The sequence below is a fragment of the Lewinella sp. W8 genome (assembly GCF_004375085.3).
In the GTDB taxonomy this organism is placed as follows: domain Bacteria; phylum Bacteroidota; class Bacteroidia; order Chitinophagales; family Saprospiraceae; genus Neolewinella.
Window position 1 is genome coordinate 346,027 of record NZ_SNAQ03000003.1, and the last position, 57,671, is coordinate 403,697.

41 protein-coding genes are annotated in these 57,671 nt (G+C 56.1%); 17 read left to right on the plus strand and 24 right to left on the minus strand.

The genetic code is table 11. The annotated features are described in order from the left end of the window. Positions 1-83 precede the first annotated feature (83 nt). Together E1J53_RS05645 and E1J53_RS05650 are read left to right on the plus strand one after the other, a co-directional pair. Positions 84-1,061: an alpha/beta hydrolase gene (locus tag E1J53_RS05645; RefSeq protein ID WP_134271970.1), complete on the plus strand. Its 978-nt coding sequence runs from the start codon at positions 84-86 to the stop codon at positions 1,059-1,061. Positions 1,062-1,088: 27 nt separating this feature from the next. Beyond that, positions 1,089-4,550, plus strand: coding sequence for a ThuA domain-containing protein (locus tag E1J53_RS05650; RefSeq protein WP_134271971.1), 3,462 nt, complete (start codon positions 1,089-1,091; stop codon positions 4,548-4,550). 93 nt (positions 4,551-4,643) lie between these two features. On the opposite strand, the gene E1J53_RS05655 is transcribed toward E1J53_RS05650, so the two are convergent. Both E1J53_RS05655 and E1J53_RS05660 read right to left on the minus strand, forming a co-directional pair. Next, positions 4,644-4,856, minus strand: a complete 213-nt coding sequence (locus tag E1J53_RS05655) for a hypothetical protein (RefSeq protein ID WP_134271972.1) — start codon at positions 4,854-4,856, stop codon at positions 4,644-4,646. 68 nt (positions 4,857-4,924) lie between these two features. Next, complete coding sequence (locus tag E1J53_RS05660) at positions 4,925-6,124, minus strand: acetylxylan esterase (RefSeq protein ID WP_134271973.1); 1,200 nt, start codon at positions 6,122-6,124, stop codon at positions 4,925-4,927. Between the two features lie 256 nt (positions 6,125-6,380). Here E1J53_RS05660 and E1J53_RS05665 point away from each other — a divergent pair, with 256 nt between their 5' ends. After that, the gene (locus E1J53_RS05665; RefSeq protein ID WP_134271974.1) at positions 6,381-7,235 is read left to right on the plus strand and encodes a hypothetical protein; all 855 of its coding nucleotides are present in this window, start codon (positions 6,381-6,383) and stop codon (positions 7,233-7,235) included. Positions 7,236-7,613: 378 nt separating this feature from the next. Here the strand turns inward: E1J53_RS05665 and E1J53_RS05670 are convergent, their stop codons facing one another. Continuing rightward, positions 7,614-9,332, minus strand: coding sequence for a sensor histidine kinase (locus E1J53_RS05670; RefSeq protein ID WP_173021377.1), 1,719 nt, complete (start codon positions 9,330-9,332; stop codon positions 7,614-7,616). Between the two features lie 203 nt (positions 9,333-9,535). Between E1J53_RS05670 and E1J53_RS05675 the strand changes: the two genes are divergently transcribed. Together E1J53_RS05675 and E1J53_RS05680 are read left to right on the plus strand one after the other, a co-directional pair. Then, positions 9,536-10,882 carry a PD40 domain-containing protein gene (locus tag E1J53_RS05675; RefSeq protein ID WP_173021378.1) on the plus strand — a complete coding sequence of 449 codons (1,347 nt, stop codon included), beginning with the start codon at positions 9,536-9,538 and terminating at the stop codon, positions 10,880-10,882. A 52-nt stretch (positions 10,883-10,934) separates the two neighbouring features. Beyond that, positions 10,935-11,936 (plus strand): NAD(P)-dependent alcohol dehydrogenase, encoded by a 1,002-nt coding sequence (locus E1J53_RS05680; protein WP_134271977.1) that lies wholly within the window; start codon positions 10,935-10,937, stop codon positions 11,934-11,936. Positions 11,937-11,971: 35 nt separating this feature from the next. On the opposite strand, the gene E1J53_RS05685 is transcribed toward E1J53_RS05680, so the two are convergent. The 6 genes from E1J53_RS05685 to E1J53_RS05710 form a co-directional block, all read right to left on the minus strand. Then, the gene (locus E1J53_RS05685) at positions 11,972-15,709 is read right to left on the minus strand and encodes a metallophosphoesterase (protein ID WP_253930619.1); all 3,738 of its coding nucleotides are present in this window, start codon (positions 15,707-15,709) and stop codon (positions 11,972-11,974) included. Between the two features lie 141 nt (positions 15,710-15,850). Next, a complete protein-coding gene (locus E1J53_RS05690; RefSeq protein ID WP_253930624.1) occupies positions 15,851-16,279 on the minus strand; it encodes a hypothetical protein in 429 nt (142 codons plus the stop codon). A 198-nt stretch (positions 16,280-16,477) separates the two neighbouring features. Next, entirely contained in the window at positions 16,478-16,810 is a 333-nt protein-coding gene (locus tag E1J53_RS05695) for a helix-turn-helix transcriptional regulator (RefSeq protein ID WP_134271980.1), read from the minus strand. 124 nt (positions 16,811-16,934) lie between these two features. Further along, positions 16,935-17,414, minus strand: coding sequence for a DUF6428 family protein (locus E1J53_RS05700; protein ID WP_134271981.1), 480 nt, complete (start codon positions 17,412-17,414; stop codon positions 16,935-16,937). A 69-nt stretch (positions 17,415-17,483) separates the two neighbouring features. Then, a complete protein-coding gene (locus tag E1J53_RS05705; protein ID WP_134271982.1) occupies positions 17,484-23,099 on the minus strand; it encodes a T9SS type B sorting domain-containing protein in 5,616 nt (1,871 codons plus the stop codon). A gap of 193 nt (positions 23,100-23,292) precedes the next feature. Next, a complete protein-coding gene (locus E1J53_RS05710) occupies positions 23,293-24,711 on the minus strand; it encodes a hypothetical protein (RefSeq protein ID WP_134271983.1) in 1,419 nt (472 codons plus the stop codon). A 194-nt stretch (positions 24,712-24,905) separates the two neighbouring features. On the opposite strand from E1J53_RS05710, the gene E1J53_RS05715 reads away from it, so the two are divergent. Both E1J53_RS05715 and E1J53_RS05720 read left to right on the plus strand, forming a co-directional pair. Beyond that, positions 24,906-26,030, plus strand: a complete 1,125-nt coding sequence (locus E1J53_RS05715; protein ID WP_134271984.1) for a hypothetical protein — start codon at positions 24,906-24,908, stop codon at positions 26,028-26,030. A 134-nt stretch (positions 26,031-26,164) separates the two neighbouring features. Then, entirely contained in the window at positions 26,165-27,523 is a 1,359-nt protein-coding gene (locus tag E1J53_RS05720; protein WP_134271985.1) for a PepSY-like domain-containing protein, read from the plus strand. A gap of 72 nt (positions 27,524-27,595) precedes the next feature. Here the strand turns inward: E1J53_RS05720 and E1J53_RS05725 are convergent, their stop codons facing one another. Continuing rightward, a complete protein-coding gene (locus E1J53_RS05725) occupies positions 27,596-29,164 on the minus strand; it encodes a TROVE domain-containing protein (protein WP_134271986.1) in 1,569 nt (522 codons plus the stop codon). Between the two features lie 318 nt (positions 29,165-29,482). Next, positions 29,483-29,905 (minus strand): ACT domain-containing protein, encoded by a 423-nt coding sequence (locus E1J53_RS05730; RefSeq protein ID WP_134271987.1) that lies wholly within the window; start codon positions 29,903-29,905, stop codon positions 29,483-29,485. Positions 29,906-30,263: 358 nt separating this feature from the next. Here E1J53_RS05730 and E1J53_RS05735 point away from each other — a divergent pair, with 358 nt between their 5' ends. Next, positions 30,264-32,015, plus strand: coding sequence for a hypothetical protein (locus E1J53_RS05735; RefSeq protein ID WP_134271988.1), 1,752 nt, complete (start codon positions 30,264-30,266; stop codon positions 32,013-32,015). Here E1J53_RS05735 and E1J53_RS05740 read toward each other — a convergent pair. Continuing rightward, positions 32,012-32,767: a hypothetical protein gene (locus tag E1J53_RS05740; protein ID WP_134271989.1), complete on the minus strand. Its 756-nt coding sequence runs from the start codon at positions 32,765-32,767 to the stop codon at positions 32,012-32,014. The two genes, E1J53_RS05735 and E1J53_RS05740, sit on opposite strands and share 4 nt — an antisense overlap. 111 nt (positions 32,768-32,878) lie before the next feature. Further along, positions 32,879-33,340, minus strand: a complete 462-nt coding sequence (locus E1J53_RS05745; protein ID WP_134271990.1) for a sporulation protein — start codon at positions 33,338-33,340, stop codon at positions 32,879-32,881. A 99-nt stretch (positions 33,341-33,439) separates the two neighbouring features. On the opposite strand from E1J53_RS05745, the gene E1J53_RS05750 reads away from it, so the two are divergent. Beyond that, entirely contained in the window at positions 33,440-34,366 is a 927-nt protein-coding gene (locus tag E1J53_RS05750) for a DUF58 domain-containing protein (protein ID WP_134271991.1), read from the plus strand. Between the two features lie 8 nt (positions 34,367-34,374). Here the strand turns inward: E1J53_RS05750 and E1J53_RS05755 are convergent, their stop codons facing one another. From E1J53_RS05755 to prmA, 4 genes are all read right to left on the minus strand, one after another. Next, entirely contained in the window at positions 34,375-34,812 is a 438-nt protein-coding gene (locus E1J53_RS05755) for a hypothetical protein (RefSeq protein WP_134271992.1), read from the minus strand. A gap of 111 nt (positions 34,813-34,923) precedes the next feature. Then, positions 34,924-35,361: a hypothetical protein gene (locus tag E1J53_RS05760; protein ID WP_134271993.1), complete on the minus strand. Its 438-nt coding sequence runs from the start codon at positions 35,359-35,361 to the stop codon at positions 34,924-34,926. Between the two features lie 138 nt (positions 35,362-35,499). Further along, positions 35,500-40,179 (minus strand): hypothetical protein, encoded by a 4,680-nt coding sequence (locus E1J53_RS05765; protein WP_134271994.1) that lies wholly within the window; start codon positions 40,177-40,179, stop codon positions 35,500-35,502. A gap of 55 nt (positions 40,180-40,234) precedes the next feature. Next, entirely contained in the window at positions 40,235-41,056 is an 822-nt protein-coding gene (prmA, locus tag E1J53_RS05770; RefSeq protein WP_173021379.1) for a 50S ribosomal protein L11 methyltransferase, read from the minus strand. Between the two features lie 699 nt (positions 41,057-41,755). Here prmA and E1J53_RS05775 point away from each other — a divergent pair. From E1J53_RS05775 to tilS, 3 genes are all read left to right on the plus strand, one after another. Continuing rightward, a complete protein-coding gene (locus tag E1J53_RS05775) occupies positions 41,756-42,622 on the plus strand; it encodes a hypothetical protein (protein WP_134271996.1) in 867 nt (288 codons plus the stop codon). A 404-nt stretch (positions 42,623-43,026) separates the two neighbouring features. After that, positions 43,027-43,500, plus strand: coding sequence for a 23S rRNA (pseudouridine(1915)-N(3))-methyltransferase RlmH (gene rlmH, locus E1J53_RS05780; RefSeq protein WP_134271997.1), 474 nt, complete (start codon positions 43,027-43,029; stop codon positions 43,498-43,500). After that, complete coding sequence (gene tilS / locus E1J53_RS05785) at positions 43,493-44,845, plus strand: tRNA lysidine(34) synthetase TilS (RefSeq protein WP_134271998.1); 1,353 nt, start codon at positions 43,493-43,495, stop codon at positions 44,843-44,845. Before rlmH ends, tilS begins: the two co-directional genes overlap by 8 nt. 35 nt (positions 44,846-44,880) lie before the next feature. Here tilS and E1J53_RS05790 read toward each other — a convergent pair whose 3' ends face one another. From E1J53_RS05790 to E1J53_RS05805, 4 genes are all read right to left on the minus strand, one after another. Then, positions 44,881-45,780, minus strand: a complete 900-nt coding sequence (locus E1J53_RS05790) for an OmpA family protein (RefSeq protein WP_134271999.1) — start codon at positions 45,778-45,780, stop codon at positions 44,881-44,883. A 92-nt stretch (positions 45,781-45,872) separates the two neighbouring features. Beyond that, entirely contained in the window at positions 45,873-46,823 is a 951-nt protein-coding gene (locus tag E1J53_RS05795) for a carbon-nitrogen hydrolase family protein (RefSeq protein WP_134272000.1), read from the minus strand. A gap of 271 nt (positions 46,824-47,094) precedes the next feature. Continuing rightward, positions 47,095-48,681 (minus strand): S8 family peptidase, encoded by a 1,587-nt coding sequence (locus E1J53_RS05800; RefSeq protein WP_134272001.1) that lies wholly within the window; start codon positions 48,679-48,681, stop codon positions 47,095-47,097. Between the two features lie 118 nt (positions 48,682-48,799). Next, positions 48,800-49,921, minus strand: a complete 1,122-nt coding sequence (locus E1J53_RS05805; protein ID WP_173021380.1) for a cytochrome c biogenesis protein — start codon at positions 49,919-49,921, stop codon at positions 48,800-48,802. A gap of 183 nt (positions 49,922-50,104) precedes the next feature. Here E1J53_RS05805 and E1J53_RS05810 point away from each other — a divergent pair, with 183 nt between their 5' ends. The 5 genes from E1J53_RS05810 to E1J53_RS05830 all read left to right on the plus strand — a co-directional run bounded on the left by E1J53_RS05810 (position 50,105) and on the right by E1J53_RS05830 (position 56,448). Continuing rightward, on the plus strand, positions 50,105-52,144 hold the full coding sequence (locus E1J53_RS05810) for a S9 family peptidase (protein WP_134272002.1): 2,040 nt from the start codon (positions 50,105-50,107) through the stop codon (positions 52,142-52,144). Positions 52,145-52,192: 48 nt separating this feature from the next. Next, on the plus strand, positions 52,193-52,516 hold the full coding sequence (locus E1J53_RS05815) for a hypothetical protein (protein ID WP_134272003.1): 324 nt from the start codon (positions 52,193-52,195) through the stop codon (positions 52,514-52,516). A gap of 147 nt (positions 52,517-52,663) precedes the next feature. Continuing rightward, on the plus strand, positions 52,664-54,409 hold the full coding sequence (locus E1J53_RS05820; protein ID WP_134272004.1) for an LptF/LptG family permease: 1,746 nt from the start codon (positions 52,664-52,666) through the stop codon (positions 54,407-54,409). Positions 54,410-54,478: 69 nt separating this feature from the next. Beyond that, complete coding sequence (locus tag E1J53_RS05825; RefSeq protein ID WP_134272005.1) at positions 54,479-55,213, plus strand: phosphatase PAP2 family protein; 735 nt, start codon at positions 54,479-54,481, stop codon at positions 55,211-55,213. 14 nt (positions 55,214-55,227) lie between these two features. Next, on the plus strand, positions 55,228-56,448 hold the full coding sequence (locus E1J53_RS05830) for an NAD(P)-dependent oxidoreductase (protein ID WP_134272006.1): 1,221 nt from the start codon (positions 55,228-55,230) through the stop codon (positions 56,446-56,448). On the opposite strand, the gene E1J53_RS05835 is transcribed toward E1J53_RS05830, so the two are convergent. The 3 genes from E1J53_RS05835 to E1J53_RS05845 form a co-directional block, all read right to left on the minus strand. Beyond that, entirely contained in the window at positions 56,445-56,714 is a 270-nt protein-coding gene (locus tag E1J53_RS05835) for a hypothetical protein (protein ID WP_134272007.1), read from the minus strand. The two genes, E1J53_RS05830 and E1J53_RS05835, sit on opposite strands and share 4 nt — an antisense overlap. A 123-nt stretch (positions 56,715-56,837) precedes the next feature. Continuing rightward, the gene (locus tag E1J53_RS05840) at positions 56,838-57,137 is read right to left on the minus strand and encodes a peptide methionine sulfoxide reductase (protein WP_134272008.1); all 300 of its coding nucleotides are present in this window, start codon (positions 57,135-57,137) and stop codon (positions 56,838-56,840) included. After that, positions 57,134-57,562, minus strand: coding sequence for a Fur family transcriptional regulator (locus E1J53_RS05845; RefSeq protein WP_134272009.1), 429 nt, complete (start codon positions 57,560-57,562; stop codon positions 57,134-57,136). Before E1J53_RS05845 ends, E1J53_RS05840 begins: the two co-directional genes overlap by 4 nt. Between the last annotated feature and the right edge of the window lie 109 nt (positions 57,563-57,671).

Consider the following 57,671-nt stretch of genomic DNA (forward strand, 5'->3'; position numbering starts at 1 on the left):
ATTCGGGGTCGTTACTGGAAGCTCATCGCTTTTGGTAACGACCACTCTGGTAAACTACGACCCCATTTATACCCTCCAGAACCATGGTGAGACCCTCCGGGAAACTACAGCAACCTGATCGTTCAGCACACGATTTTCTATTGGCGCAGGACGTAATCTGGGCCTCTCCCCGGGGTTTTGACCTTACGATGGACATTTATACCCCGCAAACGGCAAAGACCGCCTACCCCGTCATCATCATTTATCACGGCGGGGGCTGGTTGATCAACGACAAGGGGATCATGGAGGATGCCGCAGCCTATTTGGCCAGTCACGGAGAATACGTGATCTGTAACGTTAACTACCGATTACTTGGTGACCTCAACAACACCGTGACGATGGACGAAATCATCGGTGATGCTTTTGGGGCTGCCTTATGGGTAATGGATAACATCGCCGAATACGGAGGGGATCCCCATCAGCTGATTGTCACCGGAGACAGTGCGGGCGGTCACCTGGCGACCCTGGTCGCCACCGAAGGGCACCGCACCGGTGACCAGCAATTTGAGGCGCCACATTTTGGCTTTCGGCCCTCCTATATTCCATCAAGCGACTGGGAGGGAAAGCAACTCTCCGTGAAGGCAGCGCTCATCAGCTACGGAGCCTTTGATCTGTATGCCGCGGCAAAAACCGACTTTGAAGGTCCCGAAAATGACCTTTGGGCGCGGGGAGAAACCGTGCCACGGGGCATTTTTGGTAACCATCGGAATCCGGAGACGGATGCGGAATACTATTATGCCGTTTCTCCTCTGTATCTTGTTGCGCCGGCAAGTGCCGTGACCTACCCTCCCATGCTCTTCACCGTAGGAGCCAGGGATAATATCACGACCCCGGCATCCATCCAAAAATATATTGAAAAACTTCAGCAAGCCGGGCACCGTGATCTCACCTATTGGGTGCATGATGACCGGCCACATGCTTTCCTGGATTCCGGGAGTAATGACCTCCTGGAAACGGAGTTTAACAAAGATGCCGTTCCGGCATTGGAGTATATGCTCGACTTTCTTGAGCACCTCTTCTAACCATTGCGAACCCCACATTGATTGATCATGAAGAAGTACATATTTTCCACTTTATCATTATTGCTGCTCCTCCTGCTGGTAGCCTGCGAGAGCGGCGCTCCGGCCGAACCGGGAGGACTACTCGTATTCAGCAAAACGGCGGGGTTCCGCCACCAGTCCATTGAGGCCGGGCAGGCAGCCCTGAAAAAAATGGCGGAGGAAAAAGGATTTACGGTTGAATTCACCGAGGATGCCGGCGAATTCACCAACGCCAACCTGCGCAACTACGCTGCGGTGCTGTTCCTCAACACCACCGGCGACGTGCTGAACGGTAAGCAGCAGGGCGCCTTCGAACGCTTTATTCAGGCCGGCGGCGGGTACGTTGGGGTGCATTCCGCCACGGATACGGAGTATGACTGGCCGTGGTACGGCCAGTTGGCCGGTGCTTATTTCCTGGACCATCCCTCCCAACCGAGTAACGTGCAAAAGGGTACCTTCCACGTGCTGGAACGGGACCACTGGGCCACCCAGGGAATGCCCGATACCTTCTCCCGCACGGATGAGTTCTACAGTTTCCAGAACATCTCGGATCACATCAATCCCCTGCTGGAAATTGATGAGACCACCTACATCGGTGGCAGTAATCCCGATTTCCACCCCATGAGCTGGTACCACGAATTTGACGGTGGTCGCTCCTTTTACACTGCCATGGGCCATACGGACGAAACCTTTTCCGAAGAGCTTTTCCTGAACCACCTTTACGCGGGCATTAACTACGCAATGGGGGGCGATGATCCGCAACCGCTGGATTACGAAAAGGCCCGTCCCGAGGAAAACCGCTTCACTAAGGTAGTCCTGGCGGAGAAGCTCGACGAGCCCATCGAACTGACCTTGCTCGACGAAAACCGCATCCTCTTTATCCAGCGCAAGGGTGAAGTCATGCTCTACAATGAGGAAACGGAAGAGCTGAGTGAAATTGCCAAACTGGAAGTCAGCAATTACTACGTGGACAAGGAAGGCAAGGAATCCATGGGCGAAGATGGCCTCATCGGGATGAACAAGGACCCCAACTTCGCCGAAAATCAGTGGATTTACCTGTTTTACTCCCCCACCGATAAATCCGTGAACCGTCTGTCGCGCTTCACCATGAACGGAGATGAATTGCCGTTGGACTCGGAAGTTGTGATGTTGGAAGTCCCCGTGCAGCGGGAACAGTGCTGCCATACCGGTGGCTCCATCGCCTGGGATGCCGACGGTAATCTCTACGTCTCCACCGGAGACAACACCAACCCCCACGCAAGTAACGGCTACAGCCCCAGCGATGAGCGCCCCGGCCGTGGGCCCTGGGACGCGCAGAAGTCTTCCGCCAACACCAATGACCTGCGGGGAAAAATCCTGCGCATCAAGCCGGAAGCCGACGGAACGTACTCCATTCCGGAAGGGAACCTCTTCCCCGAAGGAACGCCCAACACCCGTCCGGAAATCTATACCATGGGGCACCGTAACCCCTACCGGATCAGCGTGGATCAGCATACCGGTTACGTATACTGGGGCGACGTAGGCCCCGATGCCCGTGATGACGATCCTACCCGCGGAGCCCGCGGACACGACGAGGTCGGACAGGCCAGAGGACCCGGTAACTTCGGTTGGCCCCACTTCATTGGTGACAATAAGGCTTACCACAAGTACGACTTTGCCAAAGAAGAGTCACTGCAGCCCTGGGATGCCGCTGCTCCCACCAATACCTCTCCAAATAACACCGGACTGGAGACACTCCCCCCTGCGCAACCTGCCTTCATCTGGTACCCTTACGCCAGTTCGGAGGAGTTCCCGCTGATGGGCAACGGTGCCCGTAACGCCATGGCCGGACCGGTGTACTACCAGGAGGATTTCGCGGATGCAGAACGCGCTTTCCCCGCCTACTACGACGGTAAATTATTTGCCTACGAATGGATGCGCGGTTTCATCTACACCGTAAAAATGGACGAGGAGGGCAACTACGTTTCCATGGATCACTTTATGCCCACTTACCGGTTCAGCAACCCCATGGATATGGTCTTCAGCGACGAGGGAGACCTCTATCTGCTGGAATATGGTTCGGGTTGGTTCTCGCAGAATGATGACGCCCGGCTGGTCCGCATCGAATATAATGGCGGCAACCGTCCCCCCGTTATTCAGATGGTCGCCAGCACCATGGGTGGGGCTGCACCACTCCAGGTTAGTCTTGACGCCGAGGGTACTGAAGACGCCGATGGCGACGCTCTGGAGTATTCCTGGTCCGCTGCTTCGGACAATGGCTTCAACGAAACCTATTCCGGGCAAGTGGCCGATTTCACGCTGGAGGAACCGGGCATTTACCAGGTGGTCCTTACGGTTGACGACGGTAACGGCGGCACCGCCAAACAGACTCTGGAACTGGTCGTGGGTAACGAGCCCCCGGTGGTGGAACTTGATCTCAGTGGCAACCGCTCTTTCTTCACCCCCGGCCAGCCCATCCAGTATGCGGTTAACGTCAACGACGCCGAGGACGGAAGTCTGGGTGAAGGCATTCCCGAACGCCGGGTCGCCTTCAGTGTGGACTATCTCGCGGAGGGCTTTGATAAAGTAGCCGTAGAGATGGGACACCGTGGCGCGGACGCAGGTGCCATGTTGAGCCGCGGAGAAGCATTGATGGGAGAAAGCGACTGCCAATCCTGTCACAAAGTGGCCGGAGAATCCATTGGTCCCAGCTACCTGAAGATCGGACAGCGCTACGCCGAAGACGACAATGCCCTCGAATACCTGACCGGTAAAATTATTTCCGGTGGTGGTGGCGTCTGGGGCGAAAATGCCATGGCCGCTCACCCCGATCTGGCCACGGACGAAGCAGCGGACATGGTCCGCTACATCATGGGGCTGGCCAAAGCCGAGAAAGAAAAATTACCTTTGAAGGGAGAATACCTCGCGGCCCTGCCCGAAGGGGACCCCGGAAAGGGTGTCTTCATTCTGCGCGCAGCCTACCAGGATAATGGTTCCGACGACCTTCCATCCCTCAGCAGCGAGCGGACCCTCGTCCTACGCAATGCTTTCCTCGATCCGCATGGGTTTGATGACTTCCACGAGGTGCAAAAGCTGTCGTTTGGCGGCAGAAATCTGGCCCTCCCCGGAGCCGCGGGAGCCTACATGGCCCTCAAAGACATCAGCCTCAACGGGGTTTCCGGAATCACCCTGATGGCCTCCGCCCCTAAACCAATGGTCAATGCGGTCGGCGGATCGGTCGAGCTGCGCCTGGGAGGTCCGGATGGAGAATTGCTAGGAACGTCCAACGTGCTTGAACCCACCGAGGGCATGCCCGGCCCCAATAGCCCACCGTCGGTGCTGCAGGTTCCGGTAGAATTGCCCGCAGGCTTCGATGCGACCAAATCTCATGATGTATACCTGGTCTTCAAACCCACGGGAGGCGGAGACGGTACCATCATGATCATTATGGGAGTGCAGGTACAACTAACTGGAGGAATGCCCACCAAGTAAAATTGCCCACGTCCCGAACCTTCGAGCGGCAAGCAGGAAATCCTGCTTGCCGCTTCTTGTTTTAGACTATTTACTCCCCCAAAAATTGAAAATTTACCGCCGCAAATATCCCTTGAATCCGGAACGCTTCTCCAGGGGAACGGGCTCACTGTCGTCCCGTAAGATGGCGTAAGCCTGCCAGAGTACCAGCCCAGAAATTACCAGGGCCGTAAGTCCGATCATGGTGGGAGAGGGAAACAATCCCGTAAGTACGAGCAACAAGATGGCCAGGAATAAAATGACGGCAGAAGCGGATTGAAGTCTCATCGGATATTTTTGCAGCCTAACGGGAAAGAAGCCCGATTGTTGGCCCGCAATTTCCTGGATTGTCCCTCTTATCGCTTCAACAGGGCCAAAAATGCCCGGTAATCACTTTCCTGCAAGTCGTGCGGCCCTCGTCGCATATGGTACCCCACCAATCCGCTACCGTAGGCGTAACCATCCTGCGGGGCTGGCATGGATTCGGGAAGGTTACTTCCCGGCGCAAAGGAACGGTAGGCAGGCAATGCTTCCCGGAGTCCCAGGAACTCTCCTTCCGGGTCCGCCCAGGCGTCTTCGGTGGCCGAGGCGATAAGGACTTTGCGCGGGGCAAGACTGGCCAGGAGCCAGTCCTGATCGTAGGGAATCAGGTGGTCCCGATGGGCCCACCCGTGGAATTTATCCCGGAACCAGTGGGGGAACCGACTGGTGATGTCGCCAATGGTTTCCCCTTGCGCACGGCGAAAGAGCGCCGCTCCACCACAGCCAGAATTATTGACGTGCACGGCCCGAATTCGATCATCGGTGGCTGCCGCCCAAAGTACTGCCTTCCCGAGTCGGCTATGACCGGTGGCCACCAGGTGCCCGACCCGAAAGAAGCTTTGTCGCTCGGCGTAGTCGGCAAGCCAGTGGTATCCCCTGGCCCAAATGGCGATGGCCCCGGTTTCGGCGGGAGGCAGTCCATAGAAACTTTCCATGATCGGCCGGGCGGCCGCATCGTCATCGGGGAGGATATCCTGATAACCTGCGGTCACTACCGCATACCCCTCCGCCAGTAAGTACTCCACGGGTAAACGTCCCCGGCGGATACCCCTGCTCTTTTCCGTCGGGCGTAAATTGATAAAACCGCGTTCCTCCGCCCGACTGGTATACACCTCGTGGTCGCTCAGGATAATTTCCGGCGCTTCACTAGTCGCGGCGTTCCCCAAAAAATTCAGGTTTAGCAGCACCGGTACTTTCTGCGTCCCTACCGAGGCCGGATAGTAAAGCAGGAGGAGGAGTTTTCGCTGGTCACCATTTCTCCCTTCCAGGGTTAGAACAATTTGAGCACGGTATCCTTTGCCCCCGAATACCCTGGTGGGGCCTTCAAGGACTTTATCTTCGGTCTTTAACAACTCCTTGTCCGGAAACTCACCGTACACCTCTCGCTCGAAGTGATCAAGAATTTGGGGGCGCAAGTCAGTCCATTCAGCGGTGGATAAATCTGGTACGGAAGGCGGGGCATCCATTCCCTCCTCAAATTTCCAGTTGGCCAGGGTGGGAGTAAAAGTTTGCACGTCGGTATGATCTGAATTTTGGCAGGCGATACACAAACCGCCAAAAAGGATTAGGGGCCAGAATCTGTCCATCGGGAGATGTATTAAGGGGCTTGTCATGCTAGGGACGCTCCCGGGGTTCTATCTACCGTAATGCTGGTACCAAATATCATCCTGGTATCATTTTACCCCCTTGCCTTCAGGACTCACCAAACATCCCCCCACCCTTGTTCCGTTACGATAAAGGATTAGTAACTAAACACAAGTACCTAACTACATGAATTTTAGAGTTTTCCTGTTTTTCCTTTTGGCCATTGGTTTTACGGCCTGCAGCAATTCCGAATCCAGCCCCACCGAAGAAATTATCCAACCCCTACCCGATCGTGCCGGCGAAGTAATCGGCGTTGACGAAGACCTCGTCCCCGAGCACCTCACCCCCGGCTTCTGGAAGGTTCTCAAGGTCCACGGCACCCTTGAACGCTGGCAACAACAGCGCGCGGTTAGCTTTATACTCCGGGATTTCCCCACCGGAGGCAAGAAGAAACTGACGGACCGACACTGGGTGAATCTCGACTCCCGCAAACACCTGATTGAAGGCGATGAGTATCGGGTGGTATTTGATGGCAAAGCTACCCATGCGGTACCTGACCTCAACCAAACCGGATTCCCTCCCCACATGTACCAGGCGGCCAGCTTTTTCATGTTGGGTATGCCCTTTGTGCTGGCCGACGAAAACTTTAGTGTGACCGACGCGGGCATGGCCGAGGTGGATGGCCACGTCTACAAACAATTCAACGTCCGCATACTGGAAAACGTGGGAGATGGGGGAAACGACTATCAATTGTACGTGTATCCCGATACGGAAGTCCTTCGTTTTGCCAGTTGGGACCTTAAATACCCAAGCCTGGAAAATCAGGGCCTGCGGCAAATTGCGGATTTCCCCTCCTGGCAGGAAAAAAATGGTGTGCTGGTTCCCGAGGTCGTACGGCTTTACACCGCTTCAGAAGAAATCACGACCGATACCGAGCCGGATATTTTCTTTTACGACGAAGTAAAATTCTCCACGACCTCCTTTGACGAGGCCCGTTTCCGGGTCCCGGAGAATGCCGTGAAGGATACCTCAACGGAATAATTACCGTCAGAAACAAGAATTTTATTGGCAGGGCTACCCGATTACACTTCGGGTAGCCCTTTCTGTTTTGTTGACTTAAGTAACTGATAAACAGATTCGTAGGACAAATAATCACTGGATATGCACGATATGTCCTGATGTGAATAACCTCCTTGCACGATGTGTCTTTGCCCTTGCCGGATACCTGCGGTGGGGGCGGCACATTGCCCCCGCACTTTTGTGGTGTCCTCAGTAATCAACCCTTGATGAGGTGGACAAACATCAACTCACCAACCACAAAACCCAGCGTATATGTTATCCTTCATCCCTCGTTTAATCCGGATTAAAGACGCCCAAACCCTCGCTGATTATTCGGCCTCCTACGAAAGCTGTTCCGGACTACCCATTCCGGCGGATTATCTGGAGTCTCCCAATAACCGTGTGTGTGGCATTTTCTACCTGCCCACCCTCCGGCGTAAACTTTATGGCATTAGATAGTAAATTATAAACAATTTGCTGAAGCTTTTCGGGGTCATAATCCATTTCCATGGCCGCAACCTCCGAGTAAAAGGTCAGCGTAATTCCCCGGTCTTCCGCCAGGGAGTGGAAGGATTCCGCGAGGTATTTTAGGTAACTGACGATCTCACCGTATACGTACTCGGCCGTGACCTGCTTGGCCTCGAGGCGAGCAAGGCCCAGCAGCTGATTGATGAGGCGCAGCAATTGCTGCGCATTCCGCCGAATTAGTGAGCTTTCTTTGGTTTGCCCCCTGAGCTGGTCCACCATCCCCAGAATGACCGTAAGCGGGGTGCGAAATTCGTGGGTGATGTTCGTGTAGAAGCGACTCTTCATCAGGTCAATTTCCCGGGTCCGCTGCAGTTCGAGGTCATTTTGTCGGCGGCGGTAGCCCATGCCCATCGCGAAGGTGAGCAAGTGAAGGATGACCGCCGCGTGCACCCAGTAGAACTGAAGAAAATTCGTGCCCGGGATGTGCTCCGCCAGGTTGAGTGTGGCGGTAGAATTTCCGGTAACGGTCACGGCCGAAAAGAAAAACTCGGCACCTGCGTTCAGCGCCACCGCAACCGCCGTAATGCAGCCGGCAAGGGCAAAATAGCGGGCCACCGTATCTCCGGAGCGGAAAAGCACCCAACAGACCCAGAGGCCGAAGGCCGCAAAGGGGATGATGAGAACTTTGGCGAGGACCAGGCCCAAACCATCGCCCGTCAGGAATAGGATGAGCCCCAGCAGCGCCAGAACGACCAGATTGCCCGCGATGAAACGCTGGACGATCCGGTCCCAACGCGGATTGAGCCGCCGGAGCTGGACGAAGCTGCGCATAAAAACGAGGGTCAGAATGCCCGTCACGTACTGCAAGAGTTGATAGAGGTGCCAGCCCAGGACCGGGTGATTTTTGAACCATCCCGTTTGCCAGTAGCCGAGGTCACCCAGGGTCAGAGCCGAAATCGAAACCATGTAGAGGCAGTACCAGAGGTAGGAGCTTTCCCGAACGGAGTAGTACAACAACAGATGATACAAAATCAGCACCCAGATCATTCCCTGGAAGAGTCCGCTGAAGAAATGACTGAAGCCCCTTCTGGTATTCATCTCCAGAAAGCCGGGGCTCATCAGCACGAGGGCCCGCGGGGTTGGCTTGTCGATCAATTCCTGGAAAGTGACGATCACTTCCGTCGGAATTCCCCCGCGAATAACGAGGGGAGTATGCGCCGAGTAGCCCTCCTGACGGAGGAAGAAACGGGGCTCCGGTTGCCCTTCAGTATTGGCTTCCGCCACCAGCGTGCCGATTCTGGCGGGTGGGCCACTGCCGGAGACCGTAGCGTCCTGGGCGTAACCAAGAAAGAGCATTGGGCGGAGATCAACGGCACTCTCCAGCGTGAAGCGGATTTCCTCCCGTTCCGCGTACTCCTCGTCAGTCATCCCCAGCGCGGGGAGGAGCGAAAGCGTATCCCGCATCGTCAGGGGTTGTCCGTTTACGGAAAGCTGTACGGCCTCCTGCTCCGGGAGCGTGGGGGCCATGGGCCCCGCACAGGCCGGCAACATCAGCAGGGCCAGGCCAAGTAGCAGCGGCAAGTATTGATCCCGGTAAGTGGACAGTTGCATGGCGAACACCATCAAATGAAGGAGGGAAGGGGAGATTGGTGCCCTGAATGAACGAAGTCCGGAGGGCGAGCTCCGGTTAGATCCGGGGTTTTCATCGTAATTGGGTATTTACCCGGGGCCATTGAGCCGGTATGCGGGCAGGATTCCGGACAACAACGGGCGGACATGCCGCAACAAAGATCGCTGGGTTTTCTTCCTTCCTTATGCGCACCATTACACTATTCTTCCCCCTGCTGATTCTCCTTGGCTGGTCTTCACCGGCAAACGCCCAGTTTACTGCTCCGCCCCTGACGGTACCAGAGGGAGATCCACGGGCAGATACCCTGACGGGCCTGATCGTCCGCGACTACCCCTCCGGACAGCCCGCCCTGCGGAGGCTGGTCAAAGACGGCAAAGCGGAGGGGCAGTGGTTGGAATGGTACCCCGACGGGACCCTGCGCTACCGGGCCGACTGGAAAGACAATATGGGCGAAGGCACCTGGGAATACTTTTATCCCAATGGCCAGTTGCGGTCCGTTGGCGTCTACGAACGGGACATCCCGGTTGGTCTGCACTACAGCTACCACCCAAACGGGCAAATTTCGCGGGAGATTCCCTACCTGAACGGGAAGCTCCACGGCATCGAACGGACCTACGATCCGGACGGCACCCCCCTGACCGCCCAGCGCTTCGTGGACGGTAAGCGGGCCCTTGATCGGCCCGTTCTCTTTGCGCCGGGCGTCATTTCTACCACCACGAACAATGAATACCACCTGAGCTTTACCCCCGACGGTAACACGCTTTACCTCTGCCGCAGAAAAACGGACGGATCACCCCAGAAAATTTACGTGTCTACGCGCGGGGATGCCGGCTGGTCGCCCCCCACGGTAGCCGATTTCTCAACGGGGACCGACGAGGCACCCTCCGTCAGTCCGGATGGCCAGCGCTTGTATTTTGCCTCCACCAGATCGCTGCCCGGAAAAGCCAAGAGCGGTTTATTTGACATGAATCTCTGGGTTATGGACCGGGCGGGAGAAAGCTGGTCTACTCCCCGTCCGCTAACCGGAGTGAATCAGACCATGGAGGCGGGTACCCAGTGGCCGGAGCGCTACGAATCCAATCCCCACGAAGGAAAAGACGGAAACGTTTATTTCTGGACCAAAGGAAAAAATAAGTCTGGGACCAGCATTTATCAGACCCGGCGACTGGCGGACGGTAAGTACGCCACGCCCCGGGAACTACCCTCCCCGCCCAACGGGCCGGGCTACGACCTGGCGGCGGTAATTTCGCCGGACGGCAACCTCATGGTATTCGCCTCCTCGGGGCGCCCGGAAAGCTACGGCGGCGAAGACCTTTACTATTCTTTCCGCACGGCGGAGGGCTGGTCCAAACCCCAGAACTTCGGGCCCGTTGTCAACAGTGGCCGCTACGACGCCAGCCCTTCCTTTTCTCCCGACGGCAAGTACCTCTACTTCGCCAGCGACCGCGGCCCGGAGCGGGACGCCGATGGCGAACCCATCTGGAGTATCTACTACCTGGAGACCCAGTATTTGCCGATCTTGAGGCGGTAGAATTTAGAATTGTATCCGCTACCTTCTAATTATCTTACCCCAAAACCACTGCATGCGCGCCCTAGTCCTTGAAGCCGACCAGCAACTAGTCCTGAAGGAAGTACCCACGCCGGAGCCCGGGGAGGGGGAGGTCCTGGTAAAAATTCGTGCGGCGGCCCTGAATCACCGGGAGATATGGATTTCCCGGGGCTTGTATCCCGGAATGAAACTTCCCAGCATCCTCGGCGCCGATGGCGCCGGCGTCGTGGCCGCCGTGGGGCACGGAGTAGACGGCGCCTGGATCGGAGAATCGGTGGTGGCTTACCCCGCCACGGGGTGGTACCCGGAAGCCGAATGGCCCACCCGCGACTTCAAAGTTCTCGGCATGCCCCAGGACGGCACCATCGCCGAATACGTTCTGCTGCCCGAAGAAAACCTCTGCCGCAAGCCAGAATACCTCTCCTTTGAGGAGGCCGCCAGCCTACCCGTGGCCGCCCTCACCGCCTGGCGCGGACTCACCCAGCGCGGACGGGTATACGGCGGGCAGAAGGTCCTCATCAACGGCATCGGTGGTGGCGTGGCGCAGTTTGGCTTAGCCTTTGCCCTGGCGCTGGGAGCGGAAGTCTTCGTGACCAGCAGTCGGCAGGAAAAGATCGACCGGGCCATCGACATGGGCGCGACGGGTGGTGTGCGCTATACCGACGGGGACTGGCCCGAACAATTACGCTCCCTTACGGGAGGCATCGACGTGGTGCTGGACGGTGCCCCTCTGCCCGAACTCGATCGCTACCTGAAGTTTCTCAACGTGGGGGGAAAGGTGGTCTACTACGGTTCTACGGGCGGAAGAAACGCAACCATTAATCTCAGCAAGTTTTTTCTGCGCCAGATCAGCTTGCTGGGCACCACGATGGGGTCCCCGCAGGACTTTGTCGACATGCTTGCCTTCATGGAACTGCATGAACTGCGTCCCCTCATCGATTCCGTCTTCCCCTTCGAGGAGGCCATCGCGGCCTTTGATGCCCTCCGGAACGGAGGACAGTTCGGTAAAATCGTCATCAGCGACTTTCCCGCTTAGCCCCTCCATTCCGATGATCTTCCATCGGTCAGCCCCTAAAAAAAGAACGATGCTCCCGCGACCGGTCGGTTTACGCCCTGGTTACCCCGGAAGATGCTGAATTTGAGCGTAAAGATGTCGAGTGGACTTACCCAGATTCCCCCGCCATAGCTGCGGTGCCAGGTGGAAGAGTCCTCACCGGGCGCCCACACCCGTCCGAGGTCGAAGCCCGCAACGATACCCAGGGAGAAGGGAATCAGTCGACGTTTGGCGTTAATGAGGCGTAGCCGCACGTCATTATTCAGGTAAAGGGCCGACCTTCCCGAGAACCGTTCCCTGCGGTAGCCCCGCAGGTTAGCGTCGGGGCCAACGCCCCCGAGGGTGGCCGCCTGGAAGTACTGAAAATCGTCGGAGAAAACGGTGGCGAAACCCACCCGGTTGGCCACCACCAGCGTGCCGTTCTTATCCAGTTGTTGGGTAATACTCAGCGAGGTTTTCAGATGAGCGACGTTGGCGGCATTGTCCCGGAGCGACCAGTTGTTGCCAAGTTCGGCGAAAAAAGTCAGCCCCTTGGTGGGTTGGGCGGCTGAATTGCGATTGTCGAAGGAAAACCGGGCCTTCAGGGAGAGGAATTCAAATTTGTCGAAGACTCCCGTGCCCTCCGGGTCTTCAAAGTTATCCGCCAGAAATCGCTCCTCGGTGCGGTTGGTGCTGATGGAGGTGTACTCCGGGCCGAGGTGAAGGATGGACGCTCCGTCCAGTCTGCGGGCAATGGAGGGGGCAAGTCTGATGAGTTCCTGTCGTACCCGGTGGTAATCATCTCCGTTGATGGCTTCGGTATTTTCAGTGTCGTTGCCGATGCCGTAAAAATTGACGCCATAAAAGGCGCTGCGGAAGGCACCGGTGAAGACCAGCTCGTTTTCTCCAAACAGATCCGTAAACTCCCCGTGATAATCAAACCGGGCGCCACCCGTGGAAAAAGCATACTGGCCACTGATGGACTGTCGGGTGGCAAAGGGACGTTTTTTAAAGCCGTAGGTGGTGTAAGTTCCCCCCGCTCCCAGCAGCAAGCCGTTGTCGGGATTGACCCCAATGATGGGCAGGAGGCTGAAGAAGTTATAGTTCTTGTCCAGCGAGAGTCGGCTGTAGGTATTGTAGCGGGGATGGACCGACCTACGGTCCTTTAAGCCCCCAAGATCACCCAGATCACTTGTCTCGATCTCTTCGGTATAATCATAGAACGCGGTGCGGGATTGACGATGGCCCACCGGAGAGGTTACTCTATCCTTGCCGGGGCCGCCTACGAGTCGGATTTTTACCCTACTTTTTTCTTCTCCCGAAAAGTCGAAGGTATCATCGCCATCCAGTGCGTAGAGGATGATTTCGTCGGTTTCGGTAGCGTAGAAGTAGCGTTGGTACCGGGCCTCTCCCTTAGCTTCTCCCTCCTTGTTGGCGTCGAAGAGTTTGACCTCAAGGTCGCCATTGGAATGGGTGATGAGGTCGAAGTGGTCTCCCTTGTCAGTACCGGCAATCTCTACCTCCCGGGCACGGAATTCGTAAAGGTCCCGGATAATTTCCCGCAGCTTATCCCGCCGTTCCTTCAGGATGGCAATGATACCCGGGCCATCGGCGGCAAAGACCTCTTTGGGCCAGGCCTCTCGGAAGGCGGCCTCGATGACGTCATCCGTGACGGTCGCTTGCAGGTGACGAATTTCTCGTTCCCAGACCTCCCAGCTGATTTCGGAGAGAAAGGTAGCGTCGAAAAAGCGGTTGCCGTGGGTGGCCCAGTGGATGCGTTTGGGATGCGCCCGGAAGGGCGCCAGTGGCCGGGTATCGGGCGCCAGGAGTCGGGCGAAAGCCAGGAGGAGCCCGTCGTAATTGGAAAAGGCCTGATCGCGGTCGCGGGGAATGGGAATGTAGTATTTGGCGTCTCCCCGTTTATCGACCACCCAGCGCCACTGATCATCGTGTCGGTCCCAGTCGCCCAGGAGCAAGTCAAAGGCCCGCGCCCGGGCCATGGCGGGTACGTCCAGTCGGTAATCGTGGTCTTTCCGTAGACCGGCCAGTACCTTCGGCGTGGAGACGATATCGGCGGGATTGCCAAATTGCTCCTGATCTTCCCACAGATCATCGTCCGGACGCTCCTCCACGAGATAGACCTTATTCCCGAACTGCGGATTATACTTGCCCAGTGATGGTTGTGCCGGGATGTAGAAAAGCTCCGGATGAGTGTGGTTCACCGTCGCCGCTTCGGCCAATCCGGTTACGGGGAGAGCGGAAAGCGGATGGGCGGCGGTAAAGGCGTCCTTGATCAGTTTACGGACTACCCGACTCTGACTCAGCGTATACCCCACCGTAGCCGTGGGATCTTTCTCCAGGGAACGCATGGTGTACTGCCGACCGTCTCCGGCCTCCAGCCGGACGGACTGGGTCTGGTTCCCCCCACCCTTCTTCACGGGAATCACTCCTCCACGATATTGCCCCAGATCGAGCATGGGAATGGACAGGGTCTGGGCAAAGCTTTTCCGGTAATGCTCCCCCAGCACGAGCAGGCCCAGCCTGCTGCGGGTATAATCCCCGTTGACCAGTTTACTGCTGATGGTCGCGTCTTCCGGTAGAGGATAATGGTCAAAGGATGACGGTAATTCATAGTTGTCGGCCGGTGGGGGTGCCTGGATTTCCCGACGGTACAGTAAAGTGTTTTGCTTGCCGTACTCATCTACCGAATAAAAACTTACCCACATGGATCCGTCCGTATAGAGGTCGAGCACCGAATAACCCAGTCCGCCGTAGGAGAAAAAGCTTCCCTCCCCTAGCCCCACGGGAGCCACCTTGGAGGCCGAACCGCTGACGATGTACCGCTGGTTGTCGTTTTCGATGTACTGCAGACTGTGCTCGTGGCCGGACACAAAGGTGACGTTGCCGTTGAGCTGCACGGTCTCCAGGAGACTCCGCTTCAATTCCTGAAAGGAGGCGTTGAAGTTGTCCTGTTTACTGCCCACGTTCGTTCGTAAAAAGGGCATGATGGACCCCAGCCCCGGTAGGGGGATCCAGAGATTCTTGTTTACCGTCCGCCGCAGTGGAAACAGATGGTCGCTCAGGGGAAAATGCCCCCCGTGAGGACCGAAGGTTTCCATCGGGTGGTGCATCACCACCACGATGTTTTTCTCCTTATTTCCCTTCACGGCGTCGGTGAATCGACGCAGGAAGTCAACGCGGTTACTGGCGTCACAGCCTTCGTTGATTCCCGGATGCTTATTCCATTTAGCCAGCCACCACTGACTGTCGATGACGATGTAGACAAGGTTGTCGTGAACTTCCAGAACATCCGGTCCGCCACAGCCCTCTTTTGGGGCCCAGATTTTCTTTTGATCGAGTGCTTTCTCCAGGTATTTTCGTTGACGCTTCAGTCCTTCGATGCTGTGGCGATACCAATCGTGGTTCCCCGGTACGAAGAGTATTTTACCCCCAAAATCCATCAGGGGAGCAAGCTGGGCGTCCAGGCGGTGTTCGGCCAGTTCCCGCTCGGGGGCCGAACGGGGAGGCATGCCGTCGGGGTAAAGATTATCCCCGAGGAAAATGATGCTGGTGGAAGCGGGTGCGGTCGCCAGTTCCTCCTCCAGGTAGGTCATCACCGCCAGCGGTTTGCCTTCTTTGGCGTTACCCGCATCGCCGATGAGGTAGGTCCGGTAGGCAAGGTCAGCCGCTTCGGGTGGTGCCTCTAATGCCCACCCCTTGCCGGCCCTGGCGTAGTGCTCGTGGTAACTGGCACAAGTGAAAAGAAGTGCTCCCATGAGGAGCACGGTAGTAAGTCTGAATAGGTGTCCCATGAAAACTGCGAATGTGCACCTTAGCGGGTAGTTCCGCTGCGGCCCGGTGCAACAAACTACGCACGAGCGAGAATCTGCGCAAATAGATCCCCTACTCCACACCCCCTAAAGCCGGGAAAATACGTAGAGTATTTCCCGTCCGATTTGCCGGGTACGTTCCAGGTATTTGGACGCTTCTTCTGCGGTGCCGTCCGCAACTTTGGGGTCCTCATAGGTCAGCGGAAGACGGAACGAGGCCCCCGGGATAAAGGGACAATTGTCGTCGGCCTCGGCGCAGGTCATGATGGCCGCAAAATCGCGGTCCGGATTATCTGGATGATCGTAGACTTTGCTGAAGCACACTAGGGGCTGATGGTCCGCCGAAAACGATACCCGATAGGTAGGATTGTCACCCGCCGCGGGGGGGATGCGGAAACCAACGGACCGTAGGGCCGTTACGGCCCGGGGATTAAAGGCCGTAGCCTCCGTCCCGCCCGAATACGTGCATACTCCCTCCACCCCGTAGACCGCCGCGGCTACGGCAGCCCAGATCATCCCCAAATGACTCCGCCGGGAATTGTGGGTGCAAATGAAGTTTAGGTGAATGCTTTTACCCCGATGATTACCAAGGTATTGAGCAAATCTATTGAGCCGATCTATGCGGGCCTCTGGAATGAGGGAAAATGAAGACTGAAGTTCTTGAACGGTATTATGGAGTTCGGGAAAAAGAATTTCGCTCATTTGGGATAGAGATTAACAACAGCCACTGCCGCCGCCCTTAAAGGTGTTGAACATTTGATTGATCATGGTCTGGACCTCCCGCCACCGTGCGGCGTTAATGCAGTAACTCACGCTGGTCCCCTCGATGGTCCCGGAAATCAGTCCGACTTCTTTGAGGGCCTTCAGGTGCTTGGAGACGGTGGGTTGGGAAAGGGGGATTTCATCGGTAAAATCCCGGCAGATGCAACAGTCCGTAGACAGTAGTTGCTGCAAAATGGCTACCCGTGCGGGATGGCCGATGGCCTTGCAAATCTCGGCCAGTTTGTTCTGTTCGTCGGAGTAAATGTCCGTCTTGGTTACGCCCATGATCGAGTGGTTTTGTGATTTGGGCGCGGGGCGCAGGTGCAAAGATTCTGGAAACCTTTGAGACAAGGCATGCCTTGTCTCTACAATACCCATTGCATGGCACCTGCGCTCCGCGCAAAAAAGATTAGCAGCAGCCTCCCCCGGGAGTACAGGCCTCCTCCTGCTTGCCGGCAATGAAGGCTCCTAAAGATACCTTCTTACCTGCGGCCGGAATGCCGCAATCAGCTTTGGCCAGGCAGTCCGTTTGGGTCCCCGTCAGCTGAAGGCGGTTATCGCGGACGTCCAGTCCGTACTTGACGATCGCATCCGCTCCCTGGTATTCCACCTCGACGTCCAGGTCCCCCAATCCGAGTTTGGATTCCGCCAGGGAAAGGATGTGGACCAGTTTCTCGGGGTGCAGCCGGTGGTCGTAGTCGTTGGCGCTCCACAGCTGAAGGTTCACCTTCTTCTCGTGTCGCATCGTACCCCCACAGTCAATGAAATGTTTTGTGGACTCCCCCACTTCCGTAACGTGAAAGTGAGCGGGCACTTCCTCCCCGTTGGGTAGAGCAATGGCGATGGTCTCCTGACCCGCGAGGTAGGTTTTGAGTTCAGATAAGCGCATAGTTGTACTGTTTGATTGCAAATATAGCTATATTGCTATCAATGAATCAAGGGTGACGAAATATTTCTTTTACCGGATCAAGCTGAATTCTCCCTTGAAGGTGACTTCCCGCCCGTCAATCAAGCGCACGGTAGCCGAATAGACGAACACGGCGGGGTTCATGATCCGGCCGCCGAAAGTGCCATCCCAGCCCGCCGCCAGCTCATTGGGCGGAAAATCTTCGTTCGAAAAAACCAGATCCCCCCACCGGTCGTAAATCTGAAACTGGTTTACCCGCTCAACGGCCTTCAAATCCGCGAAGGGAACGTACCGGTCGTTGACCCTATCTCCGTTGGGAGAAAATGCCGTGGGGAAATATATCGCCGAGCGGCGATCAACAATGATCCGGATTCCTCCCTCCACCGGACAACCATCCTCGTCAACCACGGTGATGCGGTATTGGGTACTGCTGCTCGGACGAGCGACGGGATACAAACAGTCGACGCAACTGAGCCCTTCGGCGGGCGTCCAGCTTACTTCCCCGATCTCATCGGTCGGGAAATTCAACTGGGGCCGCAGTCGTACCTCCTCCCCCAAGCGGATGACTTCCTCGGTGGGTAAAAAGAGCTCCAGCGTGGGCAGCGGGACGATGGTCTCACTACCCCTCAGTTCACAACCAAAAATATCCTGAACGACCAGCGGGTAGGTGCCCGCTTCCAGCCCGGAAAAAGTGGGCGTGGTCCGGTAATTTCTTCCGCCGTCGATGGAAAAGGTATAGGGGCCTTCGCCACCCGTCACGTCCGAAAAATCAATCTGACCAAAGGGAAGCATACAGTTGGGTTGCTGCACCTCGAGGGCAAAATTCCGCACCGGGTCGTCAATCACCGTAAAGCTGTCCCGGGCCACGCAACGGTTCCTTTCGTTGAGAATGGTGGCGTAATACGTTCCGCCCGCTCCGACCAACAGCTCTAGTCCGCCATCCTCTCCGAGGATACTTCCGGTCCCCTCCCAGCTTACTTGAAAATTAGCCTCCAGGTCCGTAACGGCCCTGAGCTGGGCGGTTCTGCGGTCACAATCCAGGCGTTCCTCCCCGGTCATCGTCAGGGAAGGAAGGCTGATGTCCTGAACGACCACGACCGACGTAGAATCCCGGCAACCGGTAAGCGTATTGAGTACGAGCAACTGGTAATTACCCGGCGCATTGATCAGGGGCATCGGCCCCTGCCCCCCGCTGAGAACGTTGCCGTCCTGAGTGGACCACGCCAGGGAAAAGTTATTGTCCTGATCACTGCGGGAGGCATCCAGCCGGAATTGGTCCCGGGCACAGTTCAACTCTGGAGGCGGAAGAATACTGACCACCGGTAGTTCGCGATCTTCCAGCACCTCTACCCCACCCATGGTGTCGCATCCGTTCCGAATATTCGTAATCTGAATCCGATAAACTGCGGGTGCATTCACCACAATGTCTGCATTGTCGGTAGGTCCCAGGATGTTCCCTTCGGTGGTGGTCCAGGCGTAGCGAAGGGGCGCGCTGCCGCTACCTTCTTCTACCGATACGGAAACGCTGGGCCTCGAGCAGGTAATGACCGGCGGCGTCCGCAGGATTAGGGAGGGCCGGGTGAAGTCTTCCCGGACCATTACCGTCTCTTCCTCCCGGCAAAAGTTTTCCTGGTTGAGGACCTGAATTCGGTAGGTTCCGGCCCGATCGTACATAATTCCCGCCTGGTTGCTGGGGCCCAGAATATTGCCGCCTTCGGTTGTCCACGTGTACTGAAGGGAGCTTCCGTTTGTAACGTTCGCCTCGATTTGTCCGATGGGGCGACGACAATTGAGTTCATCCTCGTCCGCCATCATAATGCGTGGTACCCGAACGTCTTCCATCACGAAGCTCGTATCCCGATCCTGACAACCATTCCGGAAATTGGTAACCTCCAGGATAAAGGTGCCCGGCACCCGGGTCGATAGAAAAGAGTCGCGATCATCACTTAAGGCAGCATCCGGTGATTGCCACCGGTAGGTGTACGGACCGGACTGACTCGTTCCGGAGCCGCTGAGGAGAATCAAACTATCTCGACAATTCAGCACACCATCGGGTCCCGCATCCGCCGTGGGGAATAACCGGTCTTCTTCGACAAAGGTGCTGTCGGCGGTGCGGCAACCATTATCCGGGTTGAAGACGTCCAACACGTACCAGCCCGGGGCATCTACCCGGGGAGCAGCCGGGTCGCTCAGGTCCCGAAAATTACCCGTTTCGGTGGCCCAGGTATAATCGAAATTGACCGGAGAAGCAGAGCCCGTGGTGGAGATCATCACCTCCTCCCGTCGGCAATTCAGGGTGTCCACGGCAGACAGGACGACGGTGGGAAACTCCAGGTCTTCCGTAACAATGACTCCTGCTTCGCTGGTGCAGCCATTGCGGTCATTGGTTACCTGCATCCGGTAATTACCTGCTTCCTCAGTCGTAACACTCAGGCTGGAGGGATCTCCCGTAAAGCTTCCAGCAATGGCCTCCCACTCCACCGTAAAGTCCCCGGACAGATCAAGGGTAGCCTCCAGGGTTTGGGCCGGGGAGAAACAATTAATCTCTAGCGCATCCGGCAGGGAAATGCTGGCCGATACGGTGTCTTGGTCAATGGTTACTTCTGCTTCGCCCTGGCAACCATTGTCAACGTTTATGGTGACGAGGTGATAGGTGCCCGGCCTACCAATGCGGGCGATCACTCCCATCGTGTCGGCGAAACTTCCACCGTCGCTGGCCGTCCAGCGATGTCGGAAATTCACTCCGGTCTCACTCTGCTGTCCGAGTTGGATCAAGGTATCGAGGCAGGTCAGCGTCTGGGTCGGCCCAAGGCTTACCAGGGGCGCCCGGAAGTCCTGGGAGACGACGACGCTATCGGAGGCCACACAACCGTTGCGCGTGTTTTCAATGCGTAACCCTACCGTAGCCGCCCCGCTGACGAGGGCCGTGGTATCCCCCACGAGGGGCAGCTGATCGCTGCTGGTAGTACTCCAACTGTACCGGAAAATACTCCCGCGGGAGGACCCTACCGTGGATAGATTTGCGGTTGGGGAGTTGCAGTCAAGCCGCAGATCGTCCGGCAACGTCAGGAGTGGCGCATGGGTGTCCTGCACTACGGTGACCGAGTCGATTCCACGGCAACCGTTAAGGGTATTGGTGATTTCCAGCCGGTAGCGACCGGGAGCGTTCACCCGTGGCGTTAAGCCTTCCGCATTATCCAGGATGTTTCCGTCTTCCGTGCGCCAATTAATGGTAAATCCGGCTCCACCGGAGGAGCCGCTGGCGTCCAGAACGATGCTGCGGTCGGTGCAGCTAAGGAATCCCGGAGCGGCAATGGCCAGCGTGGGCAGGTCATCATTGGTGGTGACCTGAATGGAGTCTGCGGACCGACAACCAGTAACCGTATTGAGCACCGTAAAGTGATAGGTCCCCGCACTACCGATCTCGGCCACCACGCTGTCCACCCCAGCGGTGATGGATCCCGAGGAAGTCTCCCAAAGGTATTGGAAAGGAGGGCCCTGGCTGGAACCCAGCCCGGAGACCACGGCCGAGGTGGTATTACAATCCAGCTCAAAGTCGGGACTCACCTGAACCAGCGGAGCCAGGGTATCCTGGACGACCCGAACCGAGTCCACGGTGGAGCAACCGTTGCCGTCGTCCAGGACCGTCAGGAGGTAAAGACCGGGGGCGATCACCGCAGGTGCCAGGCTATCGCGGTCGGCGCCGAATTGTCCGCCGGTGGTCGACCACACCAGCGACCGGTCAGGCTCGGCCACCGAGGTGGTGGCCAGAAGTCGCAGCGTGTCACGCACGCAGGTGAGGGTATCGGGCGGGGAGATGGACAGGTCGGGGATTTCCCGGTCCACGGCGACGATTACCGTATCCCGGCGCTCGCAGCCCGAGCCATTATCCCGGGCGGAAAAGGCGTAGGCCCCTCCGGCGGTGGCCACCGCGACGAGCGTATCGGTTGGCCCCGTCAGTTGTCCCGTAGTGGTTGTCCAGTTCAGGGTCAATCCGGATATCCCGCCCGGAATGCTCGCCGCCAGGGAAATGGTGTCCTGACGGCAGTTCAGGGTGTCGGGGGTTGCCAGGGTGACATCCGGTCGTGCGAAGTTACCCTGGACTTCCACGCTGGTGCTGTCGGAGCAACCATTATCGTTGTTGAGGACCACGAGGGAGTAGAGCCCCTCCGCCGTAACCCGTGGCCGTCGGGAAGATTGTCCGGATTGAATGGCGCCGTCCGTAGTTGTCCAGGTGTAGAGAAAATTACCTCCTCCGCTGGATTCACTCCCGTCAATGACAATACTGGTGTTCAGACAAGACAGCTCCTCCTCCACCCTGGCCTCGGCCAGCGGTGCATTAGTATTCTCCACGGCGATCTCCGTGGCCATCGCCACACAACCGGTGCGGGTATTGGTGACGACCAGATGGTAATTACCCGCCTGATCGAAATTGATGGCCGGTTGGTTGGGATCCGTGGTGATGTTTCCGTCCGTAGTGCTCCATACGTAAGTGGTGTTTGACGGGGAGCCGTTGGTGGCCAGCAATAGCCCCTGGTCGTTGCGGCAATCAATGCTCAGCACCTGATCGATGGTCGCGTCGGGGGCATCATCGTCTACGCCGACGACTACGCTAAATTGATCCGAACAAATCGCAGTCCCGTCATCGTAGGTGACCGTCAGGGTGTAGGTACCGGGCGCATCCGCTTCGGCCAGTACATCGGTGGCGCCACGGACGATATTTCCGTTTGGGGTGCTCCACTGGTAGCTGATGTTTGTCCCGGTGGTGGACGGACTGCCGTCCAGGATCACCGTGCTGGTGGAATTCAGGCAGGGAAGATCCAGGGGTGGGAAGACGTTTGCCTCTACGGAAAACACCTCGATGGTGACGTCGTCCGTTTGCTCACACACCGGACCGAAGAAGAGGTCATCGATGGCAAAATCATTGCCGCTTCCCACCGTGTTTTGGTTAACGATGCAGATTTCGCCCGCGCTCGCACCCCCTGAATTCCAGACTTCATTGAATTCCTCCCAGTTGCAAGTTGTGGAAGAAGCTCTGAAGGGGTTACCCAGTAATTGCCCGTTAATGGAAAACTGAAGCAGCGCCGGATTTTCACTGATTACGGACTGTATCCAGGCGTTGAAGATGTAGTCCGTGTTGGGGGTAATGGAGATGTTCTGGCACCAGACCTGCACGTTGGCGGTCGTGGAGCCGTTGACGACGAGCATCTCTCCGCCGCCCGTATGGTCACCACAGGAGGCAAAATTGGTGTGGGTTGAGGCGGAGTTATTGCTAACGGCAAACTGCCCTTCTAAAGACAGCAGCCCAAAGGCACCTCCCGTACCGGGAATATACTGACTCGTAAACCCAACCTGCCCGCCACTGAAGTCTCCATTAACGATCAGATTATTGGATGGATCAAAAACCTGTCCGGTGAGCGTAAAGGTAGTCGTCGCACTTACCGTAACGGTTTGCGCCAGACTGGTGGGATCGGCGAAACTTCCTGCGGGAGACCAGATGGCACCGAGGTAATTTGCTCCCCCGGCGCTTCCCAGTAATTGCACCTGACCACCGGGGGCGCAAATCCGCTGGTCCGGTCCGGCGTTTACGGTAATACCACACTGTGCTTTAGCCACCTTACCCCCACCCCATCCAGTGAGGAACAGGAGGATAAAAATTCTGTACATACGTGGAGCTTATCTCCTCCTCAAAGGCTCTAAACTAGACATTTCTCCTGATTCGCCCGGGCAAGCTCCCGGGCAGAATAATTCACTTATCTCGTTCCCAACGTCCTGGCGCTGCACCGAAGCCACTGCACCTGCGCCCTTGCGCCTCCGTACTCTTCCGGACGGGACGCCAAAATGAGCCTACCGTGGACACCTACCCGCCGGGGAGACCGTGCAACGCAACATTCTTCAGCCATTCCCGGTCCGTCAGTAAGCTCGTTTCTTCGATCCGACGCCCCAACGCATCCGGACTTTTACCCCTCAACCGGAGGATGCTGTTCAGGATTTTACAGAAATTGAGGAAGGTCGCCTGAAGGTTCCGGGAGATTTTTTTGTTGCGCTGCAGAAATATGGTAAAGGCCGCCAAATGGGAAAGCAGCGCCTCCTCCTCTCCGGTCTCGAAGTAAATTTTTGCGAGCAGCACCCGCGCTCCCAGGTAATAATTCAGATCCGTGTAGGCCACGCGTTGTAAATATTCCTGCGCCGCCGCCTTCTGGTCGGTGTAATAAAGTAATTCCGCCAGATTGTAGTTACGTGCATTCTGACGAAATTCGGTGGGGAGCTGTTTCTCGTATTCCTCGATGAAGTGCTGGGCGTAGGTATATTCCTTTTCCCGTAAGGATAATTTCACCACGTTGGTAAAGGCCCAGGGAGAGAGTTTGCCTTCATTATCCAAAAGCCAGGCGTTCTCGATGCCCACCCGATAGAGTGCCAGTGCCTCACGGACGAATTGCTGTTTTCCCTGGCGGATTTTACGGGCACAATAGTTGATCGCAAACTGGGTGACTTCCCGGAGGATTTCCGGATTCGGCACCGACAGTTGTTTGCCAAGCATTTCCTTCAGCGTCCAGAAGTATCCCTCCCGATCCGGTTCCCGTAAAGCCCGGAAGATGGTCAGGTAAATTTGAATGATGGGCTCGGAGGAGGCCGGCGATTGCTCCAACTGATCAAGCCAGTCCGTAGTGATCTGATGGTCAATGGGCCCCGCCAGGATATTTTGCCGGTCCAGGAGAGAACACGCAATCTGGAGCTTCTTCGCGTAGTAAAAGGCATCCAGGGAGTCACTGGCCAGTTGAAGATTGTTGTCCTCCCTCCGAATTTTATTTTGTATGTAGTGCTCATCCTGAAGCAGGAAGTACTGGGTCTGCCGGAGAAACTCCTCGGGGCCCTTGACGCCAGAAGAAAACAGTCTCCTTCGAACTCTTTTGTTCTCGGCCCGGAAATGTTTGTCTAGCGTAAGCCGGGAATATTGCTTTAGCTTGTTCAGCGATAGAAAGACCTCTTCGGATTCTACGGAGCGCCAGGCTAAGAAATCCTCTCCTGCCTGGTTTAAAAAGCTCAGCACATAATTGATCTCTTTTGCCGTAAAATCTACGTTTCCGAAAACCCGACGGAAAAAGGCTGGTTTGTTTTCTGGAAAATCTTTTTCCTGGTTGATCAGCTCAACCATTGTGGTCGCTAGTTTGATCCCCTGTTGATCGTCCGGAAGGCGGTGCCGCAAAAAATGAAGATAATCTTCCCGCATTTGGGGAGAAATTTGCTCGAGCAGCTGAATGATTTTAGTAGATTTCACTGGCAATTAACCATTTCAAATATAATTATAATTAAATTTAAAGGCGCAAATAGCTGATAAGCAATTACTTGCAGATTACCTGCTCACACGATAGGCTTCCCTAAGCTACGATAAATGTGAAAATTTGTAGTTGTTTCTACTCGCAATTCCCCCGACTTTTGGATTGTAATCGTGATCAAGTAATGTCACTACTGATGAAATGCTATCAATTAATTGTTCTTCTCTTTCTACTGGCGGGTGTGCCGTTGAGCGGACAGTCCATCTGGCCGGGGGACGTCAACAACAACGGTAGGGTTGGTGCCGTAGACCTCCTCTACTGGGGGATAGCCAACGGCAGTACCGGGCCGGCAAGAAGTACGCAGAGTACGGACTGGATGGCTCAGCCCGGCGGTGCCGCCTGGTCACAGTCCTTCCCCAACGGAATAAACTACGCCTTCGCCGATTGTGATGGTAACGGGGTGGTCGACGAAACCGACTTCGACGACGCCATTGAAAATAATTACGGACTGGAGCAGGGTGGAGAAATTCTGCCCGACGGCTACGCTAATGCGGAAGAAGGTGAAGCCGGTCCGATGCTTAAACTCAGCTCGGCCGTTAACCTGGTCGAGCCCGGTGCGGTGCTGGACATCGATCTTTCGATTGTCGATAATGGTGTTCCCGTCACGGACTTCTACGCTCTAGCGCTCCAGATCAGTTACACCACCGGATTACTGGAGGGGGATGACGGACCCGACTTTGATTTCGTGGAAGGTGCCTGGTTTGAGGGGGGCGATGAGGCCTTTCAGGCCCTTTACGAAGATGAAAGTGGCTCCGGACGGGCTGAACTTGGCCTTACCCGAACCAATCAGCTTTCCGTGCCCATTGAACCGGGTGAAATGGGGTCCTTCAACATCATCGTTGAAGACATCATCGTCGGACTCGAGCGGGAGGATTTCATTCTGAGAATTGACAGCGTACTGCTGATCGGCCCGGATTTGACCGCCATCCGGACGCATACCGATTCCATCGTGATTACCATTGTGCCCGACACCTCGAAGGTTACTTCCGTCAATTCGCCGGAAATTTCTCGCAATGCTGACGTTAATCTGTTCCCTAACCCCGTCCACCGGGAACTTTTCATCGACAGCGCCATGGACCTGAAGGCGGTATGGCTGATGACTCCCCTGGGGCAAAGACGGCCATTGCCAGTTGATTACACCACCGGCGACGGGACCCATCGGATCCTCCTGCCCCGGCTACGCCCTGGTCCTTACTGGATTGGGCTACGGGGAAATGACGCCGTAGTGGTCCGTAAAATCATTGTTGCCCCACCCGACTAAACGGAATACCTCCACCGGCCTGCTTTTTCCTTTTCGTGCCCACCTGCAATGGGTCGCGCCGGAAGCCTGCTGCCAGGAGTGGAGCTTTCCCTAATCCCAAAAACTATCCCAATCACTAATTAAATTCATTTACCATGCTTAATCGCCTGTTTATTTTTCTTGCGGCCCTGACCATTACCCTGAGTTCGGGCTGCGAATTCCTCCGCGAAGATGATTTTGAGATCGTCGGTCCTCCCATTCCCGAACTGGCCTCCTCCTTCATTGAGGAAAACTTTCCCAACTTCCGGATCAACAGCTCCGAAACCGAAGACCTCTGTGACAACTCCATCGTGCTGGAAGTTGAGCTCGAAGACGGCCCGGGACCAGACGTCGACCTGTATTTTACCCCGGATGGGCAATTCCTTTTTTCCTCACGGGACATCAGCCTTCAGGACATTCCGGAGGACATCCTGGCGAGTATCGAGGCAGCCTACCCCGGATACACCATCAGTTCTGATGACGCAGAACTCTACACTTTCCCCGATGGCACCCTTCAGTACAAGGTTGAACTGATCAACGCTCAGGGAGACGAGGATGACCTGATCGTGGCCGAGGACGGAACCGTTGTCTGCTTTGAAGAAGATGAAGACGATGACCCTAACGACGACGATGACGATGATTCTCATGATGACGACGAGAACGAGAATGCGGTAGAAATCCCCGAAACCATCAGAATGTGGATCGCCACGGAATATCCCGGCTACCGGATTGAAAGCGCTGAACTGGAAGATCTGTGTGACGATCAGAACTACTACGAAGTGGAACTGGAAGATGGTCCCGGTCGGGACGTTGACCTGTATTTTGACCAGGACTGGGTATTTCAGTTTTCCGCCACGGAAATCCCGGAAGCCAACCTGCCGGAAGCCGTCCTGTCGGCCATCGCCGCAGAGTTCCCAGGTTATCGCCTTTCCCCCGATGAGGAAATCGAACGACTGGATTACCCCGACGGTACGGTTCAGTACCTCGTGGAGATTCAGCGGGGAGACGAAGACGACATAGACGTGGTTTTCGGTGAAGACGGAACCCTGGTTTGTACCGAAGATGATAACGATGATGATAATTCCACGCTACCGTCAGCCGTCCGGGAATGGATTGACGTGGAGTATCCTTCGTACCGCATCAGCAGTGTCGAACGGGAAGACATCTGCGACGACCAGATTTTCTACGAGGTAGAACTGGAGGACGGCACCGGTCCGGATCTGGAATTATACTTTGACCTGGACTGGGAGTTGGCCTTTACGGCCACCGAAATTGCGTCTTCCGGACTGCCTGCGGCCGTCGTTACCGCCATCAATGATCAGTTCCCCGGCTTCCGGGTGGATACGGATGACGAGGTGCAGGAGTTTGCGTACCCCGACGGGGCGATCGCCTACTACTTTGAAATTACCAACGGAGATGATGACGTGGAAGTCCTTTTCTCCGCAGCGGGTAACCTTGAATGCTACGATGACTAGAAGGACATAAATTAGAGGGCCTGAACGGAAAGGGACACCGCGAAACGCGGTGTCCCTTCATTCGTTATGGCGCTACCACTCCAGGGAACGAATTTCCGTAATGAGTGCCTTCGGATCACGTTCACAACGTTCCATGATGTCGAAGATCTTCTCACTCCATCCGGCGAGCTTGTACTCCCCTACCCGAAAAACGGTGGTTCCGTATCCACGCAGGTCCACACTGAAGACCTTCACCTCGGGGTTGATCTTCCGGTAAGCTTCGTAAAGCTTGTTGAAATCACCACCCCGGCGACCGTCTCCGGTGTACCAACGGCAGCCCTTTCCGATCTGGAGATCGGAGAAGATGACGATTCGATCGACCATCTCCCGCTGCTCAATCAGGCGCTCAAAAGCATCAAAGATTCCCGTTTCCGTGGCTCCGCCGCACGACTGCGCCTGACGATTCAGGGTCCTAAAGTTTTCGAAGACGCCCCTGGTCCGATCCATCTCGCCGTTGATCAACCGGTCCCCGAAGAGCCCTACGTAGGTGTTGTAGGCACGGGTCCAGTAAAGCACGGCAAAGAGATTGGCAATGTCGGCGGTGGTCCGGCGGCTCAGGGCAGATACGGCGGATCCTCCACCCGCGTCTCCCCGCATGGATCCGGAATTATCCGTCAGGATGAGGGTCTTTCCGCCCAGCAGGGGGAGGTTCTTCACGGACACGTTAACGGCTTTCTCCAGGGCTTCCAGAAGCTGGTCCAGTCGCCGGGAGTCATCCCGTTCGAAGAGGATACCCTTCTTCCGGGGTCCCTTCAGCTTGGTCAGTTCCCCGTAGGCGGAGAGAAAGCGGAAGGGGAACTGCCGGCTCCGGCGAACGGCCCGCTCATCGGCAACCTGATCGATCACCTTTCGGAAATCCTGCTTACTCAGCTTGGCCTCGTACAGGTTCCGCAGGTTGCGGAGCAGGGCCATGTACCCCAGTTTGCCCTCCCGAATCAGATCGGCCCAGGCTTCCTGCTTGGCTTCGGGTGCCCGTTCGGTCCGTTGTCCGGCCGCAGAAATCCGGCTTTCCCAGGTAGACTGGTTGCGTAGGGTCCCGGCCACCAGTTCGCTCAGTGCCTTGGCGTTTTTCTGGGTGGGCACGGGCCGCACCAGGTTAACCAGGTCAACCAGCTTGACGGACTTCCCTTCACCCCGGTACTTGGCGAGTTGGTATCCGTCGAAACGATCGAAGGCCCGGGAAAATCCCTTTTTCATGGCGTTGGTGGGGGCACGGCGGTCGCCATACCGCTGGCGGTAAGCCGCCAGAATCTCCAGCATATCGTCCACTCGAACGACTACCTGATCGTAGAATGAAGCTCCCCAGGAGGTTTCGGAAGCCCGTTCGGCCAGCAGGGCGGCCATCAGGTGGGATACGGAACGCATGCCGAAAGCCCGACGGGCGTACACGGCAGCCTTGGCGGCAAATTGGGCGTCCACCCGCGCCAGGGCAGCTTCCAAATCCGCCATCCCCTGATCGGCGGAGCGGTAGTAGCTGTCCTGAACGAAAGACGTCAGCAGCACGGAAACCAGACGGTATTCGTCGGGGTAATGGTAGGCGGGGGCTCCCATGTGGTTTACCGTGGCCCGGTTACGGGACTTGCGTTGGTTAAATAGAGACATGGGCTTGGATTTTAGGTGTAGAAAAGGTGTGGAGAAAACCGGGAAGAAGGGGAATCCTAACGAGTAATGGTCGAAGTAACTTCCTCCCTGACTGCCACGGAGGGGTAAATACTCCAAGCCCGACCATAAGTTGCGGACGGAATTATTTTCTATCCGAAATGACCAAAAATTCCGGTGCTATCGCATGGCTTGCATTGCGGATCCTTTTTTGCCGATGGCCCCGAGTTCGGGTTGCTCATCGGGATCGTCGATTCTTTATAGAATGCGACGGCGCGCAGGTGCCAAACCAATTGGATCAAGCCGAGACCCTGGATCAGCCTATATATTTTCCAGCGGACCGGTCTTTTCAAGTTTTCGCAGCGCTTCAAGAGCATTCCGGCCGTCTTCTTCCGGCACAAAAATATGATCGTGGTGGTGCCCTGCCACTACGTTGCAGCTAATCCTCTCGCCGGCAAGAACCCGGGAAAAGGCCGCCGTCAGTCCGACGGAATCCAACGCGGAATGAACCTCCAGGGTAATCCAGGAGAATACGGGGGTCGCCGACAAGTTGTTCTTCAACGCAAAGGATAATGGTAAGATCAGGCTCACCCCTTCCGCTTCCCGAATCATCGCAACGGCCTCCTTTAGGGGGAGTTCCGCACGGTTGTCAAAAGTGGCGAAAACCCAACGGCCCTCCTGCAGGCGGGGCTTCAATCCGGCCAGTAAGTCCGACAGTTCAGCTGACGAAGTTTGAGATTTCATGTCTGGTTCTTCTGGACTCACCTCAGGAATATTAGGATGGATTCCTCCCCAACGAATATCGGGATTAAGGTGGTGAACTGAGTACAGACAATAGTGCCGGAGGATTTATAAGAAGTCTTTTTAGGTATAAACCCTACGGATTCAGGTAGTTTTACTTATTGCTCTGCGTTTAATCGGGCCATTACCTTTAGTACTGATCTAGAGGCTACTCTGCGGACATTTCCCATTATTCTCCCAGGCACCCGATTATTGAAGTAATTGAGTGACCGGGTAACAACGTCATTTTGCCGAATGATTTCCTTGCAGGCAAGTCCCTGGATTATCTAAACCCATTCTTCACTTACCACCCAGATCATTCATGGCCACCAGAAAAGCAGCAGCACCAACTGAAGAAACCACCCCCGCTCCCAAAGATAAATTTAAGGAAGTCTTTCCCGATCCACCGAAAGCCGCGGTTTGTACGCCGCCCGGTAAAATCGCCGAGGCCCTCAAGGGTAAATTACAGGGCCTGGCCGATGCTCAGGCCGCCATGGAATCTGGTAAGCCCGAAGAAATCACGGAAGAAAAGAAAAAGATTGTCGATCAGATTGCGGAGCAGAAGAACCACCTTAAGGTGGTCGACCGTTTGGTAACTTTTTATTCGGGGTTAGCCGATAGAAAGAACACCTCCCCCTACCTGGATACCAAATTGACGTTACCCACTTTCTCCGTTTTCAATAAGGCCCTGGAGGATACCGGAACTTACGTGGCTAGCTATAAGGAAAAGGCCACCGCGCTCAGTCCGCTGTTGATCACCTCGCTCAAATCTACGGCTACCCTGATTGACGGGATAGAAGAGCTTAAGAATACGCTGCTCGTGGTCCGGGAGGGAGCCGGAATCCCCTCCAACAACAGTGAAGGAGAGGTAGCAAATGATGAACTCACTGATTTGATCGAGGCCTCCCTTTACGTCAGGAAGAAGGGTTCAAATCTAAACATGCTTGCCCAGGTAGACCTGTTGGAAGAGCAATTGGAGACGCTAAACGATTCCATGAAAGCGACGGCCCAACAATTGCACGGTGGATTTGATGCGGAAAATATTGCTGAAGATTTTGCGGAAATTCTCCAACTGTCAAAGGATTTTCAGGCCCATATCGAAGAAAAACGGACGGGAAATGCGACTGGTCAGCAAACGATTCTCGATAAACTGAAGGAACTTCGGGCGTCGTTGTTTGCTCAACAGCCCCTGTTGGCCGCTGCCACCCAGAAAAATAACCTTAAGCAGGCTTACTTAGCCAACCAAGCAGGTGCTAGTATTCTGCGCATCTCCGTGGAGGCCAAGAAGGCCGGAGGAGACCAGGACGCCGTGCCCGTTGAACTGACGAAGGATAAAACGAACTTAAATAAAGCAAAAGACGAATGGGATAATGCCGTAAAGGCAGTTGAGAAAGTCGAAGCAGAAATTAAATTGCTGACCGCCAAAAAGGGAACCTATACTGGATACAGGGAAAGTTTAGAGCAAACAAAGAACCTGTACGGTAAACTGTACGGTGCCGTAAAGTCTTTTGCGGAAGAGTTGACCAAAATAAAGGGGACGATTTGCGAGGGAGATAACTGCCAATCCAATCAATTCCTGGGGCAGGTGAATACGAGCATAAAGCTCATCAACTACCTAAAACAAATGGAGGTCAGCCTTAATGAACTGATCAGAAAGGCGGAAGGGGAGTTTGACGAAAGTTACGTTGCTACCCTCTTACCGGTAAGAGAAAAACTGGAAGCCCTGGCCGAACCTGCGGCAGCCGTTTTGGAACAATTTGTGGGTGCCCTTAATGCGCTTAGTGAAACCACCTTAACCCTGGGACAACTGACCGATTTAGCCATTAAGCTACCCGGATACGCTGAGGGCGCAAATCCCAACGCGGAAGCCGATAAAATTCTCGGGGAAGAAGATACTTCCGATCAGAACACGCTGCGCGGCCGTTTGGCGGTGATTGAGAAAGACATTGAGTCCCTCAATAAGGAAGAAAGTGGAAAGCTCGACAAAGCCAAAAAGAAAGTCGAGGAAAAAGAAGGCGAATACGAAAATCAAAAGGCCAAATTCGACTTCAACATGATGCTGCTGGCCAGTTAGGGTTTAAAAACTTTCTGCAGGAAGGGAAAGGAGAAGTCTTTGCCCGCAGCACTAACCTGAAAGGTAAAGCTGGAAGCCTCGTCGTTTCGGGGGAAGACAACTTTTCCTACGGCGACTTCTCCGGGGCGGACCGTCGTGGTACGTAGGCTGTAGTCGAGCCAGAAGTAGCGGTTGTCCGGCCCGGGGATTTCCTGGCCGTCGGGAACGTAGTTCCGCTGGTTGTTCTGAATTTCGGCGCTGACGACGGAAAAGGTGATGGCGTCCGCGACGTTATAGGCCAGGGAAGAGACTACGGCATCAGTGGCCACGTCGTTGGTGATCGGAGCGTCTACCTCACTGGTAATGGCGGCCACCGTACCGGCCACCAGGAGGCCCGTCCCCACCCACGCCCAGGCGCGGTTGGATTTCATTTTCCGGACCGTTTCCACGTCCATGCTTAGCAGCTGCACTTCGGGGTTGATGGCCCGGGCCACGGGCCCGGCATCTCCCACCAACAAACAACTGGAGGGATCAAAATCAAAGGGTGAATCCCCTACGTTCTCCACCTCGAGATCAAAAACGAGATAGTCCTGGGTGGCGTCGTAATAGCTCACCTCGACGGAGACCTGCTGGTTAGCCTCCCGGAGAATGGCCGCTCCGTAGCGCATCCGGTCGGGCTCCTGCTCGGGTTCCAGGCGCACTACGCGCAAGGGGGTACAGGAAGTGAATAAAATCAATAGGGAAAAAAGGAACAGGTAAGGGCTTGTTTTCATGCTGGGGGCTTTAGTAATTCAGTTTCTAAAATCCCCCTTCCCGGGCATTTTTACAATGCTTCCCGCGGCTTTAACAGAAGTTTGACCATCCTGAAGGGGCGCGTTAACGGTCTATTCCAGGACCTTCTTGTCAAAGGGGTTCAGGCCTACTCCCTTCACCTGGGCTTCGGCCTCCACCCGGTATTCCGACCGGGCGTTGCGCAGCTTCCGGGCGGCCCAGGCGAGGCCGCCAAAGAGAAAATTCTTGTTCCCGAATTCGTCTACGGGAGACTGGACGGGGCTGAACTCGATCAGAAACGGCACTTCTACGGGGACACCCTCGGCAGGAACGGTAATTTCCTCGGAGATGATCTGTCGGCCCAATTCATATTCGTCCACTAGCTGTTCCTCTTCCCGGCCTCGACTGTACTTTTCAACGATGACGAGTTTGATGGCCGTTACGGTTTGTTCACTTTTGCTTACGAGGCGTACTTTGCCCGGCAAAGTACCCTGGGTCGGTTTAAATCCGGTAGGTAGGATGAGTTCCAGTTTGACTCCCTCAATACCTAACCACTGTTTGACTTTTCCTATCATAGGTGGGAAGTTAGTACGATGCGTACTTTAGCGATCGTTATACTCGACGAACAACCAGCAACAACCGATGGTTGGTTAGGCTGACCCCAAATAGCATGTATGCAACTCATTGACAACGAACAAGTCCGTAACCTTGGCAACTTTGAACTCCTCGCCCGCCAGGTCGTCGAGGGCTTCATCATCGGTTTGCACAAAAGTCCATTTCACGGCTTTTCCGTTGAATTTGCCGAGCATCGAATCTACAACCAGGGGGAACCCACCAGGAACATTGACTGGAAGGTCTTTGCCCGCACCAATAAGATGTACACCAAACGGTACGAGGAAGAAACCAACCTGCGGTGTCAGATTGTGGTGGATACCAGTTCCTCCATGTTCTTCCCCGAAGTGACCAAAACCTCCGAGGAGTACGTCAATAAGGCCCGTTTCTCCGCCCTGGCGGCTGCCAGTCTGATGAACCTTCTGCAGAAACAACGGGACGCTTTCGGCCTGAGCTTTTTTGACGAAAATGTAGGCTTACACACCCGACCAAAATCCAGCACCACCCACTACCGGCTGATGCTGACCTACCTGCAACAACTGGTGGAAAACCCCACCCGGGACCGGAAGACCGGTGCCGCCGACGCCCTGCATCAGATCGCCGAAAGTATCCATCGTCGGTCACTGGTCGTCATCTTCAGTGATATGTTTGATGATACCCAGAAAGAAGAAGAACTCTTCAGTGCGCTCCAGCACCTGAAGCACGCCAAGCACGAGGTGATCCTTTTCCATACCGTGGACAAGGCCAAAGAAATCGACTTTGAATTCGAGAACCGTCCCTACGAATTCATTGACCTCGAGTCCGGAGATCGGGTGAAACTGCAGCCCAAACAGGTAAAAGAATACTACGTCGAACAAGTGCAGGCCTACAAAGAGCGGCTGCGGTTAAAGTGCCTCCAGTATAAGATCGATTACATCGAAGCCGACATCAAGGCCGGCTTCCGCCCGATCCTGCAGCAATACCTGGTGAAGCGCAGTAAGATGGGGTAAGGCTATTTCTAGTAGTCGTAAAGCACCGACAGGTCGCTTCCCATCAGATTTAAGGTCACGGATTCTTCCCCCGCAGCCCGAAGGTCCACGATGTCAAATTGAACGGTGCGGGTGAAGAAGGCCAGGCACGCTTCGTCGTTGTCCAGCAGGAAGCGAATGCCCCGCTGCGGCGGCAGGGACTCGGCAATGGCGCTGCCCCCCACGAGTTCAAAGGTCCAGGAGTCTCCGCTACAGCCCGAGGCCCCGAAAGTCAGGAAGAGGCAGTCCCCGTCGACGGTCATTTCGGTAGGTTGGAAGTTGGCACTCTGGCCGTTGTCGAACAGGTCATCGTCGATAAAGGCCGCCTGCGGGCAGAGGCCGTTGCTGGGTTCGTCATCATCCGGTGGCCGGCAGCAGCCGGCGGCCAGCAAAAGGGCAAGCCCTCCGATTAGCGTGATAAGTTTCATGGATAGGTAGGTTTATGGGATTATTACGTTGCGCCAGGAGCGCATTGTCCAGATAGACGTTGCATTCCAGGAAAACGTTGGTGAATTACGGAAGCACCGTGCCGGTGACGGCTAAAAATTATACGCCACCGATAAATCCGTTCCCACTACGTTGAGGATGACGGTAGACTCTCCCGCCAGCCGCAGGGAAGTGACGTCGAATTCCGCCACCCCCTGTTCCACGGTGGGGCAACCTTCCGCATTGTTGAGCAGGAAGCGAATGGATCGCTCCGGAGGATCGGTTCCCAACACTAAACTGGAAGCGGCCAACGATAGCTCCCAGTTTGATTCTTCACACCTGGCTGCCCGAAAAGATACCGTAAGGCACTCATCACCGGCCGAAAGAGACAGGATGGACAGTTCATCAGAAGTAAAGGAACTTACCTGCTCCTCCCGGAATATCTGAATTGGATTACACGCCAGTGGAGGAGGTTCCCACACCAGATCATTTTTTTCGCATCCCGCAATCCAACCGCAGGCAATCAGTAATAAACAGCAGCGTAATCGCATAGTTAGGTGTCTCAGTTCTTTGGCCAAACGCAAGACCACGGCACCTGCGCTTGCGCCCAAATGCCCTTGCCTCTTGCACCCAGTTGTACTTTCCACTAAACGCAGCCTGCCCCAAAAACGCTGTACACGTCGTTCTGCCTACTTCTTGCCGAAGGCGTTCTGCACCCGACGCAAAAAGGTCTGGGCCGTTCCGGGACTGACCGGCAGAATTTCGTAGGTCTCCCCATCGTCCATTTTGAGGACCAGTTCATTGGCCTTCATGTTGTCCAGCTCGCTCATGAACTGGGTATTGTTGGAAACCACGTTGAGGATGCCGTCCCGGAAACCGTAAAAGTAGTACAACTCACTGGGGGATTTAACGTAAATGTACACCCGATCCTCACCGCCGGTGGTCATTTTCACCTCCACGTGAACTTCCAGCATTTTATTGATCGGATTACTCTTGATGCTGGCCACTCCGGTGAGCTTGTCGGTAGAGACGAAGGACTGGTAATCGCTGGACCACTTCAACTTCAACTGGCTGAGCAGGAAGGTATGGCGGTTAATCTGCTTGGGAACGTCGATGGTTCCGGCAGAAAGACCGGCGATGGCCGCGTCCCGCTCCCGGGAGGCCGGGAAGAGTGACTGTAGGCCCGCGCGGTAAAAGTCACCGTCGGTAACCAGGTTCAGCCCCGGAGACGCGAAGGAAGCGGACTTGATGTCGGTGACCATGAGGTTGATCAGCTTATCGGGGATGATGAGATCGATCGCCGTCATGGCTTTGACCAATACTTCCGGGTAAGCAGCGCCAACCGGTCCGTCGATGGTCAGCTTAACCCCTTCTTCCGCGGTGGCCGCCGTCGTATCGGGCTGGGGCTTTACTTCCTCTTCCAGCAGGAACATACTCGGTGCTTCCTCTTCTTCCTTTTTGGCTTCGGGTGCCGCAACCGGCTCGGGTTCCGGCTCTCGGCGGCTTTCGGTGGGCATGTCCATCTCTACGTCACCGTAGGACGTCATGGATACGTACTTCAGGCGACCACCAATCCCGAGCATACCGTTGCCGGAGACCTTTTTGGCGGCATTGTCCAGCACCATCAGGTTACCTCCCACGAGGGCGGGGTTCTTCACCCGGGCGCTATCGCCGAAGTAAAATTTATCCTGGGCCTGATTGTAGGTGAAAACGCCATTGGCGTCTAGGATGGCGTGGTCCTTCCGCTGATCCTTGGTCTGGACCATGCTGGGGTAAATCTGCCGGTAGGGCTTACTTAGGTAAAAGCCCGTAAACAGGGGCAGACCGTCCCGGTCTTTGGGGGAACTGATGTCCAGCGTAAGGTTCTTCTTATCCCCCTCGGAGCGGACGGTAAACCACTGTGCACCCGGCAGGCTTTCGGCTTCAATCTTCGCGTAGCCATCGAAGAAGAGGGATTCGCTACCCGAGTCAAGGTTGATTTCCCCGTAGAACTTGGTTTTATCGTCCACGTAAAAGGTGCTACCCTCGGCAATTTCACCCTCGGCCCGCGTGGCGGTTGCCTTCTCGTTGCGCTTGCCCTTGCCAATGCGGGCACCCACGATGTTCTGCAGCTCAAATTCCTGGGTGTGGGGACCAACGTTGTACTCGTAAAAGCCGGAGGCATTGTACTCTTTACGGCCCTTGATCCGGACGGTGGCCCGGTTGATGACGTGGTACTGGTTGACGGTATCCGCTACGATGCGGGCGTCGGTCAGCTCCGTGATTTGGGCGCCCGGCTCTACCCGGATTTTTTCGTCGCCGGGGTAAATCATCGCGTCGGCACTCTTCACGAAGGGTACGCCCTCCACATTGAGCATGCTCGTATTGATGTCGTAGGTGGCCGCCGTGCCGGTAAAGGTCAGGGAGTCCTGGTCCGGGTGGATACTGGTGAACCGGTCCTTGCCGATTTCGGCCTGGAAGGTGATGTTGCCCCCGGCCATGTCCCAGTCGAAGCGGTTAATGCTCGTCTTGAACTGGTTGTAGGGCATGATGGTCGCCAGGTCCGTAGAATTGTTCTGGAAGGAGGCGAGCTGTTTTTCGAAGTCGATGTCGGCGCGTACGTTCGTGGTGGAGAGCGCCAGGCGGTCGTCCGCCTCCAGGCTCTTGATGTTGACGTCAGCGGTATCGGCCATGGCGCTGTAGACACCAAAGTCCATGTCCTTGCTCGACATGTCCGCTGCCGACCAGCCCAGTTTACCGTTGCCCTTCAGGGCTTCCGGCGTAAGAACGAGTTCCCCGTTGAAGGTGTGTTCTCCCTGCTGAAACAGGTCGAAGGCTTCTTCACCCACCGACTGTACCAGCAGCGAGTCTCCGTAGGGCTTGAATGTGATGTTCACCTCCCTACCCCTTACCTGGGGTACTTCCCGTTCGGCGGTATTGGTTTCTTCCAGATCAAATTGGCGGGCACTGGCGGTCGTCTGCTCGGGAGTGAATTTGAGGTCCTCACTTTCAATCTCGGCTTCCAGGTAGCTGAGTCTGCCCTTGCCCTCCAGACCCCGGTTGCTGAGGATCACTTCACCCCGGTAGTTACCCCGGTCACCGTAAGTGTCCTGACCGTTCTCGTCGGTCTCGGTAATGAAGCCTAAGCTGCCGTCCTCCTGGATGCTGAGCACTTCTTCCATGTCGGGAAAAATGCCCCCGCTTACCAGTTTTCCGCCCAGTTCAACTTCCGGGGCCGTCAGACTGTCCAGACCGTTGAGACTGAAGGGAGCCAGCTCAAAGTAAAAACTGTCGCGGGCGTAGATGGAATTGGTGTCCGCCTGGTCGTAAAAGATGTAGGAAGTACCCTTCGTTTGCAGGGAGGGAAAGTACGGGATGTCTTCCGTGCCACTCTTGTTTTTGGGGGCATCGATGAGCAGGTACCCGTTCAGATGCTCAATGCGGCTTCCGGTACTTACCCGAGTCATCCCCTCTCCAATCACGTCGCCCTCGGGCAGGAAGAGATCGAAATACCGAACCGAATCCATCTTCACGTAGTAGGGAGCATACTTGAACTGAAAGTTCTTGCCCTCAAAGACCATTCCGCCGGCAAAAAGCTGTCCCGAGAAGTCAAAATCCCGGTCACCACTCAGAATCACCTGACTCCCGAGGGGCTTAATGGCAATCTGCTTTCGGCGATTGAACTCAATGGGTAGCACATTTTCAATGACTACCTGGCCGTTCTTCAGGTCGAAGTAGGCGTTGATGTCCTTGGTGCGGCTGATCAGCCGCAGGCGGTCATAGTCCTTTTCCTCCCGGCTTGATTCCACGTAGTGGCCCACCTTGGGGAGTAATTCGACCAGCTGCTCGTCCACGTTGTAGAGCAGGAACCCTTTGGTCTGCAGGTCGAAGAGCAGGGGCGCAATGTCCTCGGCCCGGAAGCTCCGGTTAAAGACCTGCGCCAAACGATCGGCGTCAATGATGTCATTACCTCCCTCCGGACCGTTCCGGAAGGCGTAAATGAGGTCGAGTGGGTTGGAGCGTGCGATGTCCCGAATCCGTAAGTATTCCGAAGTACTGAAGTAGTCCTTACTCTCAAAAACCACGTCGCTTTTTTCCTGGAAGGACACCGTTTTTTTACCCACCACGGCGCTGTCAGCCTGGAGGTAAATATCCAGGTGGTCCGCGTAGAGGTTGAGGTTGTTCTGGCTGTGGTAGAAGGGACTCTGGTCGGCGCTTGACTCGGTCCGCGTCAGGCTGACGACGCCCTCCGGAATGTCCACCTTCATCGTCACGCTGGGGTGATAGATGCTGTCCTTACCAACGTATATGGTCGTTTCTACACCCTGCCCGCCGATTCTTTCTCCTTGGCGGACGGTGAATCGCTTGGCCATGCCCCGTACGGTCTGCCCGTGGATCTGGTCCTGAATGCGCAGGGTTACTTTGGCCTTGCGCTCGTCGTCCCCGATGGCGTACACGGTGCTTCCCCGGAGTTCAAAGTTTCCGGCCAGATCGATTCCCTCCCCTACGTTCTTGATCTCCACGTATCCGTCGTCGGAGAGAAACTGGGGGTATTCGGCGCCCGAGCGGGCGCCCCCCGGCTGCACCTTATCGGTAAAGCTGCCCACAAGAATTTCGTCGCCAAAGTATTCGGGATACTGCAGATGCGCGGAGTCGGCCGTGTACAGGGTCCGGCGAACGTCGAGGTGATAGGAAACCAGGATAGCGAATACTTCTTCGGGGAGCCCCTGCTTCTGCCAGTCGGTTCTTCCACCCCGGCCATAGGCCATGCCTTCGGCCAGGTCAACGTCCAGGCGGGTTTCGGTAATGCGGATGGAGTCGTCCTTACCCATACCCACCAGGGTCTCGATACTGTCTACCGTCATGCGCAGACCGTCTTCGAAGCGGAAGCCGGGTTTGCCGCCCTTGACCAGCCAGCCGCTGCCGCTGCCGCCAGCGTCGAGGCGGTTCGTGTTCAGGAAGGTATTCACGGCGGAGAGCGTACTAACGATGGTATTGACCCGCACTTTTGGCGTAGCCATCAGCTGCGCGAAGCCGTCGTGGAATTCCTGAAAACGCTTTCCTTCGGTACCGTCCGTAGACGTCATTCCCGCCAGCGCTCCAAGGTAAGCGACGAAGCCGCTGCTGGGACTGATGCGTTTCTTGGCCAGTGAGATCACCGTTTGCCCGATGACCTGCTGTTGTTCTTCGGTGAAGGCCCCGCCGTAGAAGAGTCCGTTAAAGTTGACGAAGGCCTCCTTGGCGGTCTTGTTATTGGAGGCAGTCATCGTTTCCTCCAGCGCCTCCATGATGGAGGCCATCTCGGCGGTGGGCTCCAGGTCCGCGAGGGACTGGGCCTGCAGGGTGGTGCCAAAAACGATCAGAAAAAACAGGGTACGGACCAGACGCATATTGGTTCATGGGTTTTTGCGGTACCCAGCGCCGGATGCTCCTGCGCACTGAATACTACAAACGGGTAAACACAAAGGCACGCCAGTCTTCCCGCTGGCGTGTTTCCAGGTGCCGAAAACCGAGTTGGGTGAGGTGATGGACGAGTAAGGATTCATCCTTGGCAAGAATGCCGCTGAACAACGCCCTGCCTCCCGGTTCCAGGCGTTCGTACAACGTATCCGCGGTCGCTAAAATTACATTTCGGTTGATGTTTGCGAGGATGAGGTCATAGGGAGGACCATCGGGAACGTCATCGAGCGTTCCGTGGATGATGTGCCGTAGCGTCACGTCGTTTCTCCGGGCGTTTTCCGCCGTGTTTTCGGCGGACGGTGCTTCAATGTCTACGGCATCTACCGGTCCGGCACCGAGACGGGCCGCCAGGATAGCCAGCACCCCCGTTCCCGAACCGTAGTCGAGGACGCGTACCCCCGCCGGAGGGTGTTCCAGCAGCAGCTCACACATCATGTAGGTAGTGGCGTGGTGCCCGGTGCCGAAGGCCATTTTGGGGGTAATCACCAACTCTTGAGAAATGTCGGGATGGGGATCGTGAAAATCCGCCCGGATAAAGAGTCGGTCGGCCACGCTCAGGGGCTGAAACTGGCTCTCCCACACTGCGTTCCAGTTCTTTTCGGGCAGCTCGGCGAAGCGATAGTCGAACGGATAGGTTGCCCGCAGTCCCTCCAGCACCCTGACCCAGCGCTCGTGATCGGCGGAGAGGGCGAAGGCGGAAAGTCCGGCATCGGTTTCTTCAAAGCTGTCGAAGCCCGCATCACCGAGGAAGGCAATCAGGATGGGAACCAGCTCCTGGGAGGTCGTAAGGTCGTATTGGTGGTACACCGGCGTAGGTTTAGGCAGCGAAGGTAGGGGGTAGCCGTGAATTGGGGCTCGGGTGGTGGTCCAGAGTTTAGCCAGGTGCGTTTGAAAGCGCCAGTGGGAAGAAGCGGGCGACGGTCCCGAGTTCCGTAACTCGTCGGAATCGTCGATTCTTACAGCATGCGACGGAGCCCCGGTAGAGCACGAGGGCGCAAGCGCGCGGGTGCCGTGGATTATTGGAAGAGCAGGGGAATGGAATGGCGATTACCTACTATCAAAAACACCTCATTCGGTAAATATTAAGCAGACATGCCGGTAGACATCTTTATCAAACCAATGGGGAAGACAAAATGAAAAGATGATTAGTGGACTACGAGCGAGACTTGGTCAATAGCGTTTCAGGTATTTATTCTGGACTTCGTGAGAGACGCTGCTTTCAGCAAAAAAGTGATAGTTTTGCACCGAAAACTAAAGGTAAATGAACAACAACACGTAAAGCTAAGTCCACTGGCGGTGATCGGGCACCCTACCCTAGTGTATGCCCCCGTAAAACCCGCTTCGATGCACATGCTTGACGTCCTCAAATTTTATCAACGCGCCAAAACATTCATCCTCGTAAAGCCACTCTTCGTCCCCGATAAACTAATGATATAGCCTCGCCAACAACCTTTTATCGCGTTTCCTGCTCTCCCCCCCTTCGGATTTTAAAAAATCCTCAGAAATATGCAGCACAAGAACAGTCTAGAAAAAGCCAATCAAGTCCTCGCCCAGTACGCCGTTAACCTCGGGGACCCCGTTTATCCAGGCCCCGATGAAGTAAAAAAGACGTTGGCGGAGTTTGAGTTCCGGCAAACGCATGATTCCTTTTTCCTGTACTTCGATGTTCGCCAGAGCCGGATCAAGCGGGTGGGCAGCAACCTGAAAAAGGTACTGGGCATTTCGCATCTGGACTGGGAGGGGTGGATGGGACTAATCCACCCAGATTTCGTCTCCATCTACACTGAGTTTGGGTTTGCGGCCTACCAGGCCAGCCTGAAGTACGCCAAGGAAATCAAGGAGACCAATGCTTCGTATTCCATCAATTTACCGTTGCAACGCACCTTTCCCGACGGCACGAAGGAATACTGGCTCGTGAAGCAAAGCGCCTACCCCTTTGAGTTTGACGCCAACGGGATGATGGTCTCCCACCTGAACACCTACACCCTGATCAGTCGCTTCGATCAGTACACGCCCATGCAGCCCTTCGTATTATTTGACTACGAAACCCAGGATGAGGTGGGCGCCGAAATCCGGGCGCTGACCCGGAAGAGTGTGATGGGATTGTTTTACCCCCAACTGGCCACCAGGCACCAGACTACCCTGCTGTCCTACTGGGAAGAGTTCTCGAAATTCAAATTCGATCTTGCTCCCATGCCCAATTCTTTGAGCATCGCGGAACAGCTGAAGAAAAGCCAGCAAACCATCCTGGACTACAATAAGGCAATTTTGGAAGCCTCACGGGAGTCCTTCCCGCTGAGTGAATTCACCGACATCAGATCCGTGGTATCCTTTCTTTTTCATTTGTTTGGTCCTGTCCACCAGGGAAAGTAGTGGCGAGATCAGTTACCGATAATAAAGTGTTCGATTTAGGCCACCTGGAGTTTCCTTTCCCCGAAAGGAAGCCCAATCTGTTCCGGGTTTGCGGGCCACTTTTGGTTAAGACTGACCGCAGATAGCAAGATCCTGGCAATCACTTAGAGCTTGTTTGGATTTTGGTCGTCTGGCCGAATTTGAGAATTTTTTGGTGGTAGCAAGGCGGGAAAACCGGAGTATAGCAGCGCTAAATGAGGATTTTCCCAACGAAGCTAGCGCCAAAAAAGGCCAAATGGAGGTCGATTATTAAAGTCCAAACAAGCTCTTAGTTAGTATGGTCGCCTTTCGGGGAAAGGCGACGCCAGGGATGATCATACCACAACAAGGAAGTTTCTCCACCCAACCCATACCTTTACCACCCCATGAAGGTACAGGTCTACTACATCGGCAAAACCAGTGAACGCTACCTGCAGCAGGGCGAGGCCATCTACGCCAAGCGGCTGAAGCACTACCTGCCGATCAGTTTTGAGATTATCCCCGACGTAAAGGGCGGGGGTAAGCTCCCGTCGGAACAGCTCAAGGAGCGGGAGGGCGAACTGGTAATGGCCCGCCTGAAATCAGATGACCGACTGATCCTTCTGGACGAGGGTGGAGAATACTTCGGGAGTGTAGCCTTTGCGAAGTGGCTGGACAAACAGCTGCAACTACCCTTCCGCCGGCTGGTGTTCGTAGTGGGCGGGGCGTTCGGTTTTTCGCCCGCGCTCTACGCGCGGGCCAACGCCAAGCTTAGCCTGAGTAAAATGACCTTCAGCCACCAGATGATTCGCCTGTTTTTCGCCGAACAACTCTACCGGGCCATGACCATCCTGCGGGGTGAAAAGTACCACAATGAGTAGTTCCGATGCTGTCACCGCCGCCTTTCTGGCGGCCATGGAGCGGACCGTCGGGCCGGATGAACCGCTGTTGCTCGCCTGCAGTGGCGGCATGGACAGCGTGGTCCTCGCGCACCTGCTCCACCGGCACCAGTACAATTTTGCCGTGGCCCACTGCAATTTTCAACTGCGGGGCGAAGCCTCCGACGGTGACGAACGCTTCGTGGCGGAAATGGTCACGAGGATGAAGGTCAGTTTCCATACTCGCGCATTTCCGACGAAAGCACTACAGCGGTCGGGAGAAAGTCTACAAATGGCAGCTCGTAGAATTCGGTATGATTATTTTCAGGAATTACTGGATGAGTATAATTACCAGTACCTACTGACGGCCCACCACCTGGACGACGGGCTGGAAACCCTACTGATCAATCTTGGTCGGGGGACGGGGATCGCCGGCCTCCGCGGGGTGGTGTCTTCCGGTAAGCTCCTCCGTCCGTTGCGCATGGTTTCGCGACAAGACCTGGCGACCTATGCCCGGGAGCACCAGATTCTTTGGCGGGAAGATGCCTCCAACCAGAAGGACGTCTACCTACGCAACCAGGTACGACATCACGTGATACCGGTGATGAAGGAGGTGATGCCACGGCTGGAAAGCAGCCTACCCGGCACCCTGAAAAAAATTCAGGTTCAGTTCAGTTTGCTGGAACGGGGACTGCAACTACTCTGGGAGCAGGCCGCCCGCCGCGACGGCGACCGCTGGACGGTGACCCTGGGGCAACTGCCGGACAAACCGGAAGAACGGCTGTACCTGCTGGAACACTTCCTGGACTTTGCGGGCCTGGACCGGGCCCAGTGGATGAAAGGACTGGCGGCCGAAAACCGGACCACGCTGGTCAGTGCCACCCACCAGGCATACTTTGCGGAGGGGAGACTGGAACTTACTCCCCTGCCCGATCCGGCCCCGGAGCTCCACCTGGAGTGGGAGGATCTTCCCTACGAATTTGCCCTTGGCGAAGATACCTGGCGGATGGAAGTCATTCCTCCGCCAGCGGTATTCGAGAAGACCAATGACGTTCATTATTTGCGCCTGGCTCCCGAAGATTTCCCCTTGCACCTGCGGTCACGCCAAACGGGCGATCACTTCCAACCCTTTGGCATGCGGGGGCAGCGGCAGTCACTGAAGGACTTCATCACCAACCATAAACTGAGCCAGCAAGCGCGCAACGAGCTGCGAGTACTGACTACCCAGCACGGGGAAATTGCCGCGGTGATCGGATTCCGCATCGCGGATAATTTCGCCGTCACGGACGGGGATCAACAAATCCTTCGCCTATCCAGAAGACAAAAAAATAGCCCCACCCGTCGGTAACGGATGGGGCTACGGTGGCGGTAAATACCGCTAATCTATTCCGGAATGTTGTCCGGGTTCAGAAGGTCGTAGAACTGGTTCAGCTTGGGCAGCAGAATGATGCGCGTACGACGGTTGGTGGCGCGGCCTTCGGCCGTGTCATTGGTCGCCAGGGTGTTGAATTCCCCGCGACCGGCAGCAACCAGGCGGTTGGGATCAATACCGTGATCATTTTGGAGCGAGCGGACCACGGAAGTGGCGCGAAGGACGGAGAGGTCCCAGTTATCGCTGATACAGTTGGTGTTGATGCTCACGTTGTCCGTGTAGCCTTCCACCATGAGCTCCAGGTTCGGGCGGCTCTTGGCGATGGCGGCGATCTTAGCCAGTACTTCACTGGCCCGGTCGGTAATCTTGTAGGAGCCACTCTGGTAGAGCATTTTATCGGACAGGTTGATGTACACCACCGTTTTGTCTACCCGGATATTGACGTCATCGTCTTCGATGCCGTCCTTCAGCACGTTCTTGAGGTTAACGGCGAGCGCCAGGTTGATGGAGTCGGCTTTGGACTTGGCGGCCTGCAGCAGACGGATGTACTTGTCCTTGGTTTCCAGCTGGGCCAGGGTACGGTCGATGTTCTGACTGGCCGACTGGCTGAGTACGGTCAGATCACCTACCTGGGTGGCCTGTTGCTCCCGTTGCAGTTTCAGGTCCTGAATTTGTTCCTCGCGAATCCTCACCTGAGTTTCCGCGTTCTGTACCTGACCCTGGAGCGCCGTTTCCCGGCGTTCGCATTCCGCGAGTCGCTGGGCGTACCGGTTAAGTTCCATGTCACGCTTGGAAATTTCTTCTTTCTGACGGGCAAGTTCGGCCTGGGCGCTGTCGTATTGCTTCTTGCTTACGCAGGAACTCAGCCCGACGGTGAAGGCCAAACAAAAAATAATTGCTAGCTTATTCATTGGGTGTGGTTGGTTAATGTTGTTCTGAAAGATGGTTTAGTTCCGATGATGCTTGAAACAAGCCCCGGGGAGCCCAGGTTGGGTTTTTTGGCCTAATCGGAATAATTTTTTATCCGGATCGTCGACTGGCGATCCCGGTTGATGGTAAGTTGGGTGACGTCCGGACGGGAATAGTGACCGGCGGGATCAAAGTTTTGCCGCTCCCGGACTACGGCCCGTGGATCCAGCTCCGCAAACACCAGGCTTTCCTTACCGGCGATGGGTTCAATGATCCAGCTTCCGTCCGGAGCGGCCAGACAGGAGCCCCCGTCCGCCGGCATGTCCGGGAAGTTGGCCGCAATCAGTTCTCGGTGAGGAATCCCTGCGGGAATGTCTTCCTTGCTCATCAGTCCACTGACCGAAACGCAGTAACTCCTCCCCTCCCGGGCCAGAAATCGGGTCAACACTTCCGTGTTGCGGACGTTACCCGGCCAGATGGCCACGTGGAGACTTTCCCCGAGCCCGTACAGCGCGGCACGCGGTAGCGGCATCCAGTTTTCCCAGCAGTTAAGTCCGCCAATTTTGAAACCCGCCAGTTCCTGCACCCGCAGGCCGTGACCATCTCCGGGGCTCCACACCAGTCGTTCTTCGTAGGTGGGTTGCAGCTTGCGGTGGACGTTGGCAATCGTGCCGGACTGGTCTACGTAAACCAGGCTACAGTAACAAGAGAAGCCTCCCCGATCTCGGGGCCGCTCCAGTACCCCGACGATGGCCGCGATTTGCTGTTCCCGGCAAATGGCACACAGCGGGTCCAGGTCTCCGCGTTCGAGGTCAACCGCTTCCTGCGCGTAATGGGCGAAAATGTCCTTCTGCACCGGATCGTTGAATCTGGCTCCCCCCGTTCCGTCCAGCCAGAAGGGATATCCGGGTAGGATGGTTTCCCCGAACACCACGAGTCCGGCCCCTTCTTTCGCGGCTCGGCTCACGTAGTCCATAATCTTATCCAGGGTTGCCTGGCGGTCCAGCCAAACGGGGGCAATTTGGGCCAGTGCGATCTTAAGCATGTGGGTATTTTTGGTCGGGGCAGCAGGGAAAGTCTTGCAAACGCATCAGGAGGGTGGTAAAGTACTTCACAAAGGAGGAACTCTCTGATCCACCTTCCAGGCGATTGACGTTTTCCGTCACTGCTTTAGACGTTCGGTAGCCGGGAGGATTACTCCTCAATCCGTAATTTTTCTTCGGGGAGCATCAAGAAAATAAAGGGCATAAAACACCATTTATTCGCCTGGATAAAGACGTTAGTCTCCAAACCGAACCACTACCAAAATCCAATATTTAGCGAACGATAAGGGGATGGTGACTGACCTGTTCCCGGTCCCGGACGGAAACCAAATACCAACCCGCCGCAAGTTGCGCCACGGGAAGCCGAAGGCGGACGGGTACCCCGGCAAGTCTTTCGGGACGTTCGTGGTGCACCTGACGGCCAAGCGCGTCGTACACCGTGACCGTAGCCGTGGGGGTAAGAAGGAGGGCATTCGTCCGGATTTCCACTTCCGTATCCGCCGGATTCGGCACGAGGGCGTCAATGGCGAAGGTACCCGCCCGGTCTTCGTTGCAGAAGTCGATGAGTCTGGCCTGGGCGGCCGCAACGTCGAGTACGCCCCCCGTGGCGGTTCTTGTCGTCAGCGAAAGATTAGGCGCGGTGCTGGAAAGGATGGCTTCCCGGACGAGCAGCGCCGCCGTGGCGGGATCCTCCCGGGCCATATCCAGCAGCATCGGGCAGGGCGTGGCGTAAAGCAGAGCGATGGCGCCCGTGACGTAGGGCGCCGCAGCGCTGGTGCTGCCGAAGGGACCGTAGCGGTTGTTGGGGAGGGTGGAATAACTTTCTTCTCCCGGGGCGGCCAAATCAACGTTTTCCTCTCCGAAGGCGGAGGAATCAAATAATCGGTCGTTGACACTCAGGTTGGTCACGCCAATGAGGTACTCCGACGGGCAGTCGGTTGGCATATCGCCAACCACGTCGACGTCCCAGGGGCGGTTGGCCGTACTGGCGGCCGTCAGGATGCCCTCCCGGCCGAGCTCGTCGTAAAGACTGCCCCAAACGGGGTAATCGGAACAACTATCACCCTCCACCCCGAAGCTGGCGTTGGTGGCAACCACGAAGGCTCCTTCCCGTCCGTCCGTTTCGTTGTAGCGCCGTCGCTGGTCAAGGACGTAGCCGTAGGCGGCGATGATGTCGCCCACGGACTGAATGCTGAAGAGCATCATGGATAAATCCCAGTTGGTGCCACTGACACCCCGACCGTTATTACCGCGAGCCCCCAATTGGCCGATGACCTGGGTGCCGTGGGTGCTGACCGGGAAGGTCGCTGCGTCGTCGGTAAAATTCCAGCCACGGAGATCGTCCACAAAACCATTGCCATCATTATCAACGCCGTCGTTGGCAATTTCACCGGGGTTTCGCCAGAGGTTGTCCCGCAGGTCGCTGTGCTCCACGTCGAAGCCCGCATCCAGCACGGCCACGACGATGTGTTGCCCGTCGGTAGTTTGCCCGCCGGTGGTAAGGTCCCAGGCTCCGGCAAATCCGGCCCGAAAAAGATTGTTCTGTTCCGAGGCGTAGAGGGGGTCGTCCGGGTCCGTGCGGAAATCCACCGGACGATTTCTTTCCCAGGCAAGGACGCCCGGCTGTCGCTCAAGGATACTTAGCCCGCGCTCCAAAGCAACTTCATCCGGAAAGCGGAGAAGCTCGACGGACAGCTTTTTCACCAGCCATTCCCGTTTACTCGCCTCCGGGAGGTCAACCTTTTTGGCCATCCCCTCCCCCGTCCAGCGAACGATCAGCTCGGTGGACTGCCCCGACAAAAACGAAGTTGTCAAGACGAGGAAAGACTGGATGAGTAAAATTGACCAATACTGTTTCATGAAGTGGCACTTGGCCCACGAAGATAGGATGAGCGGTTTCGTCGGACTGGGCGGGGCTCCCCTTCCGTCGGGAAGTTGACGATATTAATTGCCGAACCGGAGCCCGAACCAGCGTTGTTTAGTCACTCAGGTCCAGGCGCTGTCGTAGTAATCTTGCCCGGTAGCTGAGGGTGGCCATCCAGGTTCCGAAGAGGGTCCAGCCGATGATGATGGGATAGAATACCATCCGCATCGTATTGTCCAGGTCTTCGCCACCGAAGGCCGGGTTGCCGGCGGCGCCGGGGTGAAGGGAATTACCCGACAGCCGGGGAAGGATGTAGATGAGGGGGATCAGACAGGCGAAGGCAAAGATATTGTAGGCCGCACTGAGCCGGCCACGCTGTTCGGGGTCCGGGAAACTGGCCCGGAGCACGAAATAGCCCGCGTAGATGAGCAGGGCGATGAGGGTGGTAAATTGCTTGATGTCCCAGTTCCAGTAGCTGCCCCAGGTGTACTTGGCCCAGAGTGCTCCGGTGGTAAGGCCGAGGATGCCGAAAAGCATCCCGACACTGGTGAAGGCTACGGACCACAGGTCGGCTTTCTCCCGGAGCGTAACGACCGTGGGAAGGGCTTCGGTACTGGTTTGACGTCGAAGGTGCTTAACGGCCTGCACGACGGCCACCACGAAGAGGATGATCATGGCGAACCACAGGCTGACGTGGAAGTAGGTATTGCGGATGGTTTCCATCAGCAGTCCGCGGAACGGATAGGTGATCCGCGGAGTGGCGTGGAGGTCGCCGGACTTCATGCTGGTGGCGGTCCAGGCCTGCCGGGCGTCGTTCAGGTTATTCGGGGGGGTAGGCTGCCGGACCGTCAGGGCCCGGGGATCGACGAAGGCGCCGTCCTCCGGGGAGGTCATGATCAGGGGCAGCTCCAGGGAGCTCACCGTATCCGGAAGGAAGGCCGGCAAATCGAAGGTCAGGCGGGCCCGACGGTCATCGATGATTTCTACGGAACGAGCCTCCAGGCTCAAATCTTCTCCGGCTCTCAACCAGCCCCGCACGGCACCTGCGGGCACGCCCAAAAAACTGGTGTTATAGCCCAGCACTTCCAGCTCTATGGTTTCTCCCAGGTTCGCCGTCGACGGGCTAACCGACAGGAAGTTCGGTTTCAGGGGCACGAGCATGCCAAAACCAATGCCGTAGAGGACCAGAATAACTCCGAGGACCTTCCACCAGGAACGCTGCATGAATTTTTCCATGCCGCCAAATTAGCGCATTATTGGTCATCCGGAGTAACCCACGGCTCCGAGAGAAAAGAATTGACCGAAAGTCTACTTTTAAAGGAGAAGGACGCGAAAAAACCACCGCCTCCCGGCGGCAACCTTAAGCACTTCGATCGTGTTTAGGATCAGAATTGGAAATCCAGAAACCCAACAGACCATATGGCACAGGCGCCCACGGCTACCAAAAAACCGAAAACCCTCACCGCACACGGTCACGACCGCACCGACGAATACTACTGGATGAACGACCGGGAAGACCCGGAAGTCATCGACTACCTGAAGGCCGAAAACGCCCACCAGGAAGCCGGCATGGCCCACACCAACGAGTTGCAGGAAACCCTTTTCGCCGAAATCAAGGGACGCATTAAGGAAGACGACAGTAGCGTCCCCTACGTGCGCCGGGGCTACCGCTACCAAACGAAATACGAGGTAGGCGAACAGTACCCCCGCTACCTGCGCACGCAGGTTGCCGAAGGTGCCACCGAAGAGGTGATGCTGGACCTCAACGTCCTTTCTGAGCCCCACGACTTTTACAACATCGGCGGCATGGCGGTGAGCGACGACAATCGCTACCTGGCCTACGGCGAGGACACCCTCTCCCGCCGGATTTATACCATCCACATCAAGGACCTGCTGACCGGCCAGAACCTGCCCGATCAAATTCCCAACACCACCGGCGGAGCCGTCTGGAGTGCCGACGGCGAATACCTCTTCTATTCCGTCAAGGACGAAACCCTGCGCCCCTACAAAATCATGCGCCACAAACTGGGCACCGCTCCCCAGGATGACGTCGTGGTGTACGAGGAAAAGGACGACACCTTCCGGGCCTTCGTCTACCGCAGTAAGTCCATGAAGTACATCATCATCGGTTCCGCCCAGACGCTGAGCAATGAGTACTGGTTGTTGCGGGCCGACGAGCCCCTGGCCTCGCTGCGCTGCTTCCAGCCGCGGGAACGAGACCTGGAGTACAGTATCGCCCACATCGACGATAAGTTCTACGTGCTGACCAACAAAGACGCCCGGAACTTCCAGCTGATGGTGACGCCCGAGCACGCCACGGAAAAGGAAAACTGGGAAACGGTCATCGGTCACCGGGAGGATGTCCTGCTGGAGGACGTAGACCTTTTCCGGGACTACCTGGTCATCAGCGAGCGCAAGGAAGGCCTGACCCAACTGCGCATCCGTCCCTTCGCGGGAGAGGAACACTATTTGGAATTTCAGGATCCGGCTTACGTGGCCTATTCGTCCACCAACCCCGAGTTTGAAACCGAAGTCCTCCGTTTCGGCTACCAGAGCCTGACGACTCCGGCCAGTACCTACGACTACAACATGCGCACGCGGGAGCGAACGCTGCTGAAGCAGCAACCGGTGCTGGGTGAATTTAGTCCCGAACACTACCGCAGTGAACGGGCCATGGCCACGGCCAGGGACGGCGTGCAGGTGCCCATCAGCATCGTCTACCATAAGGATACGCCCCGGGACGGTAGTGCGCCCCTGTTGCTTTACGCCTACGGTAGTTATGGTTACAGCATGGACCCCTCCTTCAGCGTAGCCCGTCTGAGTTTGCTGGACCGCGGCTTCGTCTACGCCATTGCCCATATCCGGGGCGGACAGGAGATGGGCCGCTCCTGGTACGAAGACGGAAAGCTGCTGAAAAAGAAGAATACCTTCACGGACTTTATCGACTGCGGTGAGTGGCTCATCGCCAATAAATTCACTTCCAAGGAAGGACTGTTTGCTATGGGAGGCAGTGCCGGCGGCCTCCTCATGGGTGCGGTGGTAAATATGCGCCCCGACCTCTGGGCGGGCGTCGTCGCGGCGGTGCCCTTCGTGGACGTAGTAACCACCATGCTGGACGATTCCATTCCGCTCACCACCGGAGAGTACGACGAGTGGGGCAATCCGAACGAAAAAGAATACTACGATTACATTCTGAGCTACAGTCCCTACGATCAGGTATCGGCCCAGGATTACCCCGCCATGCTCGTCACCACGGGGCTCCACGACAGCCAGGTGCAGTACTGGGAGCCCGCCAAATGGGTGGCCCGCTTACGGGAGCGGAAGACCAACGACCGACCACTCTACCTGCACACCAATCTGGAGACCGGACACGGAGGCGCCAGTGGACGCTTTGACCGGATCAAGGAAATAGCCCGGGACTACTCCTTCCTGATCGACCTGGCGGGCAAGGCCGGATAATCGACCGCACATCCGCGCCGGTATTCTTGTTGCAGAAAGAAAAACTCGATGAATTTCTTTTTGCAAGTAAACGAACTAAGCGTGGACGTCTGGTGGCTCCTCGGTGTAGCCGTACTGGCCGTGATTTTTTACTTCACACTGCGGTATTTTCAGCAGCGTCAGCAACGCCGTCGGGCCGAACGTCATGACCCGAAGGCGGCTATCGTCAACGACACCAATTACAACATTGATCGTGCGGGGATGGATAACCACCGGGCCGACACGACTTCTCCCGAAGAGGCACAACGGGCGGTGGAGACGCTGGATGCCACGGACCAGATTCCGACGGAAGAGGAGTTTGGTGACCTTCGTCGGACCTTAAAGAAATCTTAGGGCCGGGAAAATCGGTGGTTTTGCCGTTGGCATATGCTACTTTTGCCCTCCCGAGTCGACGCTCCCGTTGCCACTAAAAGTTAAGGGCGACGGAGCGCAGGTGCCAGGTAAATCCTGCGTACCGCCGGGGCCGGGAAACGCAAACGGATGAAACAACTCGATAAATTACTGGCCAGATCATTCCTCGGTCCCTTCGTGGTGACCTTCGGTATCGCCATTTTCGTGTTGTTGATGCAGATTCTCTGGCTTTACCTGGACGACATCGCCGGCAAGGGCCTGGGCTTTTTCGTGGTCATGGAGCTGCTCGCCTACAAATGCGTGGGCCTGGTACCACTCGCCCTGCCGCTCGCCCTGCTGATTTCCTCGGTCATGGTGCTCGGGGGCATGGCGGAACATTACGAGCTCTCCAGCTTCAAGTCGGCTGGGGTGTCCCTTTTCCGGGTCATGCGCCCGCTCATTCTCTTCGGTATTCTTTCCTCCGGGGTCTCCTATTTCTGTAGTGACTACGTCATTCCGGCGGCCAACCTCCAGTTCGGCGCCCGGATGTACGACATCCAGCAGAAAAAACCCACGCTGAGCATGGAGCCCGGCGTATTCAACGAAGACTTCAGTCAGTTTGCCATCCGGCTCGGTGAACGCGACAACAACGGACGCGACATCCGGGACGTGCTGATCTACGACCACAGCAAGGCGGCCACCGGCGAACTGGTGCAGATAACGGCCAGCAACGGAGAAATGTATTCTTCTGACGACGGGAATTTCTTCATCATGCGGCTGTTTGACGGCTTTCAGTACCTGGAACAGCGGCCGGGAGGCCGCAACGGTCAGAACCGACCCTTCATCCGCACCAAGTTTGATACCTACACGAAGGTGTTTGATCTGAGCGAATTCAACCTGCAGGTTACCAACGCTAAACTCTTTGCCACCAACCGCAGCATGCTCGCCACCTGGCAGCTTCAGGAAGGAGTGGACAGTATTGACCTGGACATTGCCATCCGAAAACAAACGATCAGCAACCATCTGACGAGTTATTTGCCCCTGCTCAAAAAGGATACTACCGTCTACCGGGAGAGTTGGACGCGGAAACAGGAGCAAGAAGCTGCTGCTGCCCGGGATTCCGTAGCTGCGGATACCGCCCGACAGCTGTCTTCCATTGCTGAGACCGTAGAGGCAGAAGACCTCCCCCCCACCCGACCGCCAAGAGCGACGCAAACCCCGAGTCAGATTCAACGCATCGACAACCGTAGTCCGGAGAAAATGGTCACGGATCAGACCGCGCTGGACCGGACCATGGTCACCCGGGAACTGGAGGATCGGCAGCAGGTTCAGTATCAGCGTGCCCTGAAGCATCCCCTGGTTCGGGGAGCGACGGACTGGCCGGGGATAGAATCCATGATGGACAGTCTGGAAAACACCATTGCTACCCGGGTGTATAATCGCAGCCGGTCGGCCATTCGGTCGGTCACCAGTCAGGCCCAGGCCGCCCAACGGATTATCCCCGGAGTGGAAGAAAGCCGGGTAAAGCACATCTACGATTTGCACATGAAGTACAGCATGGCCCTGGTCTGCATCATTTTTATTTTCATCGGGGCGCCGATGGGGGCCATCGTTCGTAAAGGGGGCTTTGGGTATCCCATTCTGGTGAGTATCATCTTCTTCGTGATTTTCATCATCCTCACCATTCTTTGCCGCAAGCTGGCGGAGAGCTTTGTGGTTACCGGAGCCGTGGCGGGATGGCTTCCCTGCGTAGTCCTGTTCCCGATGAGTTTGTACATCACGAGGCGGGCCATGCGGGACGCCAAGCTGGTCAGCACCGACGGATTGTCGAATGCGTTGACCTGGATTCAAAAACGGTTCCGGAAGGATAAGCCCAAGCCCACTACCCAGGCATAAGGGAGACAGTCTCCTTTTTTAGTCGGCTTCTTTGGTGACGGCAAATTTACCGCTGCCTATATTCGCGCCATGCCGCTGTACATGCCAGAGAAGACCACCAGGGAGTTCCTACGGGCCAACCGGGTATTCCTGATTGCTTTTCTCTTACTCTTGCTGAACTTCCTATACGTCCTGGCAACCAACAAACAGGGGGACGCCCTAATTCTGATCAATCAGCATCGGAGCGCTTTCTGGGATCAGTTTTTCATCATCGGAACCCGCTTCGGGGAGCCCGAGGCGTACGTCATTGTATTCATTGTGGCGTCAGCCTTTCGCTTCCGCACGGGCTTATTCGCCATCATGAGTGGCATTACGGCCGGGCTACTGAGTGGGCTGCTTAAGGTAATTTTCGGGGCGGCCCGGCCCATGCGCTGGTTTTTTGACAATTACGAAGAAGTCTGGCATTCCCTCAATTTATTCGAAGAACACATGCGCAGCTGGGCCTACACCAGTTTCCCCAGCGGGCACGCCGCCTCGGCCTTTGCCCTCTTCAGTTTCGTTAGTTTCAATGCGCGGCGGGGCAAATTTATCGTTGGTCTCGGTTGTTTTCTCGTTGCCGCCCAGGTGGCCTTCAGCCGTATGTATCTGCTCTACCACTTCCTGCGGGACGTGACGGCGGGGGCCTTTCTCGGTCTCATTATCGGCGTACTCATGTACGGGCTGCAGTACCGGTTCTTCCCCGATAGCAGGCTGCTTAACCGGGGCTGGTACCGCAAGGACGGCCTGCCCGACGTTACCACATCCATTAATTCCACGGACGCTTAATCTCATTTTTCCTCATGTCTTCAGCTTACCCCACCATTGCCGTCATTCGGGAAGGAAAAGTCCCCCCGGATAGCCGAACTCCACTTAACCCTACTCAGGCCGCCACGCTACGGGCCATGGGCGTAGATCTGGTGGTACAGCCCAGTACGGGACGCACCTTCACGGATGAGGAATACCGGGCAGCAGGCGTTCCCGTGGTCGAAGACATCAGCGATCGGGAGTTGCTGCTTGGCATCAAAGAAGTGCCGATTGACCAGCTCATTCCCAACAAAACCTACTGCTTCTTCGCCCACGTGGCCAAAGAACAGCCCTACAACCAGCCCCTCATGCGGGCGATGCTGGAAAAGAAAATCACCCACATTGACTATGAGTACCTTACCGACGAACGCGGTCGGCGGCTGATTGCCTTTGGCTACTGGGCCGGGATGGTGGGTGCCCACAATGCCGTATGGACTTACGCTGAGCGTCGGGGCAGCTTCACCCTGCCCCGCCTGAAGGACGTCTTCGACTACGCGGAGGCAAAAGAAATCTACGCCCGAACTACGTTCCCGGAGGACCTGAAAATAGTGCTGACCGGAACGGGCAGAGTGGGGAAAGGTGCCGCGCAGGTGCTGGATGATATGGGGATCAAAAAGGTTAGTCCGGCGAGCTTCCTGCAGGGAGCGTCCGGCCCCGTATACACCCAGCTGGCCGTGAAGGATTATGCGGTACACCCCGACGGGCGGGAAATTCTAAAGTCGCACTTCTACGCCCATGGTGAGGAATACCGTTCTTCCTTCGGCCGTTTTGCGGAGGTAGCCACGGTCTTCATTAACGGGATTTTCTGGGACGGGAAGGCACCGGCCTTCTTCACCCGGGAAGAAATGGGAAAGGACAATTTCAGCATCGAAGTAATCGGGGACGTCACCTGTGACATCGCCCCGGCGGCCAGTGTACCCTCAACCCTGAAGGCCTCGACCATTGCGGAGCCGGTCTTTGGCTATGACCCCCAAACCGGCCGGGAAACGGACCCCTACCTTGATCGTGCCATTGACGTGATGTCCATTGACAACCTCCCCAGCGAATTACCGCGTGACGCGAGCACGGCATTTGGCGAGACCTTCATTAAAAAGATTCTACCCGAATTCGCCAAAGATCATTCAGCGATTCTCGAACGGGCTACTGTCTGTACTGACGGGCAGTTAGGGCCTCATTTCGGGTACCTAAAAGCGTACGCTTACGGAGAAGAAGGCTAACTCCTGCTTTTAGCGCCCTTGCCGATTACTCCCAGATCAAGGAGAACGGCGATCACCATACCGATGGTGGGAATACCGCTCCAGTCGCCACCGTAATAGTGGATGGCAATTGCGTACCAGAATAAGGTGAAGGGCATAAAAAAGAAACCGAGGAGCGGAATCAGCCAACCGTCAAAAACGCCAGAGAACCAACTGGTAAATATCCAAAGGCAAAAGATCACGACCCGGGGAAAGAAGAAGCCAAGAATAACGAGAAGGATGGGCATGGTAACTGGTTATGGCCGAGGCATTGCCTTCGGGATGGACGAATGGAACAATATTATTCCAATCGACAGATTTTGGAAAATCTATACGCCCGAGTAAGCGCTGCGGGAGACGGAATGTTCGATTTATTCGATGAACTCCCTCGACGCTTTCCGGGGAGGATCTTCACGCACCACATGAACGGATTCCAGAAAGGTGATGACCTTTTCGGTGGGCATCTCGCAGGGCTTCAGTTGGGGACCATGGAGCGTCAGGTAGACGTTGAGGCTGACAAAATCATTCCCTCCAAGTTCCTCGGCGTAGAACTTGTGCACCCTACCCTTCAGGTTGACTTGATACCTAAGTCCATACAGGTTTCCACGGTATCGCCCGGTGGAATAGCCTTCTGGCAGGGAACGTAGCTTCTTCCACCAGGATGTGGTCATGACTGGCAGTTGGCGCAGACTCCGGTAAGGACGAGCTGGGCGTCGTTCATCTGGTAGTCTTTGGGGAGCCTGATTTCGGGGATGGTAACGGCGTGCAGGCAGGCAGTGGTTCCGCAGACGACGCACCGAAAGTGTGCGTGGGTATCGTGATGATCGTGTTCATCACAGCGATGGCCACAAAGGGCAAACTTTACCTTACCCGTACCGTCTGCAACCTGATGAATGAGTCCGGCCTCTTCAAAGCTCTTCAGCGTCCGGTAAAGGGTAATTCGATCAATGGAAGAAAGATTTTCCTCCACGTCCGCGCTAGATAGCGCTCGCTGATTGTTGGCCTGGAAAATGGACAGTACGTCCCGGCGCGCAGCCGTTCCGCGTAGTCCGTGCTGGCGAAGCTGATCGTTTAATTTGGTTGTTGGCTGGCTCATAAAATCGAATACAATTCAGGCGAGGGACACCTTTTACCTAAGGTAAGCCGTGATTAAATAATAATGTGCGAAATAAGCGGAGAAAGCAGAACAAAACAAGTTCGTGCAC

Coding starts and splice junctions, on each gene's coding strand:
- E1J53_RS05760 (WP_134271993.1), bottom strand. CDS start 35,361: ATGCGATTACGCTGCTGTTTATTACTGATTGCCTGCGGTTGGATTGCG.
- E1J53_RS05675 (WP_173021378.1), top strand. CDS start 9,536: ATGCGCACCATTACACTATTCTTCCCCCTGCTGATTCTCCTTGGCTGG.
- E1J53_RS05775 (WP_134271996.1), top strand. CDS start 41,756: ATGCAGCACAAGAACAGTCTAGAAAAAGCCAATCAAGTCCTCGCCCAG.
- E1J53_RS05750 (WP_134271991.1), top strand. CDS start 33,440: ATGCAACTCATTGACAACGAACAAGTCCGTAACCTTGGCAACTTTGAA.
- E1J53_RS05700 (WP_134271981.1), bottom strand. CDS start 17,414: ATGCGCTTATCTGAACTCAAAACCTACCTCGCGGGTCAGGAGACCATC.
- E1J53_RS05650 (WP_134271971.1), top strand. CDS start 1,089: ATGAAGAAGTACATATTTTCCACTTTATCATTATTGCTGCTCCTCCTG.
- E1J53_RS05800 (WP_134272001.1), bottom strand. CDS start 48,681: ATGAAACAGTATTGGTCAATTTTACTCATCCAGTCTTTCCTCGTCTTG.
- E1J53_RS05685 (WP_253930619.1), bottom strand. CDS start 15,709: ATGGGAGCACTTCTTTTCACTTGTGCCAGTTACCACGAGCACTACGCC.
- E1J53_RS05730 (WP_134271987.1), bottom strand. CDS start 29,905: ATGAAATCTCAAACTTCGTCAGCTGAACTGTCGGACTTACTGGCCGGA.
- E1J53_RS05670 (WP_173021377.1), bottom strand. CDS start 9,332: ATGCAACTGTCCACTTACCGGGATCAATACTTGCCGCTGCTACTTGGC.
- E1J53_RS05705 (WP_134271982.1), bottom strand. CDS start 23,099: ATGTACAGAATTTTTATCCTCCTGTTCCTCACTGGATGGGGTGGGGGT.
- E1J53_RS05745 (WP_134271990.1), bottom strand. CDS start 33,340: ATGATAGGAAAAGTCAAACAGTGGTTAGGTATTGAGGGAGTCAAACTG.
- E1J53_RS05645 (WP_134271970.1), top strand. CDS start 84: ATGGTGAGACCCTCCGGGAAACTACAGCAACCTGATCGTTCAGCACAC.
- E1J53_RS05805 (WP_173021380.1), bottom strand. CDS start 49,921: ATGGAAAAATTCATGCAGCGTTCCTGGTGGAAGGTCCTCGGAGTTATT.
- tilS (WP_134271998.1), top strand. CDS start 43,493: ATGAGTAGTTCCGATGCTGTCACCGCCGCCTTTCTGGCGGCCATGGAG.
- E1J53_RS05790 (WP_134271999.1), bottom strand. CDS start 45,780: ATGAATAAGCTAGCAATTATTTTTTGTTTGGCCTTCACCGTCGGGCTG.
- E1J53_RS05735 (WP_134271988.1), top strand. CDS start 30,264: ATGGCCACCAGAAAAGCAGCAGCACCAACTGAAGAAACCACCCCCGCT.
- E1J53_RS05820 (WP_134272004.1), top strand. CDS start 52,664: ATGAAACAACTCGATAAATTACTGGCCAGATCATTCCTCGGTCCCTTC.
- E1J53_RS05665 (WP_134271974.1), top strand. CDS start 6,381: ATGAATTTTAGAGTTTTCCTGTTTTTCCTTTTGGCCATTGGTTTTACG.
- E1J53_RS05835 (WP_134272007.1), bottom strand. CDS start 56,714: ATGCCCATCCTTCTCGTTATTCTTGGCTTCTTCTTTCCCCGGGTCGTG.
- E1J53_RS05840 (WP_134272008.1), bottom strand. CDS start 57,137: ATGACCACATCCTGGTGGAAGAAGCTACGTTCCCTGCCAGAAGGCTAT.
- E1J53_RS05765 (WP_134271994.1), bottom strand. CDS start 40,179: ATGCGTCTGGTCCGTACCCTGTTTTTTCTGATCGTTTTTGGCACCACC.
- E1J53_RS05690 (WP_253930624.1), bottom strand. CDS start 16,279: ATGATCTGGGCTGCCGTAGCCGCGGCGGTCTACGGGGTGGAGGGAGTA.
- E1J53_RS05740 (WP_134271989.1), bottom strand. CDS start 32,767: ATGAAAACAAGCCCTTACCTGTTCCTTTTTTCCCTATTGATTTTATTC.
- E1J53_RS05725 (WP_134271986.1), bottom strand. CDS start 29,164: ATGTCTCTATTTAACCAACGCAAGTCCCGTAACCGGGCCACGGTAAAC.
- E1J53_RS05815 (WP_134272003.1), top strand. CDS start 52,193: ATGAATTTCTTTTTGCAAGTAAACGAACTAAGCGTGGACGTCTGGTGG.
- E1J53_RS05755 (WP_134271992.1), bottom strand. CDS start 34,812: ATGAAACTTATCACGCTAATCGGAGGGCTTGCCCTTTTGCTGGCCGCC.
- E1J53_RS05680 (WP_134271977.1), top strand. CDS start 10,935: ATGCGCGCCCTAGTCCTTGAAGCCGACCAGCAACTAGTCCTGAAGGAA.
- E1J53_RS05830 (WP_134272006.1), top strand. CDS start 55,228: ATGTCTTCAGCTTACCCCACCATTGCCGTCATTCGGGAAGGAAAAGTC.
- E1J53_RS05695 (WP_134271980.1), bottom strand. CDS start 16,810: ATGGGCGTAACCAAGACGGACATTTACTCCGACGAACAGAACAAACTG.
- E1J53_RS05810 (WP_134272002.1), top strand. CDS start 50,105: ATGGCACAGGCGCCCACGGCTACCAAAAAACCGAAAACCCTCACCGCA.
- E1J53_RS05825 (WP_134272005.1), top strand. CDS start 54,479: ATGCCGCTGTACATGCCAGAGAAGACCACCAGGGAGTTCCTACGGGCC.
- E1J53_RS05795 (WP_134272000.1), bottom strand. CDS start 46,823: ATGCTTAAGATCGCACTGGCCCAAATTGCCCCCGTTTGGCTGGACCGC.
- E1J53_RS05715 (WP_134271984.1), top strand. CDS start 24,906: ATGAAATGCTATCAATTAATTGTTCTTCTCTTTCTACTGGCGGGTGTG.
- E1J53_RS05720 (WP_134271985.1), top strand. CDS start 26,165: ATGCTTAATCGCCTGTTTATTTTTCTTGCGGCCCTGACCATTACCCTG.
- E1J53_RS05655 (WP_134271972.1), bottom strand. CDS start 4,856: ATGAGACTTCAATCCGCTTCTGCCGTCATTTTATTCCTGGCCATCTTG.
- rlmH (WP_134271997.1), top strand. CDS start 43,027: ATGAAGGTACAGGTCTACTACATCGGCAAAACCAGTGAACGCTACCTG.
- E1J53_RS05845 (WP_134272009.1), bottom strand. CDS start 57,562: ATGAGCCAGCCAACAACCAAATTAAACGATCAGCTTCGCCAGCACGGA.